This window comes from Halococcus morrhuae DSM 1307, assembly GCF_000336695.1.
In the GTDB taxonomy this organism is placed as follows: Archaea; Halobacteriota; Halobacteria; order Halobacteriales; family Halococcaceae; genus Halococcus; species Halococcus morrhuae.
On record NZ_AOMC01000085.1, the window covers coordinates 1 to 42,818 of the forward strand.

General features: G+C 58.5%; 40 protein-coding genes and 4 pseudogenes. 21 read left to right on the forward strand and 23 right to left on the reverse strand.

The window, feature by feature from the left end; genetic code table 11:
• Positions 1-299: 299 nt before the first annotated feature.
• Genes C448_RS05585 through C448_RS05595 form a run of 3 tightly spaced genes read left to right on the forward strand, consistent with a single transcriptional unit; the run spans position 300 to position 5,211 of the window.
• The gene (locus tag C448_RS05585) at positions 300-2,141 is read left to right on the forward strand and encodes an ABC transporter substrate-binding protein (protein ID WP_152415525.1); all 1,842 of its coding nucleotides are present in this window, start codon (positions 300-302) and stop codon (positions 2,139-2,141) included.
• 37 nt (positions 2,142-2,178) lie between these two features.
• On the forward strand, positions 2,179-4,290 hold the full coding sequence (locus C448_RS16120) for an ABC transporter permease subunit (protein ID WP_004052574.1): 2,112 nt from the start codon (positions 2,179-2,181) through the stop codon (positions 4,288-4,290).
• A gap of 60 nt (positions 4,291-4,350) precedes the next feature.
• Complete coding sequence (locus tag C448_RS05595; protein ID WP_004052576.1) at positions 4,351-5,211, forward strand: amidohydrolase family protein; 861 nt, start codon at positions 4,351-4,353, stop codon at positions 5,209-5,211.
• A 15-nt stretch (positions 5,212-5,226) separates the two neighbouring features.
• Here C448_RS05595 and C448_RS05600 read toward each other — a convergent pair whose 3' ends face one another.
• Positions 5,227-6,030, reverse strand: a complete 804-nt coding sequence (locus C448_RS05600) for an SDR family NAD(P)-dependent oxidoreductase (protein ID WP_004052578.1) — start codon at positions 6,028-6,030, stop codon at positions 5,227-5,229.
• Positions 6,031-6,257: 227 nt separating this feature from the next.
• Between C448_RS05600 and C448_RS05605 the strand changes: the two genes are divergently transcribed.
• Positions 6,258-8,444 (forward strand): dipeptide ABC transporter ATP-binding protein, encoded by a 2,187-nt coding sequence (locus C448_RS05605; protein ID WP_004052580.1) that lies wholly within the window; start codon positions 6,258-6,260, stop codon positions 8,442-8,444.
• A gap of 416 nt (positions 8,445-8,860) precedes the next feature.
• On the opposite strand, the gene C448_RS15415 is transcribed toward C448_RS05605, so the two are convergent.
• Complete coding sequence (locus tag C448_RS15415) at positions 8,861-9,658, reverse strand: endonuclease/exonuclease/phosphatase family protein (protein WP_080503162.1); 798 nt, start codon at positions 9,656-9,658, stop codon at positions 8,861-8,863.
• Positions 9,659-9,783: 125 nt separating this feature from the next.
• On the opposite strand from C448_RS15415, the pseudogene C448_RS15420 reads away from it, so the two are divergent.
• A pseudogene (locus tag C448_RS15420) lies at positions 9,784-10,803 on the forward strand (IS630 family transposase).
• Between the two features lie 182 nt (positions 10,804-10,985).
• Here C448_RS15420 and C448_RS17040 read toward each other — a convergent pair.
• From C448_RS17040 to C448_RS16695, 3 genes and pseudogenes are all read right to left on the reverse strand, one after another.
• Entirely contained in the window at positions 10,986-12,014 is a 1,029-nt protein-coding gene (locus C448_RS17040; protein ID WP_049916091.1) for an SGNH/GDSL hydrolase family protein, read from the reverse strand.
• Positions 12,015-12,251: 237 nt separating this feature from the next.
• The gene (locus tag C448_RS05625; protein ID WP_239640528.1) at positions 12,252-13,592 is read right to left on the reverse strand and encodes an IS4 family transposase; all 1,341 of its coding nucleotides are present in this window, start codon (positions 13,590-13,592) and stop codon (positions 12,252-12,254) included.
• A 269-nt stretch (positions 13,593-13,861) separates the two neighbouring features.
• Positions 13,862-14,064: pseudogene (locus tag C448_RS16695) on the reverse strand (integrase); the annotation flags it as partial.
• 560 nt (positions 14,065-14,624) lie between these two features.
• Between C448_RS16695 and C448_RS05630 the strand changes: the two are divergent.
• The 3 genes and pseudogenes from C448_RS05630 to C448_RS15865 all read left to right on the forward strand — a co-directional run bounded on the left by C448_RS05630 (position 14,625) and on the right by C448_RS15865 (position 16,593).
• Positions 14,625-15,332, forward strand: a complete 708-nt coding sequence (locus C448_RS05630; RefSeq protein ID WP_004052591.1) for a recombinase family protein — start codon at positions 14,625-14,627, stop codon at positions 15,330-15,332.
• A gap of 111 nt (positions 15,333-15,443) precedes the next feature.
• A pseudogene (locus C448_RS17045) lies at positions 15,444-15,554 on the forward strand (acetyltransferase); the annotation flags it as partial.
• A gap of 781 nt (positions 15,555-16,335) precedes the next feature.
• Positions 16,336-16,593 carry a hypothetical protein gene (locus C448_RS15865; RefSeq protein ID WP_152415526.1) on the forward strand — a complete coding sequence of 86 codons (258 nt, stop codon included), beginning with the start codon at positions 16,336-16,338 and terminating at the stop codon, positions 16,591-16,593.
• A gap of 411 nt (positions 16,594-17,004) precedes the next feature.
• Here the strand turns inward: C448_RS15865 and C448_RS05640 are convergent, their stop codons facing one another.
• Positions 17,005-18,210, reverse strand: coding sequence for an IS4 family transposase (locus C448_RS05640; protein ID WP_004052596.1), 1,206 nt, complete (start codon positions 18,208-18,210; stop codon positions 17,005-17,007).
• Between the two features lie 157 nt (positions 18,211-18,367).
• On the opposite strand from C448_RS05640, the gene C448_RS05645 reads away from it, so the two are divergent.
• Positions 18,368-19,333: a PLP-dependent cysteine synthase family protein gene (locus tag C448_RS05645; RefSeq protein WP_004052598.1), complete on the forward strand. Its 966-nt coding sequence runs from the start codon at positions 18,368-18,370 to the stop codon at positions 19,331-19,333.
• Between the two features lie 371 nt (positions 19,334-19,704).
• On the opposite strand, the gene C448_RS05650 is transcribed toward C448_RS05645, so the two are convergent.
• The 7 genes from C448_RS05650 to C448_RS05680 form a co-directional block, all read right to left on the reverse strand.
• The gene (locus C448_RS05650; protein ID WP_004052600.1) at positions 19,705-20,265 is read right to left on the reverse strand and encodes a GNAT family N-acetyltransferase; all 561 of its coding nucleotides are present in this window, start codon (positions 20,263-20,265) and stop codon (positions 19,705-19,707) included.
• A gap of 114 nt (positions 20,266-20,379) precedes the next feature.
• Positions 20,380-21,294, reverse strand: a complete 915-nt coding sequence (locus C448_RS05655; RefSeq protein ID WP_239640529.1) for a quinone oxidoreductase family protein — start codon at positions 21,292-21,294, stop codon at positions 20,380-20,382.
• Between the two features lie 393 nt (positions 21,295-21,687).
• The gene (locus C448_RS05660) at positions 21,688-22,092 is read right to left on the reverse strand and encodes a helix-turn-helix domain-containing protein (protein WP_004052605.1); all 405 of its coding nucleotides are present in this window, start codon (positions 22,090-22,092) and stop codon (positions 21,688-21,690) included.
• Positions 22,093-22,190: 98 nt separating this feature from the next.
• Positions 22,191-22,904 carry a DUF2270 domain-containing protein gene (locus tag C448_RS05665; RefSeq protein ID WP_004052606.1) on the reverse strand — a complete coding sequence of 238 codons (714 nt, stop codon included), beginning with the start codon at positions 22,902-22,904 and terminating at the stop codon, positions 22,191-22,193.
• A 119-nt stretch (positions 22,905-23,023) separates the two neighbouring features.
• A complete protein-coding gene (locus tag C448_RS05670; RefSeq protein ID WP_004052608.1) occupies positions 23,024-23,488 on the reverse strand; it encodes a DUF6691 family protein in 465 nt (154 codons plus the stop codon).
• Positions 23,485-23,985 (reverse strand): YeeE/YedE family protein, encoded by a 501-nt coding sequence (locus tag C448_RS05675; protein WP_152415527.1) that lies wholly within the window; start codon positions 23,983-23,985, stop codon positions 23,485-23,487. Before C448_RS05675 ends, C448_RS05670 begins: the two co-directional genes overlap by 4 nt.
• Before the next feature lie 12 nt (positions 23,986-23,997).
• Positions 23,998-25,185: an MBL fold metallo-hydrolase gene (locus C448_RS05680; protein WP_004052613.1), complete on the reverse strand. Its 1,188-nt coding sequence runs from the start codon at positions 25,183-25,185 to the stop codon at positions 23,998-24,000.
• A gap of 203 nt (positions 25,186-25,388) precedes the next feature.
• Between C448_RS05680 and C448_RS05685 the strand changes: the two genes are divergently transcribed.
• From C448_RS05685 to C448_RS05720, 8 genes and pseudogenes are all read left to right on the forward strand, one after another.
• Positions 25,389-25,646, forward strand: a complete 258-nt coding sequence (locus C448_RS05685; protein WP_004052615.1) for a sulfurtransferase TusA family protein — start codon at positions 25,389-25,391, stop codon at positions 25,644-25,646.
• Between the two features lie 52 nt (positions 25,647-25,698).
• Positions 25,699-26,271 (forward strand): DsrE/DsrF/DrsH-like family protein, encoded by a 573-nt coding sequence (locus C448_RS05690; protein WP_004052617.1) that lies wholly within the window; start codon positions 25,699-25,701, stop codon positions 26,269-26,271.
• A gap of 50 nt (positions 26,272-26,321) precedes the next feature.
• Positions 26,322-26,651, forward strand: a complete 330-nt coding sequence (locus C448_RS05695) for a YdhR family protein (RefSeq protein ID WP_004052619.1) — start codon at positions 26,322-26,324, stop codon at positions 26,649-26,651.
• 52 nt (positions 26,652-26,703) lie between these two features.
• Entirely contained in the window at positions 26,704-27,144 is a 441-nt protein-coding gene (locus tag C448_RS05700; protein ID WP_004052622.1) for a DUF302 domain-containing protein, read from the forward strand.
• A 2-nt stretch (positions 27,145-27,146) separates the two neighbouring features.
• Positions 27,147-27,707: a class I SAM-dependent methyltransferase gene (locus C448_RS05705; protein ID WP_004052625.1), complete on the forward strand. Its 561-nt coding sequence runs from the start codon at positions 27,147-27,149 to the stop codon at positions 27,705-27,707.
• Positions 27,708-27,719: 12 nt separating this feature from the next.
• Positions 27,720-28,958 (forward strand): M20 family metallopeptidase, encoded by a 1,239-nt coding sequence (locus C448_RS05710; RefSeq protein WP_004052627.1) that lies wholly within the window; start codon positions 27,720-27,722, stop codon positions 28,956-28,958.
• A 112-nt stretch (positions 28,959-29,070) separates the two neighbouring features.
• A complete protein-coding gene (gene trxA, locus C448_RS05715) occupies positions 29,071-29,430 on the forward strand; it encodes a thioredoxin (RefSeq protein ID WP_004052629.1) in 360 nt (119 codons plus the stop codon).
• Positions 29,431-30,467: pseudogene (locus C448_RS05720) on the forward strand (NAD(P)/FAD-dependent oxidoreductase). It abuts the gene before it with no gap.
• A 101-nt stretch (positions 30,468-30,568) separates the two neighbouring features.
• Here the strand turns inward: C448_RS05720 and C448_RS05725 are convergent.
• From C448_RS05725 to C448_RS05735, 3 genes are read right to left on the reverse strand one after another with little or no spacing between them, the layout of a single operon-like run.
• Positions 30,569-31,780, reverse strand: coding sequence for a carboxypeptidase-like regulatory domain-containing protein (locus tag C448_RS05725; protein ID WP_004052633.1), 1,212 nt, complete (start codon positions 31,778-31,780; stop codon positions 30,569-30,571).
• Position 31,781: 1 nt separating this feature from the next.
• Positions 31,782-34,175: a cytochrome c biogenesis protein CcsA gene (gene ccsA, locus C448_RS05730; protein WP_004052635.1), complete on the reverse strand. Its 2,394-nt coding sequence runs from the start codon at positions 34,173-34,175 to the stop codon at positions 31,782-31,784.
• The gene (locus tag C448_RS05735; RefSeq protein ID WP_004052637.1) at positions 34,172-34,642 is read right to left on the reverse strand and encodes a thioredoxin family protein; all 471 of its coding nucleotides are present in this window, start codon (positions 34,640-34,642) and stop codon (positions 34,172-34,174) included. Before C448_RS05735 ends, ccsA begins: the two co-directional genes overlap by 4 nt.
• Before the next feature lie 214 nt (positions 34,643-34,856).
• Between C448_RS05735 and C448_RS05740 the strand changes: the two genes are divergently transcribed.
• From C448_RS05740 to C448_RS15435, 4 genes are all read left to right on the forward strand, one after another.
• Complete coding sequence (locus C448_RS05740; RefSeq protein ID WP_239640530.1) at positions 34,857-36,269, forward strand: c-type cytochrome; 1,413 nt, start codon at positions 34,857-34,859, stop codon at positions 36,267-36,269.
• The gene (locus tag C448_RS05745) at positions 36,269-36,955 is read left to right on the forward strand and encodes a cytochrome c biogenesis CcdA family protein (RefSeq protein WP_004052642.1); all 687 of its coding nucleotides are present in this window, start codon (positions 36,269-36,271) and stop codon (positions 36,953-36,955) included. The genes C448_RS05740 and C448_RS05745 overlap by 1 nt, the downstream gene beginning before the upstream one ends.
• Positions 36,956-37,065: 110 nt before the next feature.
• Positions 37,066-37,734, forward strand: coding sequence for a cytochrome c biogenesis protein (locus tag C448_RS05750; protein ID WP_049916093.1), 669 nt, complete (start codon positions 37,066-37,068; stop codon positions 37,732-37,734).
• Positions 37,735-37,740: 6 nt separating this feature from the next.
• Positions 37,741-37,857 (forward strand): CcmD family protein, encoded by a 117-nt coding sequence (locus C448_RS15435; RefSeq protein ID WP_079977575.1) that lies wholly within the window; start codon positions 37,741-37,743, stop codon positions 37,855-37,857.
• Here C448_RS15435 and C448_RS05755 read toward each other — a convergent pair whose 3' ends face one another.
• From C448_RS05755 to C448_RS17190, 7 genes are all read right to left on the reverse strand, one after another.
• Entirely contained in the window at positions 37,858-38,538 is a 681-nt protein-coding gene (locus C448_RS05755; RefSeq protein ID WP_338034749.1) for a heme exporter protein CcmB, read from the reverse strand.
• A gap of 6 nt (positions 38,539-38,544) precedes the next feature.
• Positions 38,545-39,270: an ABC transporter ATP-binding protein gene (locus tag C448_RS05760; protein ID WP_004052647.1), complete on the reverse strand. Its 726-nt coding sequence runs from the start codon at positions 39,268-39,270 to the stop codon at positions 38,545-38,547.
• Positions 39,267-39,665 (reverse strand): cytochrome c maturation protein CcmE domain-containing protein, encoded by a 399-nt coding sequence (locus C448_RS05765; RefSeq protein ID WP_004052649.1) that lies wholly within the window; start codon positions 39,663-39,665, stop codon positions 39,267-39,269. Before C448_RS05765 ends, C448_RS05760 begins: the two co-directional genes overlap by 4 nt.
• 417 nt (positions 39,666-40,082) lie before the next feature.
• Positions 40,083-41,027, reverse strand: coding sequence for a cytochrome c biogenesis CcdA family protein (locus C448_RS05770; protein ID WP_004052651.1), 945 nt, complete (start codon positions 41,025-41,027; stop codon positions 40,083-40,085).
• 1 nt (position 41,028) lies between these two features.
• The gene (locus C448_RS05775; protein ID WP_004052653.1) at positions 41,029-41,601 is read right to left on the reverse strand and encodes a hypothetical protein; all 573 of its coding nucleotides are present in this window, start codon (positions 41,599-41,601) and stop codon (positions 41,029-41,031) included.
• Positions 41,594-42,343: a DsbA family protein gene (locus C448_RS05780; protein WP_239640533.1), complete on the reverse strand. Its 750-nt coding sequence runs from the start codon at positions 42,341-42,343 to the stop codon at positions 41,594-41,596. Before C448_RS05780 ends, C448_RS05775 begins: the two co-directional genes overlap by 8 nt.
• Complete coding sequence (locus tag C448_RS17190; RefSeq protein ID WP_004052657.1) at positions 42,340-42,603, reverse strand: DUF7521 family protein; 264 nt, start codon at positions 42,601-42,603, stop codon at positions 42,340-42,342. The genes C448_RS05780 and C448_RS17190 overlap by 4 nt, the downstream gene beginning before the upstream one ends.
• Positions 42,604-42,818: the final 215 nt, after the last annotated feature.

Below are 42,818 nucleotides of genomic sequence, written 5' to 3' on the forward strand. Positions count from 1 at the left end.
ATCTTGAGGCAGACTAATCGATAGGAAGAGGTACGCGAGCCGCTCCATGCGGAGCGGCTGCGCTATCGTGACGCGAATTCATCTTCGCGAAAGTAATAGGAATAAATACAAAACTCTTTGCTCATCTATAAGATCAAACAAAAGTACCATTCCCGGCCGCGATACGTATCAGCTAACTAGCTGTAACGGTCTTGTCTTCCCTCTCAACAACACCAGACTTGNAAGTACCATTCCCGGCCGCGATACGTATCAGCTAACTAGCTGTAACGGTCTTGTCTTCCCTCTCAACAACACCAGACTTGGTAGGGTCGATATACGACCGATCTATGGAGCCAGACCGTTTCGAGGTAGATAGGCGACAGCTTCTGAAAGCCACCGGTGTTGGAGCTTCAGGGCTGTTGCTCGCCGGATGTAGCGCTCAGCAAGGCCAATCCAATGGCAGCAACAACGGTTCCGGCGGAAGCGGATCCGGGGGGAGCGGTTCCGCGGTGATGAAATTGCCGACCGACAACAACTACAACGACCTGAATCTCAATCCCTACAACGGCAACCCCGAGAACGGCATCGGTTCGGGAAGTCTCTTCTACGAACCGTTGATAACGTATCACGAAGGTCTCCAAAAGCGCGTCGGGATGTTCGTAAAGGACTGGAACCTCGACGGCAAAACCTTCACCATCAAATTCCGCAACGGCTACACATGGGCCGACGGCACTCCCCTAACTTCGAAGGACATTCGGATTCAGGCGGAACTCGAATCGTTCGTCTTCGAACGCGACACGTTCAATTCGTACAAGACGCCGGACAAACACACCCTCGAACTCGAAGTCGATTCGACAAATCCGAAGATCGTACTCTCCAAACTCCCCGGCGTCGCGAACGTGAAGGCCGACATCTTCGAGAAGTACCTAAAGAAGTTTAAGAATGCGAAGAACGATTCGGCGAGGAGCAAACTCCGGACGAAACTGCTACAGGACGTGAAGATCACCGAGCCGTATTCGAGCGGACCGTGGAAAATTACGAAGATATCGAGCCAGCGCGTCGTCGGCAAACTCCGCAAGGATCACCCCCGAGCGAAGAACATCAATATCGACCAGATCCAATCACAGTCGTTCTCGGATCAAGCCAGCGTGGCACAGGCCGCCATCTCCGGAAATATCGACGAGACCGGCGGACAGTTACCCCAGACTACGATCAAACAGTTGACCGACGGCCCGTGGAACTGGATCAAGATTCCGGTCCCCGTCGGCGGGATGAACGCGTTCAGCCCGGAAAGTACCTTCTTCGGTGTCAAGGACGACAAGAACGAGTACAAAGTCGGACATCGAAAGGAGCGACAGGCCATCGCACATCTCCTCGACCTCGATAAGATATCCAAACTGGGTGGCAAGCCGGTCGGCGAGCCGACGTGGCAGACCGCAATGTCGCCCAAGGCGACTAGCCAGTACCTCACCGACGAAATACGAAAGAACATGATCGACTACGGCCGGAAGGCCAACGAGAAAAAGGCCACTCAACTCATGAAGGAGGCGGGATACGAGAAAAACAACGGGACGTGGGCCAAGGGCGGACAGTCCGTCGACCTCCAGTACAAATACCCCTCGGGGTGGCAAGAGAGCAAGATCTGGAACGCCACGACCCAAATGCTCAACGACTTCGGCATCCAGACTACGAAAAGCGGTATCGAAACCACCACGTTCTTCAGTCGGACGGTTCCGAATCAGGACTTCGACACCGGCTTCGTCGGTATCTGGCTCGCGACGCCCGATGGCTACCCCTACTACGGCTTTTACAACAACCTCGGTTCGCTGACGCCGGCGAGAACCGACTACAACAACCAGACCCCGAAGATCAAAGCTCCCCCGCTCAACAAGCCGAACGCCAGCCCGAAGCCGTTCGACTTCGACGAGAAAACCAATAAACTCGGGCGGACGAGCGACAAAGCCGAGGCCAAACGGCTCATTCAGGAGATCGCGTGGGCGTCCAACTGGTGGATGCCGTTCGTCCAAATATTCCAGAAACAGAACTACGTCTTCGTCAACACGAGCGATTTCGACTTAACGGTTCCCAAAGACAGCAAGAAGCTCCAAGTCGGGGACTTCCTCGGCTACGTCACGCGCGAGGGCTACCTAAAGGCTAAATAATCGAACGAACACCAATACTGGTTCAGTCATACTCATCATGAAATGGTATCTCAAGCGGACGTTACAGGCGCTACTAACCGTCGTCATCGTGATCAACGCCGCGTTCTTCTTGATACAGCTCCTGCCGGGCGGACCGAAGGATTACATCATCGCACAGCTGTATCAGGGCGGGGCGTCGGACCTATCGAGGGGCGAGATCGCCCAGCTCGCACAGACGTACGTCAACGTCAACGTCAACCAACCGATCTACTTGCAGTGGGTGGATTACATGAGTTCGGTGTTCCTCCACGGCGACTTCGGCCGGTCGGTGATCTACAACCAGCCGGTCTCACAGCTCCTCGTTGATGCCCTACCGTGGACGATCTTCTACGCCTCGATCGGGATCGTCCTGACGTTCGTGATCGGCATTACGCTCGGGTCGTTCATGGCCTACCGGGAGGGAAGCTGGCTCGACACGGGGAGCACCATCTACGCGATACTCAGCGGCTCGATCCCGTACTACGTCGCCGCGTTGTTGTTCTTGTTCTTCCTCGGCTATCAGTTGCAGTGGTTCCCGACCCGGGGTCGATACGCCGACACGACGGTCCCCGGACTCAACCTTCCGTTCCTCGTCTCGGCACTTCGCCACGCGGCGCTCCCGATCATCTCGACGACCGTCACGGGATTCGGCGGGTGGGCGCTCGGAATGCGGGGAAACAGCATTCAGGAACTCGGGAAGGACTACCTTCGGGTCGCGCGCCTGCGGGGGCTGTACCCGCGTCGGATCGCGACGCTGTACGTCGGACGAAACGCCATTTTGCCCCTGTATACCGGATTTCTGATCGGCATCAGCGGTATCTTCGGCGGGTCGGTGATCCTAGAACAGATCTTCACCTACCGTGGCGTCGGGTTGATCCTGTTCAAGGGGATTCAAGCGCGCGATTACCCGCTCATGATGGGCGGGATCATCATGCTCACCACGATCACGATCATCATGATCTACATCGCCGACCTCAGCTACGGTCGGCTTGACCCCCGCGTGAGCGATGAAGGTACGCGCGAGAGCTACGGTTCCAGAAACTTCCTCCGGAACAACCCGATCAAGCGGTTGGTCAGTTCCGCCGAGTCGAACCGGCGATCCGAGGCGGACCACCAGAGCGTCGAGGAATACATGGATCAGTTCGGGGCGTACATCGATCACGAGTACTCCGGCGAGTCGGCCTCGCTTACTGACCGGGCCCGAAACACCACCGAGGAGTACGTCGCGACGCCGATCCGGATCCTGTTGAGCGACTGGCGTGCTCGCCTCGGTTCCAGCATCATGGTCGCCTTTTTGTTCCTCGGATTGGTGGGCCCATCCCTCGTTCCCGCACCGAAAGGGTCGGTCGATGACATCTACGTGGCTCCGTTTACGAACCCGCAATACCCGCTCGGAACGACGGGCAGCGGCGAGGGTATCTTCGCGCTCGTCACCCACGCGACGCCGGAGATCCTGAAGATGGTGGTCGCGGGGGCGTTCTTCGCGATGATCGTGGGCTCGATCGTCGGTATTCTCTCGGGGTATGTCGGTGGTTTGACTGATAGGGTGCTGATGATCGTCACCGATACGATGATGACGATTCCGGGGCTTCCATTGGTCATCCTGTTGTCCTTCTTTATCGACCTGAGCAACTCGTATCTCATCGGGATCGTCCTCGCGATCAACAACTGGACCGGGCTCGCGCGGGCGCTCCGTTCGCAGGTGTTGTCGCTGCGCGAGGAATCCTACGTCGAGTCCTCCCGGATCATCGGGGTGTCGTCGGTTGGCATTGGCGTGACCGACATCGTTCCGAACGTGATCCCCTACATCGCGATCAACTTCGCGTCGGCGGCGCGCGGCATCATCTTCGAGTCGGTCGCCCTGTTCTATCTTGGAATTATCGCCACGGGCCAGCCAAACTGGGGCGTCACGATCAATCAGGCGGTTAGTGAAGGCTCACTGTATAGTCTCACGTCGCTCCCGTGGCTCCTTTTCCCGATGGGTGCGTTGATCCTGTTTTCCCTTTCGACGATCCTCCTCGCACAAGGGGGCGATAGGGTGTTCAACCCGCGCGTTCGCACCCGTCACAGCGAGCATCATACCGAAAGTGACGAAGCCGAGGCCCCCTCACAGCCAAGCATGGCGGATTGAGGGCCACACCGGCGACACGAACCGATTTCGACCCATCCGATGACACATGGAAGTCACGTTATGACGACGATCGACGCACACACGCATGCATGGGGCGAGAACAGCGAGACCCGTCCATGGGTCGGCGACGACCTCCCGCCGGATTGGTCGGGTGCGTACACCCACGAGGGACTCATTGATTCGATGGACGCGGCGGATGTCGACGAGGCGGTAGTCGTGACGCCGCCGCTGTACGGGCGCGGTCCCGCCGCGAACGAATACACGTTCGCGAGCATCGCGGCTCATCCGGATCGGTTGTGGGGCGTCGGAACGATGGATTTCTTCGCGGCGGATGCCGTCGATCGATTACGACGACTGGTCGGTCGTGACCGAATCCTCGGCGTACGGATGCATGCGGCGTTGCGCTACGATCCGGTTCCGTCCGCAATGGATCGAACAACGGGGTGGATCCTCGATGACCGTCTGAGGCCGATATGGGAGACGGCGAGCGAACTCGGGACCACCGTGTTCGTCTTCCCGAAAGCCCAGCAACTGTGTATGATCGAGACGATCCTGAAGGGACATCCGGGGATCACCGTAGTTATCGATCATATGGCATGGCCCGATGGAACCACTGCCCCGGACGAACCGCCGTGGACCCGTCTGCGTGCCCTCGCGGCCCACCCGAACGTGTACATGAAGCTGAGTTCGCTCCCTCGCTCGTCGGCGGAAGGATGGCCGTACTCGGACCTTCATCCCTACGTCCGGCGTCTCGTCGAGTGGTTCGGTTCCGATCGCCTCATGATAGGTTCGGACTATCCGTGGATGGATCGATGGGCGGGCTATGGGGAGTGTGTTTCGTGGCTCGACGAGTGCGATGGTCTCTCGACGGGCGATCGCGCGTGGATCCGGCATCAGACGTTTCGAGGGCTGTTCGGCTAGTCCGGAACTCGTGCGCTATTCGAGATTGCCGCCACCGCTGATGCGGAGGACGGTTCCGGTGACGTATTCGGCTTTGTCACTCGCGAGAAACAGTACGCCGTCGGCGATATCTTCGGGGTGGCCCAACCGACCCAGCGGCCGAGCGCCGCCCCATTCATCGAGTACCTCAGCAGTTGTCGCCCGTCGTTCGCGCGCCTCGATTTCGGCCTCGTAACGGAGCTGTCGGCTCTCCGTGACGTCCGTCGAGACGGCGTTGACGCGGATGCCGTGCGGCGCGAGGTCGTTCGCCAACCGCCACGTCAGCCCGTTGACCGTGGTTTTCGAGACACCGTAGAGGCCACGGTCGCCGGCGCGTCGATCGCCGGTCTGGCTCGAATGGTTCACGATACAGCCCTCTATCCCTTCGTCGATCATGTGGCGGGCGACGAGTTTCGTGGCGTGGAACTGTGCACGGGCATTGACTGCCATCGTGCGATCCCAGTCGTCGAGGCTCGCCTCGACCATCGAGTTCTCCTCCGGCCATCTCGCGGCGTTGTTCACCAACAGCGTGAGCGAGCCGAAGGCATCGATCGCGGTTTCGATGGCCGACCGTAACTCGTCGGGGTCGCCGACGTCGGCCGCGACCCCGATCACCGTTCCCTCTCCACGGGCGTCGAGTGCTTCCGCGGTTGTCTCGACGTCCCCGGACGAACGGGCGTTGACGGCAACATCCGCCCCCGCCACAGCGAGCGCCGTCGCGATGCCGCGACCGATCCCGTCCGTCGATCCCGTGACGAACGCCGTCTCCCCGCCGAAATCGTAACTCGTTTTTCCCGTCATCCACCCACCTTCGTTGGTATGTGGCCTTAACCCTCCGGATACAATGGTCGCTCCCGGGGAGTCCGTCGAGCGATTATACTGTCGACCGGAAACCCAGTGACCACGGTGCCCGTGGATCGATCATCGGTACCGGGCCCTCCTTCGGAGAACTTTACGTACTACTGACCGACAATATCGTTGATGCGAATGCTTAATTACGAACGATACGAAGGGACGGAGAGCGACCAATGAGTCAGCAAGATCGGAGCAGCATACGGAGCGATGAACATGCCGCCAGAGACACCGTGATCGAGAGCAACGGAGTGTCGGTGAAGTTCGGTATGGGTCGGGGAACTTCGACGGTACTCGACAATGCGTCGCTTGACATCTACTCCGGCGAAATTCTCGGCGTCGTCGGCGAGTCCGGAAGCGGGAAATCAATGTTTGCATCCGCACTCTTGGATGCGGTGGTCGAACCCGGTGTCGTCTCGGGGGATATCACGTACCACAACGAAAATGGCGACGACATCGATATTCTCGGGTTGAGCGACGAAGAACTCCGACGGCTCCGCTGGGAGGATATTTCGATGGTATTTCAGGGAGCGATGTCCTCGTTCAACCCGACGATGCGGATCCGTGGCCACTTCAAAGAAACGTTGAAGGCACACGATTACGACGTAGCGGAAGGGATGGAACGCGCCGAGCAGTTGCTCAGGGATCTTTATCTCGATCCGGAGCGCGTCCTTGCATCGTATCCGCACGAACTAAGTGGCGGAATGAGCCAGCGCGCCCTGATCGCGCTCTCGTTGATCCTCGAACCGAACCTGTTGGTGATGGACGAGCCGACGGCAGCCCTCGATCTCCTTATGCAGCGGACGATCCTCCAGCTGTTGGAGGACATCCAGGAACGCTACGACCTCACTATCGTGTTCATCACGCACGACCTGCCGCTCGTGGCAAGTCTCGCCGACCGACTTGCCGTGATGTATGCGTTTCATTTCGTCGAGAAGGGGCCAACCGAGCGAATCATTGAATCGCCGAAACATCCTTACACGCGGGCATTACTCCGGTCTGTTCCAAACCTCGATATGTCACTGTCACAGATGCAACCCGTCGAGGGTTCTTCACCCGATCCGGTGAACCCGCCAGCGGGGTGTTCATATCATCCCCGGTGTCCGCTGGCCGATAAGACATGTCAGACACAGGACCCAGCCTTCCAATCGGTCGGCGAAAATCACACTGCAGCGTGCCATCATTGGGAGGACAGCGCCGAAACGATCCCATTGTCGTTCGAAGACGAGGGCGACACCCAATCCTCGTCAACGACTGGTGTCGGTCGTGGGTCGGCGGACGCGGTGGTATCCCTGACCGACGTGGACGTCGAGTTCGAACAGCAAGGCGGGTTGTTGAGCATGTTCGACGATCCGGAGGTCGTCCGTGCTGTCGACGACGTCAGTTTGGATATTTACGAGAACGACGTGGTATCGTTGGTCGGCGAATCAGGATGTGGGAAGACCACCCTCGGAAAGACCTCGATCGGGGTTAGACGTCCCACAGATGGAAGTGTGGCGTATCGGGGACAGGATATCTGGAATGCTCGTGATTTCTCGGAGGAGATATCGATCCCCTACGAGACGATCAGACAGCAACTCCAGATCATCCATCAGGATCCGGGGTCGTCGCTGAATCCGAACCGAACAGTCAAATCGAGTCTGGTGAAACCACTCGATCAGTACCAGCCGGACCTCACCGACGAGGACCGTGAGGCGTTAATCTTTGGAATGCTTAAACACGTCGGGATGACGCCGCCTGACGACTATGCCGATCGATATCCTCACCAGCTCTCGGGCGGCGAGAAACAACGGGTGTCGCTCGTCCGCGCGCTGTTGATGAATCCGGACCTCGTGCTCGCTGACGAGGCGGTCTCGGCGCTTGATGTTTCCTTGCGAGTGGAGATGATGGACCTGATGTTAGAACTTCAACAGCAGGTCGGAACCTCCTATCTGTTCATCAGTCACAACATTGCGAACGCGAGATATCTCTCCGAGTACGCGGACGGCCGAATCGGGGTGATGTATATGGGCGAGGTCGTGGAGATAGCCCCCGCGAAGGAACTCCTCGATGACCCACAACACCCATATACCAAAGCCTTGATGTGGGCAACCCCGGACATCAACGCGGAGGACGAGGAAAGCGAGGCCCCGATCCGAGACGTCGACATCCCCGACCCAATAGACCCACCGTCCGGCTGTAAGTTCCACACTCGGTGTCCGAAAGCGAGGGAAACCTGCGTTCACAACGCACCGAGTATCGAGGACGATGGTCCCGGCGACCACGGAACCGCCTGCTTCAGAGCCTACGACCACGACCACCCCTACTGGGAGAGCGACCCGATTGAGGAAGACGGACCCACTCACGGAGAAACAAACAATTAAATTTCTGTTATTTATTGCACTATCTATAAATTGCGTGATTTGTATAAATCGCCACAACTGATATAATCAACGGTTTAAAAGAATGTTGAATACACTCAAGAAATTCGAGCGAGGACTCATCGGTCTGTTTGGAATTGCGGTTGCTTTTCTTGTACTATCCATAGGATTATTTTTTGCTGTGAGATCTGGAACTGCCACATACGCCATCAATCAGCTCAACATGATAATTCTGAGTATATTCGTTATCGTCGATGGAACGCTGATACTGGCATGTCGACATTCCGAAGAAGATTGATCGAAGGAGCTCCGCGATTGAGTTACACTGGGTGCAAAACGGACGAACGATCCTGACCACGAGAACGAGTGATTCCGGATGGGGCGATCTCACATTATATCACGGGATGTGGCCAACCCGTTTAGATCGGGCTCGCGTCGACGATTACCGGGAGGTGATCCGAGGGAAATCGACCACGTGCGTCGAGGTCGCTACCCGTTGCGTGTTGTATGACTTCCCAATCGGACGTTACGAACATATGGTCGATCGTTCGGTCGGGGACGAGCGTCTGGAAGTCAGTTCGGGTCGTCTCCGGCCCGTGATGGGCGTGTATAGAGAGCGTGCGGGTGTCGAAGAAATGCGGTAGCGTGTCTGCATCTGTCAGGAGTCGATACGGAGTGCTCGCCGTGGTACTGTTGAAATCGCCAGTGAGCAAGAGCCGTCGGTCGCTGGCGATGGAATGGAGTCGTTCGCCGAGAAGTCGTGTTGCCTTCTCTCGTGCTTTCGTTCCCTCGTTATCGAGATGTGTGTTCGCGTGGAGGATCATTGTACCGCTCTCGGTGTCCCTCAATGTGGCCAAAGTCGCGATCCGCGGATATGCTCCATCCCATCCGACACTGCCTTGACGATCCGGGTTTTCGGAGAGCCAGAACGTTTGAACGTTGTCCAGATCGAACCGTTCCCGGCGAAATCCGATGGGACAGAACTCACCCCGCTTCTGTCCGTCCACTCGACCGGAGCCAACCCACTCGTATTCCGGCAATTCGTCTCGAAGATACCTGAGTTGGTCGTAGCACACCTCCTGACAACCGAGAAGGTCCGGACGGTGGAATCGAATCGTACTCGCGACCGCGACACGGCGATTCCGCCATCCGTATTCACTCCTGTCGTCGCTTCGTGTCTTGATGTTGTATGTCATCAGCCGCATGGAATGGATCATTTGGTGCCGTGTAGTTAAGAGCGAGCGGATCGAACGATCGCTCCCTCACGCCATTCTACAACTTGCTCGGTGGTAGGATATACTGACGGCCAAAAATTCACGTAGCTTCAGTTATTAGTGGCGATATGGCGGCCCTCGAAACCGTTTCTGCTGAAGACCTCCGCCAAGTCCTGGCGGAGGTCGATGAGGCTGATGCCGCACAGCGTCTGATGGCGGCGATCACGTTCAAGGAACTCGACGATCTAACCCAAGGAGAAGCCGCCGCACTCTATGGGTTTCCAGTACTTGGGCCTCAAAATGGTTCAACCGTCTCGAACGGCTCAACGACGAACCGTTTGAGGACGTCATCTATGATGAGCCACGATCTGGTCGACCGTCAAAACTCAGCAAGTCAGAACATCAGCGGTTCGTGGATGACCTCCATGAACCGCCTGAAGAAGCCGGTCTCGACGCACGTGCGTGGACGATTCTGCTCGCCCAGCACTATCTCGATCAAGAATTCGACGTGGAATACTCCGATCGTCATATCCGATGACTGATGACCGAGGCCGGGCTGTCACGATAGACAGCCCGGCCGCAATACGTCAACGCCGACGAGCGCGCCCAGAAAGCGTTCCGTGAAGGCTTCAAAAAAGCTCGCTGATCTGGACGACGAATACACGGTCGTAGCGATCGACCATACTCGGCAGGAATTAGCGAATCTCGTCTATGCGTGATTTGCTGAAGGAGAGCGCCCGAAATTGCCGACATCGGGCATGTGGACGAATCTGAAATTGCTGGGCGGGATCACCGATGAGGGCGAGACGTTCTACCCTCCGTGCGAGGATAATTTTACGAGTTGTCTCACGGTTCGGTTGCTGGATGCATTCCAGACTGAGTTCGGCGAGAAACTCTGCGTCGTGCTGGGCAACGCGCCTTATTTTGCGGCGAACAGAGTCCACGAATTCGTCGATGACGCGCCTCTCGAACTGTGTTACCTCTTGCGGGGTTCGCCGGAGCTGAACCCCGCCGAAGAGTGCTAGCATCAACCCAGCCAACATCTCGGCAATCAGCTCTTTGAGGAACTCGACGAACTTCACGACGCTGCTCTCGCCTCACTTGCTTCGATTGAACCGCCAAATCTCTCCTCGTATTTGTCTCCGTGAGTATATGGACAATTGCGATATTGTCGGACGGAACGTTCGACGATGTCCGACCGGATATCAATCTGCTGTCCAGCGATCACCGCCATTTGGGATTCGCGTATTCCTGTCCGGCAGTATTGCGACCGTTTGGACCGAATATGCTATCCTCCGGCCCGTTATCGATTCAAAACACATTTTTTGATTCAGTTTTTCAGGAGCGCATCGAGTCGCGGTGCGAGACGTTCGCCCATCGCAATCATTGCGTTGTCCGCCGGATGGATCAGATCCGCCGAGAGGCCATCGATGGTTGCCAATACATCCGGGCCCCTAATTAGATGGACGTTGTCGTATGCACACTCCGTTACGACCTCGCGAAGCGCTTGCCGGAACGATTCATTCCGTTCGTCTGTTCCGGTGCTCTCACGGACATCACGAGCATTAGTGTAGATCGTGATACAGGCGACCGGTTTGTCTGGATTCGCAGAGGCGATGGTGCCAATCATGTTCGCGACGCGCTCGCGAAATTCATAAACTGAGAACGTCTCGATCATATTGGAGGAGAGCGCAAGCGTCACCACATCCCAATCGTCGCGTTCGGCGATGTGGTCGGCCATCGCCACGTCGCAGTATGCGGTCCCACATGAGCCGAGATTAATGCAATCCGCGTCAAGCCGGGTTGCGGTCTGGTTCACATACGTGAGGTGTTCTACAGATGCACACTCGCCTTCGGTGATCGAAGTCCCATAGGCGAGGTAGCGTCGGTCCGGGAGGTCGTCGGGTATCGGGGCGTCGAAGTCGCCCTCGATATTATGGAAGTACATATGCCCACCGCGGTGTTCGCCCGGAAGGCAGACGCGACATAGCCGAGGTGCGAATCGATGTTCTCCGCTTACCTCAGATCGGAGATCGGCTATCTGTTCTGGCATCGTGAGTTTGATCGCCGTCGGTTCCGTACCGATTTCGTGAGTCTCGCGTGACTGAATCGACCCCCAAAAGATCCGCGCTGTGCTCGAATCCACGCCGTGACACGGCTCCACCGAGAGTGTAAGTTCGACGGGTTCGTTCGGAACGAAACGTACTTCGACGCCAGCAGGGTGACACATCCGCTCTGCACATCCTTCGTTCAATCTCGTTCGGATTGTCTCGGGGACACGCTGAAGGCGGTAGCCGTCGCGTTTGTCAGTTGTCCTCGCTTCTTCAACGTTATGAAACTGTATACGGTCGTCGATCACGGTGGTTTTACTTGCGTACAGCACCAACAAATATGTTCTGAGCCCATCCGTTCTAGGCTAATCCTGTTGTGACCGAGACGAATTGGTCAGGAATCTGCTTTTCCAATCGGGGAATGCAATCGGTCGCTGGGTCAGAGCCCGTTGAGGAGCGCTCACCGGCGTGAGCGCTCCGAAATTCTCGACAAACGCGAATGCTGTAGCTAAGGAGTCCCGCGAATCCACCCCGATCACGCCGGATTACGCGAGGTCAGCGTCGAACGGTTCGTACTGCACCTCGTCAAGCAACGGGATGCGGTGAATGTTCGGGTCTAGCGCATCGTTCATCAGTGATTCGACCAACTTCGGCGGTTCGTAGCCGAGTCGCTCGGCGACTCGGCGGAGAATCCGGTCACTGTGCCGTCCGAACGCTCGTGCCCATCGTTCTCGAGGCAGGAGCGACGACGCCTCCACGTCGTCGCTCTCCTCGTCCTGCTGTGCTTCGATGATCTCGATGAAAAGTTCTCGGAGCGTGCGGCTCACTACGAGCGAAAGCAGCCCGATCAGGATCAACGCCTCCACAACCTCTGGCTTTCCCGAGTTGATCTCGTCGAGTCCGTACGTGGTCTTGAGCTCCCGAAAGAGAAGCTCCACCTCCCAGCGCGCCTGATAGAGCTTCGCGATATCAGGCGCGCGATAGTCCTCAGCGGGCAGATTCGTGATGTAGAGGTGGTATCGATCTTCCTCGTCGTTCCAGACGCCGACGACACGGAACGTTTCGACGGCACGGCTGCGCGTACCGTTGTAGATGCGTCGCTTGAACTCGACTTCACCGTCGACGTCGATGACGTCGCGGTGAAGATCGTCAAGGATGTCCTGTACCTGCTTGCCTTCGAGAGAAATGGCGTCGCCACGCCATTTCCTGAGTTCAGCCGTGATCTCCGGATTTGCGTTGGGTTTGAGTCGTGTGAGGAACCAGCCGCCGTTGGCGTCGATCAGATCCATCGTCCGGTAATCGAAGTAGGCCTGGTCGAACAGCAGCAACGCGTTCTCCACCCAAGGACCAGTAGAGAGTTGCGTGAATTCATGCGTGCGCGCGTCAGTGATGCTGAATTCAGCCGGGAGACCGCTACTGATGGCTTCGACCACGTGGAGCTTCGCTCCAGCGTGGTCGTCGCCATAGCCGGGAAACGTCTCGAACAGCGACTGGTACAGCGTGATGACGGTCGCATCCGCGATGAAGACCTCGCGGAACTGCTTGAAGCGGCCCTGAAGACGGTCATTCTCGTGTTCGAGGTCCTCAAGAGCACGCTTGAGGACCTCTCGAAGGAATTCACAGAGAGCAGGCATGAACCACTCGTGGAAGGACGAATAGCTGAGTGATCCGCCAAAGGTTTCGATGTACTCCTGACGGAACTCTTCGAGGGTTCTGTAGTTGCCGGAGAGAAATCCGATAGCAAGTGACCAGAACAGGGCGTCAGCCTTCAGTTTCCCGCCGTCACGTTGGATTAGCCCGGTTGCGCGAGCAAGCTCGCGCAGCCGGTTGTTCGGAAACGTCTTCACCAACCGTTCCTCTATCACCGAATCCGGTGGTAGTTGCATTCCCTTTCCACCGGCTTCTCAGAGCGCTAACGGCTGGCGTTCTTCGGCTATCTCGGAGTTAGCCTAGAACGGATGGTTCTGAGCCCACTTTCGATGATACATGTTCGTCATCGTTGCAACCGGACGTCAGAAACCACGGGAAGCGTCCCGTGGAATTTCTCACACGGCCACGTTTCGAATCGTCTCCTCAGTTGGCGAGCTACGGCGATGGCGACGAACCCCGTTCTCCGTTCGACCTTGACACAGAACGGTCGCGTCGTCGCTCGGGATCGGCGTGTGTGACGGGCGTATTCGCGAAGATGACCCGAGTCCAACTCGCTGAACGTCGTGGACTCTCCTCGTGACTGGAAAGGAAGCCGACGAATCGATCGAGCTCTCGGCCCGCGTCCTGGCGGTAGTTGCCGCTCGCGCCACCCTGACCTTTGCCTTTGTCCGTCAGGAAGTCCTCGGTGACTGTATCAATCGACACCACGCTACGTGCCTCCGCTGCGTTCGCTAGCTCGATTACTGTTCTCGGGGCGGGTAACCGTGGTTCTGGGCCGTGACATTGTGTTCGCTGTGGGGGAGGGCGGGGNTGCCTCCGCTGCGTTCGCTAGCTCGATTACTGTTCTCGGGGCGGGTAACCGTGGTTCTGGGCCGTGACATTGTGTTCGCTGTGGGGGAGGGCGGGGTGGTGGATAAATCTACGTGTCCTTAATGGACTAAGCACGAGTAAACGGTAAAATCGCTAATTCCGCCGATTACAGCCATCTCAGAGCTATAGAAGTGTATATTCGGTGCTGTAAACTGCATGGCGATATAGATTTTTCGCGGCGGATGAGAATCCCAGAGATTCGGAGGATGGATTGCTACAAACCACCTATTTGCTAACAAGTTCACTCTTCAGGGTATGGTGAGTCGGGCAGCGAAACAGATATTCGTCGGCTCACGGCCGTTTGAACGGAATTTGGAGGGAAGTACCATCGAGCTACGGGTGGCCGAAAAAGGGGTGTTTTTTATATATTCGGGGAGGGTGGCCGAGAAGGAACGATTATGACCGGCACAACCGCACTCTACTGTCGCGTCTCGACTACCGATCAGAGTCTTACCCGACAGCGCCAGCTCACCGGCGAATACGCCACTGACCGCCTCGGCGTTGAGCCCGCTGATATCGAGGTATTCGTCGACAAACAATCAGGGACCAGCACCGACCGCGACGGCTACCGCAAACTCATGAAAGCAGTCGAGAGCGATAACGTCGAGCGCGTCATCGCCTCCGAGGTGTCGCGAATCTCGCGTTCGGTCCGGGATTTCTCCGCCACTGTCGAGCGGATCGTCGATGAGTGTGGCGTTGGCCTCCACGTCCTCGACATGGGCATTGACCTTGATCCTGAGAAGAGCGATCCCTACACCCGTGCGTTTCTCACTGTGGCGGCGACGTTCGCCGAGCTTGAAGCCGAGATCAAACGCCAGAACACCCGTGAGGGCATCGCGGCCCAGCGAAGCATGGGTAAGTGGCATGGTCGCCCACCGTTCGGTTTCGACATCGGTTCCGAGGGCTATCTCAGCCCGAACGACGACTTCGAGACGGCGATTATCCTCCTCGACGAACTCGATAAGGGAGCGAGTCAGCGTGCGCTCGCCCGCTCGACTGGCGTCTCACGCTCAACAATTCAGGAAATCGCCGCGAACCGCGAGCGATACGCTGGTGAGCGAACTGACGAAAGCTACTTTGATAGCGAGTTTAATCATGGCGACTAACGGTGAAGATATGCGCTTTTTCGGATACGAGCTGATGTCGGCTAGGTAGCTGCTCAATGCACGGATCGAGCATTCTTTTCAGCTCTGTATAGACTGTTGTGAACGGGCACCGATAAGTTTCGGGTGGATATCGGACATCACTGCCAAATCGCACCGGGCATCCACATCTATACAGCGACACATCCATTTGATGCGGCCGAACGAATCAAGCAACCAGAGTACCTGAAATCAGGCAGGTAGATTTCTCATGCACAGCTGGGATCGAAACCAACACCGAAGTCTAAATTACGCCGGGAGCTGTGCATGACGAATCAACCTAGCACTACTTCTGCGGTTTAATTGCCAAGCTGATTTTCTCGGCTTATCTATCAGAAAAATAAAATATATTGCCCACAACCAACTCGAAGCTCTGCGGTTTCTCACAGACTACCAGCCGTCGTTCACCACCAGATCAGACGGGTCTTCCTGGCCGAACTGGCAGCAAACGTGGCGTCATGCAACGCAGTATTTTCGCGGGCTCATTCGCCCAGGAACCAACAAATCTGTAGCAGGCATCGCAAGCATGGTCGATATCAAACAGGAGAAACTGGAGTGGTTTGTTCGCGAGAGCGCGTGGGAGTACGAGAACGTCGAAGAAGATCTTCGCTCGAACGCGCCAGAGGCGGCTCAGGGAGCCGGCTCGGCGCTCATCCTCGACTTGAGCGGCAGCACTCCGTCGAATCCCGCTCATAGAGCCGCATATCTCCGATTCTATCCATTTGAGAGCACTCGCTGCGTCCACTGCTGTGATTCAGGCCGAACCGTTTCTGGAGACAGAACATTCCGAGGCGAGTTTCAAGGTGTTCCCCGCTACACAACCTCATTTCATCCGAGATCGTACCTCTCGTGCTAAACCCCAGAAGTAGTGCTAGAACATGTGATCTGTATCGGGCCGGGTCTGGGGCGGCTGCTACGCGATCCTCGTTGGGTAGTTTCTCGTCGACCGCTGCTTTCCTGATCCGACGTGATCTACGGTGCTATCCTCACTGTCGAGACGAACGAACTGATTCCCGATCCGGCCGCCGGCGGCGCGAGCTTCCGGGCGCTCGGCGAGCGCGGTCTCTTCGAACGGTTCGATGGCGTTCTCGTCAGACGCACCACCGCACCCTGCGTTCGTCGCCAAGGTTTGTTTGACCAGCCGTTTACACGTCCTGATGAAGCCGAAGAGATCCACTTCAGCCATATCGGTCTTGCTCGGCTTCGTTCTTATGTGACGATCTAACCCGCCGCTGTCTCTCGGATTCAACAGAGCATCTGAATTAGCATTCGATAGACCGGTTGTAGATTTCGTCGCTGGTTTTAAATAGCCAAACGGGACAGTATCAGACCTGTTGCGTTCTAAGTTGATAAAGCCACGGCGAGCGAGGCCGCTGTGAGGGGCACTGGAACAGGTATGTAGACTGCACAAGCTCAGCCGNCTGTTGCGTTCTAAGTTGATAAAGCCACGGCGAGCGAGGCCGCTGTGAGGGGCACTGGAACAGGTATGTAGACTGCACAAGCTCAGCCGAATATGAGCAGATAGATGGAAAACAGAGAGATACGTCGTTTCAGGCCCAAAGAGCGGGGAAAACTACGGCTCTAGCGACAGCCGTCGCTGGCCGCCGACGGCTGTCGCTGGTACCGTGTGATGAGATCAGCCGAACGAAGTCAGCGTCTCATTCCAGTGCGTCCGGACTTTCTGGATCGCACGCGCCACGCCACCCTTGATCGGGTGGCGTTGGCGCAGCCACTCCACGAGCACGTATCCAATCAATGCACAGAACAACTCAAACAACACTCCGTTAAGCGATTTCGAGTGGAAATTCTCAACGTTCAGATATTGTTTAAATTCACGAAACAGAATCTCGATCATTGTCCGGAGGGTGTAGATACTGATCACGTCAATGGGATCGTACGCTGACGACGCCAGCGTCGTCAGGTACTGAATCTCTTCTCCATCCGGCGTTTCCAAAACGATACGACGAAACTGTTCCCCGGTCTCAGCCAGTTCGATTCGTTCATCACGAATCTGTCTCGTTCCGTCCTCGTTAGTGACCTCGACGTTCTGGACGCGCTCCAGAACGTCGAGACGGGCGTTTGACTGGAGTAATGTGACAAAGTCATCGTCGCTGTGCTTGATTTCACAAAACCGGCGATAGCGCGTGTATCCGCGGTCAAAGACCCAGATGACCGAGTCGAGGTCTGCGAAGACCTCGACGTCGTCTTTGAGGTGGTCGAACTGGGGACTTTCGTGGGTTTCACCTTCTGTGACGGTTGTCCCAAGCGGATGCTTGTGTTCACCGTCTACACGCGCGGCGCAATGCAGTTCGAGTCCACCGTCGTCTACGTCGATTTCATAGACGTGCTCGTCGTCTCCGACAAATTCGTCGGAGACGACAACTGAGCGGGTGAGTTCGAGATTCGTCGCGTCGACAGCAATTACCCCTCGTGTAAGCCACTCCAGGCGTTTTCGCTGGACAGCACGCTGATGATACAGCTGTGGCGTGTGGAGCAACGCGAACAGCATGCGAACGACCGCGCGGTAGTCGCGGTCGTTCGTGAGTTCGGAGAACCGTGACTCGGGCATTTTGTCAAGAGAGTCATCAACAGCGGTCTTATCGGCGAGTTCGGCGAGTGAACTAGATGGATCAAGTCCTTCACGAATGGCTACTTTGAGATGGTTGTCGAAGTCGTGTGTCTCGTTGTGGATGCCGATATCGAACTCCTGGGCAATGGACTCGCTGTCGCCTGCGGCGAGCAGCGAGTACAACTCATCGGCGACAGTTTCGGCAGAGTTGATGTTGTTGGCGTCCGTTGCATCCGGTGACGGCCTATCTGCCGACTTAGAGGTCACAGACATCAGGTCGTCACTACCGGCTCACGCCGGTTTTAAATAGTCGAAACGCCACAGNGGTGACGGCCTATCTGCCGACTTAGAGGTCACAGACATCAGGTCGTCACTACCGGCTCACGCCGGTTTTAAATAGTCGAAACGCCACAGTATCAGACATCGATTCATGACTACGAATTCAAATTACGGCAACACGCTTGCAGCCATCGGCGATACGCCGATGGTCGAACTCCCATCGGTGCGTCCCGACGGCGGCGCATCCATCCACGTGAAGTGGGAGGGAGCAAACCCTACTGGAAGTCTCAAAGACCGGATGGCGCTGGCGATGATCGAGGAAGCGCGGGAACGCGGGGACCTTCAGCCGGGAGAACCAGTCGTGGAATTCACCGGCGGAAGCACGGGATCAAGCCTCGCATTTGTCTGTGCGGTGCTCGATCATCCGCTCCACATCGTTACCGCCGACTGCGTTGCCGAGGAGAAAATCGCCTCGATGCAAGCTCTCGGCGCACAACTCGATATCCTCGAAACGCCTAACGGAACGTCGTACGATGGATTGTTCGAGGACCTCAGAGCCGAAGCGGAAACCGTCCAATCGAAAACGGGCGCGTACTTCACCGACCAGTTCAATAATCCCGATCAACTCAACGGATACGAGTCATTTGGACAGGAAATCCTTGACCAACGGTCAACTGTTGATGAGTTCGTGATGATCGTCGGCTCGGGCGGTTGTGCGATGGGTACCTCCAGAGCGCTTCGGAATCGCGGCGCGGAAGTCACGGTGACGGCCGTCGAACCTGAAGAATCTCCCGTCATCACGGAGGGAACCACCGGAGCACACAGCGTACAGGGGACGGCTATCGTCGGTTCCCCACCACTCGTTGAGCAGGAACTGTACGACCGCGTTTGCACGCTTCCCACCGAGGAAGGCATTGAGTGTGTACAACAACTCGCCGAAGACGATGGATTCCTCGTGGGGACAAGTACTGGAATGAACGTCGCGGCCGCGAGGCAGGTCGCCGCAAACAGAGACTCCGACGAAACTGTTGTTACTGTCGCCTGTGACACCGGCCTGAAATACCTCTCCGATGGACTCTACGAGGGGCTGGTGGGAACGGAATTCTGTCTGAGCTGACCATTCGTATCGAGAATCAGCAGTCGGCTAGATAGATTCGTCATACATATCCATCTATGAAATTTAGGCTGCGTTGTAGATTTCGAATCAAGCCATGCATGAGCAAACTACCTGCCTGACTTCAGATCGGTGGAAACGCGAACGTAGGCGGCGATGTGCATGGTATGCTCGGACACCCTAATCATATCGTGATTTAGTATATAAAGAACGGGGGTTTTCGTATCGATACAAAAAGGTTGTTTTTAGCGCCGAAGTGGATAGCAGTCGGCGATCAGATCGGACCTGCTACGTAGCCGACCTCGGCAATAGTGGACCGGAAATCATCGACCACTACCGCTCCGGAAGCGACTCGGACCGCAACTGGGCACCCATCACGATTCGCGTTCGGAAACGAGGAACGCCACGACCGTGTACTGGTCGTCATCGAACTCGAATTCGGTTACTGGTATCATACCGAGTCCGTCAGTGTGAGCAGCGTATGAGGCCTCATTTTCGTTTGCGACCCACCCAAGTCCGATCTCGAACTCCCCGGCGACGATCTCGACGAGGGCCTCGAACATCTCCGAGAGGACTCCGTTGCCGCGATGGCCTTGGGCGACGATGGCGGGTCCGTAGAGGAAAGTTTGATACGTAGACAGGGACTCGCCGCGAAAGTCTGCCTCGGCGCAGGCATCCGCCATCGTCTCGACTACTCCCTTCTCGTGCTGGTCGAACGTCGACGCGCCGATGCAACCGATCACGTCGCCCCCATCAGCGGCGACGGGGAATCCGGGCTCGGCGGCCATCGTTGCGAGTGCGTCCTCCGGCGGTCCACCACCCGTGATGTATCCCTCCTCGCGTTCCTCGGGCGTCAGGTTCTCCTTGGTGTTGGTCTCTAAGAGTTGCGAGAGTGGGTGAGCGTCCTCGGGTTTCGCACGACGAACAGTGACCATGATCACGGATTGGTGGACACAAAAGAAAAACCATCGGCGACGGTGTATTCCGGTATCTGCTGGTGCATTCCCACGGCTCCTCTCTTTTGTGTAGAGACTGGCGATCCATCGTACTCAGATCGTGATAACGAGTTTCCCGACAAAGTGATCCTCTTCCATCGTACGATGGGCATCTTGAATTTCTTCGAGGGGGTAGGTGTGAGCGACGTGGGCCGTGAGATCGGGTTTCGAGAGGAGTCCGGCAAGCTGACGAAGCACGGCGGACACGTCCGGGAGTTCCGGTCGCTCCACGAGGTTGGCGGCGGTCATGAAGTGGACAGTGAGTTCGTTCGCTCGGGCGCGGAACCCATCCGAGATGTGGCCATCCGCCCCGCCGATAGTGACGATGTGCCCGCCAAATCTGGCGGCTTCGATATCGAGGCCGAGATATTCATCGGACATGTGATCCAACACGACATTTACTCCGTCGGGAACCGCAGCAGTGACCTCCGCGAGAAGGTTATCCGAATGATAGTCGAAGACACGATCTGCCCCGAACTCCTGTTCTAACAGTTGGGCATCGTCCGAGCGAGCAGTCGTAAGCGTGGTCGCATTGATGGAATCTGCAAGCTGGAGCGCGACATGTCCAACGCCGCCGCTGCCACCATGGATGAGACACGCCGCTCCCGGCTTGAGGGTCCCGTAGTCGAACAACGCCCGCCACGCAGTCACGCCGGCCAGACCAATCGCTGCTCCTTCCCTGAACTCGATGGCGGCCGGAAGGTGGGCAACGAACGATGGCGGGATGGCGATATATTCGGCATATGCACCTTGTTGGGTGCGTCCAGTGTGTAGCCCCGTCCCGAAAACACGATCCCCAGGATTGAATCGGGTAACGTGGTCGCCAACCTCGCGGACGATACCCGCAAAATCGGAGCCAAGAGTGAAGGGAAGCGTGGGTTGGTTGAGAGGAGTATCGTCACCGACCTTCCCTTCCCGGTAGTAGGTGTCAGTTGGATTAACACCGGCCGCACGCACTTCGATCAGCATCTCCTGTGGTCCCGGAGTTGGCTTTTGGACGCTCTCAAGCGTTAGCGCATCTCTCCCGCCGAACGACTGCTGTCGAACGGCTCGCATACGGACGACAACGAGGGGAGATTGTATGAGGGTTCCCCTCGAAATCCACTCCCGAAACTCCCCTGTTTACCAGAGGTTAACTCAGTCGATTTATACACTAGAAACCAATAATATTATTTTATTATGAATAGTGAAGTTGGGATAAATGGCAGTCTAAATTCCGTATAGAACCATGCATGATGAATCGATCTAGCTGACCTCAGATACGAGTGGAACCCTAAACTTCATGGATTCATGAATTCTACCAGTATCCGAAACAATGCCTCCAGGGAACAGGTGTTTCTGTGTTCAAATCGGGCCGATCAGTTAGCTTTCGGCAGCTGCGGCTGGCTGGTCGGATGTATCGTATTTCGTTCGAAATTCCCCGATGAGTTGACCCATTTTCGCATACCAGTCATTCAACATTTGCTGCATATCGTCTGCGACGACATCGGGATCAGTCGGCGAGAAGACGTGGTAGTAGCCACCCTGGTCGTAGTTGATCTGTTCTTTCTGGACGAATCCTGCCTGGCGAAGTCGCTGAATCGATCGATACACCGTCGAGCGCTCGCGGTCGACCTCGTCGGCGATTTCATCGATAGTCAGCGGCGCTTCGTCCGTGACGATAACTTCGAAACAGTCGCGATCGAGATCGGTGAGACCATGGAAACATTCGAGGAGGCCCTCGCATTCCATGTCTGTGCGGAGGTAATCCGCCATTGAGTCGGGCATTGCTTGATTATCCCTAGTGGATGAGAGGCTAAAGATGTTGTGCACATCCTGCACGACTGTGCACAACTGTCCTAAGAACGATCTTCAACGTCTCTGGGCTACTGTTCGGCGTTGCCCCAGACGTCGACATCTGTAAGGCGGAGTTCGCCGTTTGCCCTCCACGTCCGTGGACGACAGGCGATCATCGTCACCACGACGAAGAATGCGACGACGACGCCGGACACGATGATCCCAGGGATGGCACCGATAGCGGCGCTCGCGGGCCACTCGGCTGCCTGCGTGAACGCGGTGATCCGGACCAACCACGCGACGAGCAGTACGGTCATGAGCGGAAGGTACACACGGCGCAGGCGATGGGCAAGTGCCTCCTCAAAGCTGATCTTGATCTTCGGCTGGCGGTAGTCCTCGCTCAGTTCACGTCGCCAGTGGGGATCGCTGACGTCTTTGGAAGCATCGAGCGCGTTCGCGAAGACGTTCTCCTGCATCAGCCGCACGCGCGACCGCCAGAGGTCGTAGCCCCGGTACCGGCGCGCCTCGATCACGAGGAAGACAGTGAGCATCGCCAACCCGATCAGCACGATGTAGTGGGGGTTGTTTCCTGTGAATGCCCACGTCAGGATCGCCGCCATGATCGTGATGGCCCAGTTGGTCGTGCGGTCGAGGCGTTCGCGCCAGAACTTCATTCGGTGGACTTCGCCGCGATAGAGGTGGGCCATCGACGATCCGGGACCCATCCCCTCCTCGAACATCCCGCGGCCGATGTGGCGCTCAGTTTCCCCGGTCGGATCGAACGAGGCGGTGTCGTCGCTCACAAGTACTCCTCCGTTGGTGAAAGCTGGTCGTCGTCGCCGTACCGGTCGCAGTCGTGTTGTTCGAGGTCAGCGTGTTGCTCGTGATCAGTTGTAGTCATCTGTGAGTTGGATCGAGTGTCTCAATCGCTTGGCGTGGCCGTTCCACTGGTGCTCTCTCGATAGGATCGCCAGTAGCCCTGCGCATATGCGCCGAGGAACATTCCAGCGAGTCCGATTAGGATGGGGAAATTCCCGACTCCGAGGCTGGCGTACGCGGAACCGGGACAGAGCCCTGAAATCCCCCACCCGACACCGAAGACCACCCCACCGATGAGTACGCTTCGATCGAAGGTCTTCTCGCGCTTGCCATACCGCTCATTGGTGAGCGGCGCACGGTCGAGGTACCGCGTCGCAAGTGCGATGACGGTTCCGGTAACGGCCGCTGCACCGCCCATCACGAACACGAGTCCCAAGTCTTGTAACTGGAGGAAATCCAGAACGATCTCGGGTCTCGCCATCCCGCTGTGGGCGAGTCCAAACCCGAACAGCGCGCCACCGAGAACGATCGTCGGCATGAACAGCGGGCTGCGCGAGTCGCTGCTCATGGCGACACCCCCAGCGCTTGCATCGAGAGTGCGGCTCCGATTGCCGTCAGCATGAACGTCGCGACGTTCGCGAACGAGGTTCCCGACAGCGAAGCGATCCCATTGATCCCGTGGCCGGAAGTACAGCCCTTGCCAAGACGAGTGCCGACGCCGACGAGCACGCCACCCACGAGCAGTCGCCATGCCTGCACATCAGTTGTCCAGCCGCCACCACCCAGCGTGAGTGCATAGACGGCCGCACCAGCGACCATACTTAGCGTGAAGACGATCCGCCAGTCACGCGAGACGAGATATTTCGCCCGGTTGAATCGTGGGATCCTTGAGACGTACGATAGCGTCGACTCGAAGAACGTGCTCGCGCCCGGCGTGATCGCTGTTCCGAGGTAGATGGTCGAGACCCCGAGCCCGATCAGGATGCCGCCGATGGCGTACTGACTGATGCCACGCGGGAACAGTCCCGCAAACGCCGTCCCTCCGAGCACCGTCAGTAGCTCCATCTCTCCGAACATTCAATCGCCCGTGAGCGCGTCTTGACTGGCCGCACAGTTGTTTGGTCCCTGTTCGAGTTCGAAGGCCTTCTCGTCGCTCGTCTCGCGCTGGCCGAGATTGGTCTCGATGATCTCCTCGTAGTTGCTGGGTCGGGGCGGCATGTCCGACTGGATGAAATCGACGAACTCCTCACGAGTCATCCAGAGTGCACTCATTCGAGCTTCCAAGTCGCCGAGGCGTGCAGTATAGGTGCCGTTTTCGGCCTCTGCGCTGTCGCTGAAGTGGCCAGGGACGACAATAGTGTCGTCAGGCAACTCGAGGATCGTGTTCTGTAAGGTATCGTAGAGTTCGCCCGCGGCGTCGGCGGCCCCCTCCGCACCCTCTTCGAGATCGGGACGAGCAACGCTTTCGGTGAACAAGCCGTCGCCGGCGAACAGCACATTGCCTACCCGGTAGGACGTCATTCCGGACGTGTGGCCGGGTGTGTGGAGCACTTCGATCGCGGTCTCACCAACAGCGATGGCGTTACCGTTCTCAGCTGTCTCGTAGTCGATATCGTACTCGATACCGCGTTCGGCGGCAGGTTGCGGGACGATAGGCGTCGCCCCGAACTCCTCGGCGACGGTACGGACACCGCTGATGTGGTCAGCGTGGACGTGCGTGTCGAGCGCGTCGGTCAGTTCCGCGCCGAGTGCGCGCGCGTCCTGTTGGTAGGTGTCGGTAAATGCCCGCAGTGGGTCGATGACCGCGGCTTCGTCGTCGCTGACGACGAGGTAGGCGAGACAGCCCGACGAGGGGCGCTGATACTGAGCAATCGTCGCGTCGGCGTCGGTGTCGAGCTCGTGGTATTCGTAGAGTTCTGCCCAGCCGTTCATACCGCGAGCGAGATGACTCACCTCGTAGCCGCGCTCTTTCAATAGTCCAGCCACATACTCACTCGAATCACCCTTCGCACAGAGAACCGTTACTTCCCTGTTGTCGGGAATCCCCTCAAAGACTTCCTCATCAACGTCGCCGAGCAAGAATTCGAAGTACGGCACATTGTGGACGGTGACGCTCGGTCCGTCGATGTGCCATTTCTCGAACTCCTCGGTCGCACGCGTATCGAGCAAAAACACCTCCTCGCCACGGTCAATTCGGTCCTTCAATTGGTCGGGTTCGATTGACTCGACCTCGACTTCTGGCTCCGGGAACTCCTGTTCGCTCATCACTCTCCCATATCGGACTGAATCCAATAAAGCTTTTCATAGTATAGTGGCTACTGCACAACACCAAATCAGTCTAATCCCGCCGAACGCTCTCCAATCGACGATTGAGGCACCTGTACTCGGAAATTGAATCTTGGCATTGAACAATATCCACAACACTTTTAGAGCCGTGTACTGTATTGTGCATCAGAGGCAAGACGAGTATGAGTACGAAACACGACGCTGCGGAGACGCTCGACGTACAGGGCGAGAACTGTCCGATGCCGGTCGTCAAGACCAAGGGTGCGACCGACGATCTCCAGCCAGATGAGGTCCTCGAAGTGCTGGCGACCGATCCCGGCAGTATGAGCGACATCAAAGGCTGGGCCGACACGACGGCGGGGGTCGAGCTGGTCGACCAGATCGAAAGCGACCAGGACGGCGAAGACATCTACAAACACTACGTGCGCAAAACCGAATAATGAGGACGATTGCCACCGAAATTTCAAACACTCACTACATGGAGGGCCAGCGATGAGCACGGGAACACAGTCGACCGCTGGTGAGACGATCGAGGACGCCGCGGCGCTCGAAGCCCGCATCGAGGAACTCGAAACCGAGCTCGCTGAGGTCAAGGCCGACGAGGATAACCAGCAGATGGTCATCATCGCCACAAAGGGTACCCTCGATATGGCCTATCCGCCGCTCATCCTCGCCTCGACGGCGGCGGCGTTCGGCTGGGACGTGACGATCTTCCACACGTTCTGGGGTCTCGAAATCCTCCACGAAGAACACTCCCAGGAGCTGGGCCTGAGTTCGGTCGGCAATCCGAACATGCCCATTCCAAATGTTATCGCCGCACTGCCGGGTATGGACCGCGCAACCGCGAAGATGATGGAAAAGCGCATCGCTGACAACGATGTCGCAAGCGTCGAGGATCTTATCGAGACCTCCCTCGACAGCGGTGTCGAACTCCAGGCATGCCAGATGACCATCGATCTGCTCGACTACAATGAAGCCGACTTCTACGACGGCGTCGAGGTGGGCGTCGGCGCGGCGACGGCCTTCCAGCGTATGGCCGACGCCGAGATTCAGCTCCTCGTCTGAACCGGCCACGTATTGGTGGCATTTTTCGCGCAAGCATCCGTATTACCAGTATGGCAGCACAGCTGCTTTGGGTCAATTTTGAACTCGCTGGCGAGGTTTCGGACGAAGAGATGACGGAGTTCGCCGAAGGGATTGCCGAGTTTCCGGGGCTCCGATGGAAAATCTGGCCGTTCAACGAGGAGCGAAACGAGGAGGGTGGGATCTACCTGTTCGAGGACGAACACTCGGTTGAGAGATACCGGAACTCCGAGTATGTGGAGACGTTCCGCAACGACGACCGGTATCGAAACGTCGAGATCAAACAGTTCGACATTCGAGCGGGACTCAGCGAAATCACACACGCAAATGACGTCATCTCTGGCGAAGCAGTCCCCGAGTGACCGAAACGAATCTCGAAAGGGTTTTTCGCGATGAGTACAATATTCTACACGAATGGCGCTTCCCATTGATCCGACTCAACTGGACGAAGACGATATCGGCACGAAGCAAACTACACTAGAGATGAGTCACGAGGACGCCATCGAACACGTTCGTGCGGTGTTCACCGACGCGGGCTTTGGCATCCCTACCGAGTTCTCACCGTCGGACCTCCTCAACGAGAAGGTTGACGCCGACCGCGACCCCTACTACGTGCTGGGTGCGTGCAACCCCTCGGTGGCGAACCGCGCGCTTGACGCCTCGGAGAATCAATTAGGTGGCCTGTTCCCGTGTAACGTCGTCATCTGGGAGGAAGAACCCGGTGTTCAGACCGTGTATCACGTGAGTATCATGCGGATCGCACGGCTCGTCGGAATGGCTCCGGACGACGAGGCGATGGCTGACATCATCGCTGACACCGGCGAACTCGCCGACGAAGCGTTCGAGAGGCTGTAACGATGGGTCATCACACCTTCGACGCCGACGGAGCCGACAAGTTAGAGCGACCAGAGCGACGCTATCGATTCCTCTCGACCGAGGAACTGCTGTGGGCACTCGCGCTCTCCTCGGAGGATATCGTCGCCGACCTCGGCAGCGGAACCGGATTTTTCACCGACGATATCGCACCCCATGCAAGCGAGGTGTACGCGGTCGATATCCAGGAGGCGATGCACGAGTATTACGAAGAGAAAGGCGTCCCGGGGAACGTCGAGCTCGTGACGACGGGGGTCGAGGACCTCCCGTTCGAGACCGATACTATCAACGCCGCGTTCTCGACGATGACTTTCCACGAGTTCGCAAGCGACGACGCGCTCGCGGAGATCCGCCGTGTGCTCGCACCCACAGGGCGGATCGTCATCGGTGATTGGAGTGCCACCGGCACTGGCGAAAACGGCCCGCCCCTCGATGAACGATACTCCGCCGATACGGCGGCGGACGCCCTCCGTGACCACGGATTCGCTATCGAACACCAGTTTAGCCGCCCGGAGACGTTCCTGTTGGTCGCTACGATCGAGTAGACCCCGAACACCATGACGACCCGTCATCCAACCGAATACGTCTCAGCGCATCGTAAGGAGTTAATCGATCTCGTTCTGGACCTGTTGGACGTCGACACGTCGAACCCACCAGGAGAAACACGAGCGCTCGTTGATGCCCTCGAAGAGAGACTTGCACCGCTTTCAGTCGATGTCGATCGGATTGCGATTGATCCAGTGAAGCCTAACCTGCTCGTCACCGTTCCCGGTGAAAGCGATCGGACACTCTTATACGACGGACATCTCGATACGGTTCCGTTCGACGAAGACGAGTGGTCGTACGATCCGCTCGGAGAGCAGGTAGACGAGCGAATCTACGGTCGAGGGGCGACCGATATGAAAAGTGCCATTGCCGCGATGCTGTTCACGATTCAAGCTTACGCGAAAACCGATACCACCCCACCGGTTGACCTCGTATTCGCGTTTGTGAGTGATGAAGAGGTCGGTGGCGACGCCGGCCTGCCTACCCTCCTGAGTGACGACCGGCTTGATGCGGACGCCTGTGTGATCGGTGAACCGACCTGTAAGGAGAACCGTTACTCCGTAACGGTTGCTGATCGCGGCAGTATCTGGCTGACGCTCGATGCGGCAGGTGAAGCCGCACACGGATCACGGCCAGTGCTCGGTGAAAATGCGATCGATCGGCTCTACGCGGCTGTTCAAACGTTGCGGGACAGATTTGGGGCGCGAGAGTTGGATATCGACACCGCAATCAGGCCGATCGTCGAAGAGTCAATCGACTACTACGCACCACTATTGGGTGAAGAATCCGCTCGTACCCTTTTCCGGTATCCGTCGATCAACCTCGGGACCATTCAGGGGGGTGAAACGATCAATAGCGTTCCACAGTCTGCTCAGGCGGAGATCGACATCCGCTTGACAGCGGGCGTCCAGACACCTGACGTTCTCGGTGATATTCGGGACTGCGTCGCTGACTGTGATGGAATCACGATAGCTGATGTCTCGTGGAGCATCGGTACTGCGGAAACCCCCGACAGTCCGCTCGTCGAGGCCGTCACATCAGCTGCCGAATCAGTGACGAACACCCGTGTGTATCGTCGGAGTGGAACTGGCGGTGGCGACGCGAAGAAGCTCCGGAACACCGGTATTCCAACGGTCGAGTTTGCACTCGGAACAGATACCGTCCACGCCATCGATGAGTATACCACGGTCGAGTCACTCCTCGGAAACGCGTTGGTTTACACACGGCTTCCCTCCGCATGGCCTGAATAATAGCCGCTCCTCTTCGCTTATTTTTTCGACTGATCGAACTGGTGCCTTTCTGTATATAGTATTGTATGCATGCCCCAAAACTATAAACTACTGTGGCCCGTACTAGCGAGTGATGGCAGCAGAAACTGCCTCCAAGACTGGTATTGAAGCTGCCAACAAACCGATCCATGTCGACGGAAAAGCTGAGCTAGACAACATCGTCGCTAATAACGACGTCGTCCTCACGGACTTCTACGCCGACTGGTGTGGCCCGTGCCAGATGCTTGAACCAATCGTCGAAACGCTCGCCGCTGAACCCGACGCCACCGTCACAAAAGTCGATGTTGATGCGAACCAGCAACTCGCCCAGACCTACGGCGTCCGTGGTGTCCCGACGCTCGCTCTGTTCGCCGAGGGCGAGCAGGTTGAGAAGGTCGTTGGCGTCCAGCCCGAGGAACAGCTTCGCTCGCAGATCGAGCAGTACACCGAGTGAATGAGTAGGAAGACTCAGGATCTCGTCATCGCCGGCTCCGGTATTGCCGGACTCTCGGCGGCGGTCTACGCCGCTCGTGCCGACCTCGAGCCGCTGGTGCTCGAAGGCGACGAGCCCGGCGGTCAGCTGACGCTCACGACCGACGTCGAGAACTACCTCGGCTTTCCCGATGGTCTTGGCGGGATGGAACTCGTTCAGCGTGGACGGGAACAGGCCGAGCGGTTCGGTGCCACGTTCGAGCACGCCCGCATCGAGCACGCCGATCTCGATGGACAGCCGCTCCAGCTTTCGCTGTCGACCGGTGAAACCCTTCGAGCGCGTGCTCTCACCGTCGCGACCGGGGCGAGTGCTCGTTGGGTCGGTGCCGACAACGAGGACGAACTGATGGGGTACGGCCTCTCGACGTGTGCAACCTGCGATGGGGCCTTCCACCGTGGCGATGACGTCCTGGTCATCGGTGGCGGTGACAGCGCCATGGAGGAAGCACTCTTCCTCGCGAAGTTCGCCGATTCAGTGACGGTCGTTCACCGACGCGACGAACTCCGTGCCTCGGAGATCATGGCCGAGCGTGCCCGCGACCACGACGCAATCGAGTTCCGGTGGAATACAGAACTCGACGTACTCCACGGCTCACAGAATGAGGGCGTCACCGGCGCGACGCTAATCTCCCATCCCGATGGCCACCCCACGAAGCGAGCCGCGAACGACGGGGACGTCGAGACGGAAACGGTCGCCGTTGGTGGCGTGTTCTACGCTATTGGCCACACGCCGAATACCGGGTTCCTGGAGGATACCGATGTGGACCGCGATGAGGCGGGATACGTCGTGACCCAACCCGCGAGACGGGACGGATAACGACCCGGACGACAGTTGAGGGTGTCTTTGCCGCCGGTGACGTTGCCGATCCGCGCTATCGACAGGCGGTTACGGCAGCCGGAACCGGTAGCATGGCTGCACTCGATGCCGAAGCGTACGTCGAAACAGTCGAGAGCGCCGACCGGGCAACGGTCGACGCTTCGGTGTCAGCTCAAGCTTAGCACCTCTCGCTGACTGACTGCTTTTCGAGACGTGGGATGGGAACGTGGTACCGAGCAACGGCCGAGGATGGTTTAATACAGCCCAACTGAATCCGTGACTATCAGAAAACCCGGTAGGCGACCAGTCCGCTCACGACGACGGCTGCCAGCCCGCCGAAGATCGGCACTGTGGGGAACGGCGTGAGCGAACTGCTCTCGGAGGGTGCCGACGCGTTCGCGCTCGCCGTGCTGGGCGTTCCGAGGTCCATATGCGGACCTTCGGCCCGCGCGCCGGAGACGTTCACACTGATTGTGTCATTGGCTCGGAGTGGCTCGTCGTTGGTGAGGAGCGAAATCGAGGCGTTGCCAACTCGGAGGTTTTCCGAATGTGCAACTGCCGAGACATTGTAGTCCTGCATGACGACCGCCAGCCGCGTCGCGTTCCGCCGAAGCGTCTTCACGAAGCTTTCGTTTTGGAGGTCGTAAGCCACGCCGGCCTGCGTGGTGCCGTTTGCGGGCACCGTGAGGTTGAGCCGGACGCCACCCTCGGTTCGGCGGTACTGGGCACGCTCGCCCGCAACCATCCCGGAGTACGGCTGGGCGTCGGCTGGTACGTCGATGGTGACGTTGCCAACGAACGGCCGTTCGCCCGTATTGTGTAGCGAGATCGTCTCGACGACGCTTGGCACGCCCGATTCGTTTTGCGGTGCGAGTACCTGTAGGACGTGGCCGGCCGGACTGCGGTTCGCAACCGAGAGGGCGGATGGATCGTCGGTCGGCGCAGGTGTCGCCACGGTCACGTTCTGTTCGCCAACGGTCGTATTCACGGTCTCTTGATACGGAATCCCGTCGGCCGAGACGCGAAGTCGATAGCTCTCGTTCGATTCGACCGGGTCGAACGCGAACGTGCCGTTGTCGCCCGTCAGCGTGCTGTCGACCGCGAAGCCACTCGCATCCACCAGCTCGACGGTCGTGTTCGCTCGGCCCTCGCTGCCGTCATCCAAGACACGGCCCGTGATGGCCGCATTGAGTGCGATAGTCGTCGAGTTTGTCTCCCGGAGTACTGCATGGTGGGTTCCCCCGCCCGTCGCTACGCGGACGATGTGGACCGGCGCGTCAGGCACCTCCGCAGCAAAGGACGACTCAGAGACAGTCGTCGTCACGGGGTCGCCGACGGCGGTGAAGTTCTCCGAGACCGCGGCGATGGTTACGTTTGCGCCGTCTGCAGTCCCATTGTCGGTCGTGACGGTGCCCGAAATATCGGCTGCTGCGGCAGTCGTTGGGATGACGACGAGGCAGCAAAGCAGTATGGCGAGTGTAAGTCGAGTGTTCATCTTAGTCTGTGGTCTCCATATCGGTACTAGATTGTGAGCGTGCGGCGGTCGTCCACTTGACGAGTCCGTGTCTTGGGTCGAAGACGAGGACAAGTCCCATCCCCAATAGGAGGAGAACGAGACTGACTCGCAGGAGCGTCATCATCGGAATTCGTTTGATCGTGATGGAGGCCGTGCCGTCGCTGACGCCGGCTATCACGTAGGTGTCGCTGACGAGACCGCGGTCGATGAGCACGTCGCGGACCTGCAATCCCCCTTGCCGGACGTACTCGCGCTGGCCGACGACGCCACTAGTGAGCAGGTCGCCGTCCTCGTAGACCGCGACCGCCGTACCGCGAGCGATGACGCGGGTCGGCTCGACACTCTCGGGTGGGTCAGCCGCCGGGCCGATGGTCTGGGGACCAGTGAGCAACACGGCGTCAGTCTGGGGGACGAATCCCCAGAGCAACTGCCCGCGCGCCGCGATGGACTGGCCAGGCTGGATCGAGACGTTCGTCCCGTTTCGGTCGACGAGTCCAACCCAGATGGGTGAGCCGTCAAGCTGGGCGACCGTCGCCTGTGGACCGTTCCGGACGGCCGTCACGTTGCCGTACAGCGTCTGTACCGAGCCGTTGAGCGTGTCGCCGCGAGCGGTGACTTGCTCGGCGGTGAGCGCGTAGTCCGAGAGATCGGGGTCCTGGGGGAACTCGTTGGTCGTGTTATTGAGCACACGAATCGAATACTCCGAGCCGGGGACCTGCTGGGTTGAGGAATCGATGTTCCCCTGTCCGGTGGCCGCCATCACCGATGCCTGTCCACCGAACAGATACATGAAGGGAAGCGAGAGCACGAGTAGCGCTGCCGCGACGTGAATCAGCATGATGCCCGATTCCTTCAACTTCGCGTTCCGGGTGACGGCCGCCGGGATGCGGACGAGACCCCGCTTGAGCATGGCGAGAATCACGTAGGCGACCGGCGGCAGCACTGAGAGTACACTTGCGCTCCCGATGATTCGATAGACGAACGCATCGGTCGGGCGTGGATTCGATAGTTGCCACGTTGCGGAGGGAGCGATGAAAGCGGCGAGCAATGTCGCAGCCGCAAAGACGCCAAGTCCAACGAGGCTCCGGCGGCGGCCCTCCACGTCGAAGTCCATGTAGAAGCCCAACAGGAGAAGGACGGAGAGCACGAGCGGGTAGCTCCAGAGGTTGTAGTAGCGTGGCTCAACGGCGACTTCGAGACCGGTGATGGCGTTTCTGAGGACGGGGAAGGAGAGTCCCCACAGCGAGACGAACGTGAGCAGGCCGAACAGCAAGACGGCGAGGTGGAGCAGATTCGAGCGCGTGAGGAGCTTTCCATCGGTGAGTCCGGCGTCATCGTTCTTCCAGGCCCAGTAGCCAAGTGGGAGACCCACACCTAAAATAGCTGTCACAGCCATCAACAAGAGGAAGGCGATGCCGATGCCGCCGTCGGCAAAGGAGTGGACGCTGCGGAAGACGCCACTACGGACGATGGTGGTGGTGTAGATGGCCAGCGCGAACACCGTCGCGGTCATCGCGGGCGCGAGGATGGTATAGCGCTTGCCAGGGCGGTAATTGGTGACGGCGTGAAGCGTTCCTGTGAGAAACAGCCACGGAATTAGGATGGCTGTCTCGACGGGGTCCCACGCCCAAATACCGCCCCAGCCGAGCACCGTGTACGACCAGAAACCGCCGAGGGCGACCGCCCCGGTGAGAAAGAGCCAGCCGAGTCGGAGCCAACGGGTGAGCGTGCCCTGCCACGCCGCGAACAGTCCTCCATCGCCGCGGAGTATGGAGACGAAGTGGGCCGCCCCGATAGCAAATGGCATCGTGAGCAGCGCGTAGGCGGTGAACATCACTGGCGGGGGGATGGCCATGTACGGGTCGACCAGCAGCGCGTTGAGGCCCTGCCCGCTCGCGGGAACGAATCCGGGTGGTGCGTTCGGGAACTCGCCGCGGGTGGGTGCAAAGGGGCTGTCGAACAGGAGCATCGCGGTGAAGTAGGCTACGACGCCGGTCGTGAGAGCATACACCAATCGGGTGTGACGGTCGGGGACGCCCCGAGCGGCGATGGCGACGAGTGCGACGATGGCGACGATGGTCGCCCATAGCAGCACCGACCCTTTGTTGGCGGCGTAGACGCCGGTGATGCGATAGAGAATGGGGAGATAATCGGCGGTGTTCTGCCAGACGTAGGCGTTCGAGTAGTCGGTGACGACGAACTGGTAGGTGAGTTGGACGAGCGCGCTCACCAATAGCGTGGCACCGATACCGACCAGCGGTGTGGTGTAGCCGAGGTAGTGTTCGTCGTCGGCGAGATATGCCCGCGAGAGGATGAGGGTACTACTGGTGAGCGCGAGAAAAGCAAGGGCGAGCAGAGCCGTGCCGAGATTCATGCGCTCTCAGTCCCGTTGGCACGCTTATTTGCCGTTTCGAGGTAGCTGAGGAAGTCCTCACGATCGGCATAGCCTGTGATACGTACGAGCTCCTCTCCATCCGGGGTGATGATGACGTGCTGGGGCGGGAAGTTGACGTTGTATCGTTGCTGAAGCGACGAATCGCCGTCGAGATTTACTGCTACTTTCACGAAGTCATCGAGTCGATTTTGCACCGTTTCGTTTGGATATACGTTCTCGTTGTAATCTTCGCAGTAGGTACACCACGTCGTCCAGAAATAGAGGACGATGGGGGTGTGTTGTTCGTTTGCGATTTCCTTCGCCTCCGAAAAGTCAGTCCGCCATGCGGTATCGCCGTGGTAGGAGAAGTTCTCGTCACTCAGCACGGGTGCAGCGTTCATCGACAGATAGCCAATGCTCAGAAGAAGCGCGATAAAGACGAACGTCAGTAGCTTCCGTGGACGCATCGATTATTGGTCGGGTTTGGCACCGACCAACAAAACGTGTGCGCTTTGTGTTGTTGAGAAATGAGGAAAGTGCACACATTTATTAAAAAGGGCTTCGAACGGGGGATATCAGCCCCTGATAGTAGGAAACAAGTCATGGAACACGATCGAACACTACTGAGGCAAAGAAATGAGTAACGGTGATTCGACCCTTTTGCTCAAGCCCACGCTATTGGTGATCGGAGCAATCATCGGCGCGCTAGTCATCGCTCTTGCGGCCAACGGTCTGCTGGCATTCCTCGGCGGCGGTGGCATCGGAAGCGCCGAGAGCGGTGGTGGAGACATCACGAAACTCCCGGGCAACTGGAGTGGTGAGAAGTGGTATAGTGAAGATCTGCGCGACCAGGGGATGCGGTACAAAAACGAGACGGCAGGCGACGAGATCCAGTTCGTCCCGAAACAGATGAATAACTCGACGCTTCCTGAAGACGAAAACCGGCGAGAACTCGTCAAACGAGGGCGCGAGCTGTTCGCCAACACCTCCGCAGAGGCACCCGAACACGTCGGCAACGACCTCTCGTGTGCGAACTGTCACGGCGGTGGTGACCTACCGACGGTCAACGGAATGGTCGGCCAAGACATCGACCTAATTCCGCTAGTTGGGACCGCTGCGGGCTACCCCGAATGGACGGGCCGAACCGAGCGGATGCGCGACATGCGCCAGCGCATTCAGGGTTGTTTCCTCCGGAGCATGAACGCGCCAAACTCCACCGAGGGCGTCCCAGCCTACGATAGTCGTGAGATCCAGGCAATGGAGTCGTATCTCGTCTGGCTCAACAAGGGAACGCCAAGCGGTCGTGTTCCGTACTGGCGACACATCGAAAAGCCCGAGGGCAAAAACGAGACAAACGTCTCGAAGGTCAACCCCGTCCGTGGGGCGGACCTATATCTCCAGAACTGTGCATCATGCCACGGTGCCGATGGACAAGGTACGGAAGGCCAGTACCCGCCACTGTGGGGTCCCGAATCCTACAACGATGGGGCGGGGATGGGTCGTCTGTACACCTCCGCCGGCTTCATCCGCGAGGCGATGCCGTACGGCTCAGCGCACACGTTCACCGACTGGCAGGACGTTCAGGACGTCGCTGGGTTCGTGAATGCTCATAAGCGCCCCCATCTGCCGCGCCAGCCAAAAGACTGGAAGGCGAGTGGGTCGCCGGACGAGGGCATCTACTACAACCGGACCCAGCAACGACTCGGCTACGACATGAACCCGATGACGAAGAAGCTCATGCTCGCAGGGGTTCCTATCGGCTCCGAGTCGCTCAACCAGAGCGACATCCCGAACAACGTCAAGCGCTACGATAAGCCGCTCCGGAACGAATCGGCCAACGGCTCGTGGCAGACGACGTGGATTCTGCCCACCGGGAACGCAACAGCGAACATGACCGCCAATGCCACGAATGGATCGGCCACCTCAAACGCATCGACAACTGGTACAGCCAACACGACGACGGACGGCAACGCTTCGTCAAACGCCACGGCAGCAATTCGAGACACGATGGCGTCCGCGATGAACGGCGACGGTGCCGAGCGCGAATCTCGCGGACGGGTAGCGAGCGAGACACGGCGAGCGACGGCCACGTGATGGACGATCCGACGGTCGCTGCGGTGTTTCTCGCGGGCGTGGTGACGATTCTGACGCCGTGCTGTCTGCCGATGATTCCAGTTCTTGTTGTCGGCGCGAACGGCCATCCGCTGCGTCCGGTCGCCATCGTAACGGGAAGTACGGTAACATTCACAATCCTCGGCGTGCTCACCGGTCTGCTCGGGTCAGTGACCCCCGATACCATCCGCGCGCCGTTTGCAATCGGCATGCTCGCCTTCGGCGTCGTGATGGCCGATGACGACGTAAACGAACTCTACTCGAAATACAGCTCCCGGCTCACCGGACGGGCGACGGCTATCAGCGGCCGTATCGACGAGCAGCGTCACCCGGTCGGCAACGGTCTGCTCGTGGGCGTTTTCCTCGGAGCCATCTGGCTGCCGTGTGTGGGTCCCATCCTCGGCGGCGTGCTCGCCTACGTGGGTGCGATGGCGACCGTCGGTCAGGGGACAGTGTTGCTGTTCGTCTACGGCGTCGGGTTCTCGATTCCGCTGTTGGTCGTCGCGTACGTTGGACAGGGGAGCATACGGTGGTTGCTTGACGTGACTGCAGGAGCCTCCAGCGAGCGCTTCCGGACGATAACGGGCTATGCGTTTGTGCTGTTGGGGGTGGCGATTCTCTTCGATATCGACAGACTCGCGCTCGCATCGGTTGTCGAATGGGTGTGATCATGGATACGAACCAATCAGATTCGAAAGGCGGGGGAGAGCGGGGACGAACGAGCAACCGGCGGTTCAGCTATGTCGTGGCGCGCGTCGTGAGCGTACTCCACCGTGTGATGGACAGCCGCCTCGTCAAGTGGGGTACGCTCGGCTTCGGCATCGCATCGATGCTGTTGGTGTTCGGTGTCGCCTCGGAGACGATGTATGGCGTCGAGAACAGCGGAAACCTACTCGCGTACTGGCACATCGCGCTGGCGTGGATCGCCTCGGTCGCGCTCGCCACGACGTTCGTTGGGAGTGCGCTCTTTTTGCGCTATCGGGGTCGCTTCTGGAGTCGCCTCGCCCACAGCGCCGGCGAACTCGGCTTCCTCCTCGCAACGCTCACGCTGATCTTCGGCAGCACGTGGGGGAAGGTCATCTGGAACTCGTGGTGGGAGTGGACCGACGTGCGTCTTGTCACCTTTCTGGTGGTCTGGTTCATTTACGCCGGCTATCTCGTCGTGTATTCGGTGGTCGACCGCGAGGGCGACGAGCGGTACGCGGCAGTCTATGGGGTTGTCGGCTTCGTGACGGTGCCCATTTCCTACGCCTCGACCAGACTCTGGACGCCCACCTTCCACGAGACGACGCTCGGCAATCCGACTGTCAGCGCGAACATCGATCCTCTGACGCTAGTCGTCTCACTCGTTGCGGCCACCCTCCTCTACATCTATCTGCTCGGCCTGCGAATTCACCTCCACGAGCTCGAAGACAAGGTACTTGTCCGCAACGCGACGAGGCGGTAACAACGGATGGAACCACTGCTGCTTGCGGGATATACCGCACTGTTCGTTGCCTTTTTCGGCTACGTGCTCTACTTGCAGCGGCGCATTACCCGACTCGAACGCCGGCTCGAAGATACCCGATAATCATTCTTCGACGACGAACTCAAAGGTCGCAAGCCCCGCGAGAAAGAGGATGCCGGCGTAGGCAGCCAGCACTCGGAGCCACCCCCCTGTCGGTGCGCCGCTTGCGAGCGCGGCGGTGAGTTCAACGCCCGAGAGCAGCACTGGAACAACCAGCGGAACGAGCAGGATGGGAATAGCAAGTTGGCCGAGACCAGAGCGCACGGTCAGCGTCGCGACCACGACACCGACGGCCGAAAAACCGAACGCCGCGACCGCGAGCACTCCGACGAGCGGGAGCACCATCGTCGCGGCGATCGGATAGCCGAGCAGGACGACTGCCGCACCGAGGGTGACGAGATCGACGGCGAGAACGAACATGGTGGTGCTCAGCACCTTCCCGATGTAGACCGCCGAGCGGTCGACGGGCGCAAGCAGAAGTCCGGTGAGCGCGTCGTTTTCGTCCTCGACGGCCATTGTCTCGCTTACGCCGACGGTGCCAGCGAAGACAAAGGCGATCCAAAGCGCACCGCGCCCAACAATACGTGGGTCTGCAAATGTCTTGACGAAGCTAAAGGCGAACGTGAGCACAACCAACAGGCCGAACACCGTTGCAGTCGTCGTCAACTGTCTCGTCCGGAGTTCGGCAACGATGTCCTTTCGAATGACATGATAAGTAGCCGCGAGAAATCCTTTCATAGCCATCTACAATCAGGACCTCGCCTCGGTGAGACCGATGGCCTGTTCGTAAGTGCGTTCGAACGCCGTACTCGACAGCGAGTCGGTGGCAAGGTCGGCTTCGAGTCGTCCGTCGGCAATGATGAGCGCGCGGGTACAGCGCTCGAATCCCCTGTCGAGGTCGTGGGTTGCAAGCACTACGGTTCTGTCGGCGAACCCGTTGAGGATGTCCGAGAGAGTCTCGATCGAGCGCCGGTCGAGACCCGCGTATGGCTCATCGAGCAGCAGGATGTCGGGGTCATGAATTAATGCGCGAGCGAGCGATAGCCGCTTGCGAAGCCCGTGTGAGAACTCATCAGGCCGATGGCTCGCGCGGTGGGAAAGCCCAACGGTGTCAAGAACTGTTTCACAGCGTTCAGCCACGGTCTCGACGCCGTGGAGCTGAGCGTGAAAGCGGAGGTTCTCGCGGGCGGTAAGTGCATCATAGAGCATTGAATCGTGGGTAAGGACGCCGACGCTACCGTGTGAGTCGGTCGTGCGCTCGACACCATTGAGGAGCACCCGTCCGCGCGTCGGTTCGACAATGCCCGCGAGCATCCGGAGAAGAGTGGTCTTTCCTGCACCGTTAGGACCGAACAGTCCGACGGTACTGGCTCGATCGATAGTGAAGGAGACATCGTCGACCGCTCTGAAATAGCCATAAGACTTTTCGAGCCGGTCGGCCCGGAGTGGCGGCGTCGTGGAGCCGTTGTCGTTCATTCGGTGCTTGCCGGCCGTTCGGAGCCTTCGTGGGCACGTACTGACAGTTGGCTCGCCTCAAGTCGTCCATCTTCGTACAGTCCTTTCGCCACGACGATGCGGCCCTCCTGCATCGTGTCGGGAAGCGTCCCCTCGTGGGTGACAGGCACAGATTGGTTGTCTTCGGTTACGTTGAACGTGGTTCGTTGCCCAGTCGTTTCGAGGTCAGCCACTCTGCCTTCGAGGTTGACCCACTCGCCGCTGTGCTCGGCCGAAACGTTCGTCGGTGTGACAAATTCTGTCGAGGCAGAGATGGTAGTCGCTCCGAGAACCCCCAGCAGAACGAGAATACCCACGACCGTCACGAGGAGTTTTGCCTTCCGACGCACTGAGAGCGATTGGTAGACGATACCCATTACTGTGTCGGTCAGGTCTTGAAACGGTCGCTGCAACCGCTTACTGTGCCGAGGTCAGTGATTAGTGGACGTCAAGACCAATATTTCCTCAATTAGCACAACCAAAGATACATTCCGCAACCGCGCAAACTGGTAGGAAATGGACCATTCGGACGTGGACGATATGTCAAGTGACGATGCTGGGCCACGGTGGTCGGTACTCGGACTGGCGGGTGTTGGTAGTCTCTGCTGTATCGTGGCTCCCACCGTAAGCGTCGCCAGTGGGGTGACGGCTGCCAGCGGGGCGACAGCGGCCGTCGGCGGCGGTCTTGTTCAGATACTGGTGACAGCACTAACAGTTGGAGTGATAGGTCTTGTAGTCCGGTACCGGATGGACCGCTCCTGTGAGCGGTGATGGTTTCGTCGGTTCGTGCTGAACTATCCAATGATTTCACCGGCTGATAGATGGCCGAGAGAGCGGAGCGTGTACCACGTCACGTACAGTCCGATGAGTACGAACGCAGCACTGCCGACCGACCGGACCGGGGCGGCGTAGCGCCCGAGCGAGAGCGATCCCTCGGTGAGACTCGCGACAACACTCAGACCGATCATCAGCGTGCCCATCCCGGCGGCGAAGGCAGCGAAGACCGCCAGTCCCGAGAGGAAACTCCCCGTGAAAAACGACGAGAGCACGACGCCGAGGAACACCGGGAGGTTGCAGGCGAGGCTTCCGACACCGTAGAGCAGGCCAAAGGTGAAGAACTCCGAGTCGGATACCTCGCCGCGCTCGGGGAGTTCGATGGCCTGCAACGGCGAGATACCGTAGTAGTAGGCGATGCCGAGGGCGACGAGCAACGGGCCGACGAGCAGCTGGAGCGACGTGAGATACGGGCGTACCCACTGGCCGACGACGAGCACGATCCCGCCGACGAGCAAGTATAGCAGGACGATGCCGAGGGTGGCGATCCCGCCGATGCGGAGCCCACGGATCGCGCCGCGGCGACCGGTCGCGGCGACCGACAGTCCCGTGCCGACGAACACCGCCGCCACCGGCGGGAGATAGCTGCCGGTGCCGAGTTTCGCCAGCGGGACGACGATCTCGTAGCCAGGCAACAGCAGACGGATCCCCGCCGTCGCCATGTAGAACAGCGGGATCGCCCCGGCGAGGAAGAGCAGGACGCCGTTCGCGAGCAGCAGCTGTCGCGCGAAGCTCGTCGAGTCACTGCTCGCGGTGCGGGTCGCGGAGGCGGGCGATCCGTTGTCGTGGGTGAAGTAGTAGGTCAGATACGCGGGCAGGAGGCCGACGCTGCACGGCGCGAAAAACATCAACACGCCCGCAGCATAGGCGGCGGTCAACAGCGACGGCTGGTCGATCGTGACCACGTCAGTTCACCCGACAGCTCCGTGGGTCGCCCGAACGTGCGAGGAAGAAGAGCAGCAGGACGATCCCGCCCAGTCGGAGGAGGTTGCCGTCGAACGGCATCGCGGCGAGTGCGCCGGCAAACCCCAACAGCCCGAGCACGCCCGCGCCACAGCTCGCACAGCCCGAAGCGAGCAGTCCCGGAACGACGCCGAGGAGGTCCCGAACGCCTGAGATGTCTTGCGTGCGGAGCTGTGTCGCCACGTTCGTCAGCGCAACGCCCGTGAGCACCGCATATGCAACGATCAGTCCCAGTCCGAACGGGCCGATCGAAGCGTACGTGTTCGCCGTCAGCGCGAGTACCGCGTTGTCGATGTAACCGAGGTCGGCCCCGAGCATCTGGGCCGAATACCCCGGGAAGGAACTCAAGATGAGCCCGACGTACGTCACCACCGAGAGCGCTGCCGCGCCGAGCGCACGACGATTTGTCGTCAGCGGGAACGAAAGCGCCGCCGCGAGATCGGCTCCAGCCCGGGTCGAGCGCTCGAAGCTCACGCTACCAGTCCCGTCGTCCGATTTCGAGGCTTCATCATGCATTTTTCGCCTGTTTGATTGCGGATTTAAATCGGTCATACGGCTGTGCGCCGACGATCTTTCCTGCCTTTTCCGACTGGCGATTGTAGAGAATAAATCCGGGGGTACCTCTCATACCGAGCTTGCGTGCCCGCTGGCTGTCGCTCTCGATCGATTTCTCGATCGATTTGCGATTTTCGTTCATGCACCCCTCGACGCCGTCAGCCGATACGCCGTCGACGTCCCGGATGATGTCGAGCAAATTTGATTTCGAGGCCCACCCGGAATTTTCCTTGCCCTGCGCTTCGAAGACCGCCGAGTGCCACCGCCAGTAGGCGTCCGGATTCGATTTTTTCACCTGCCGCCAGACACACTGGTTCATCACAGCGGCGGTCATCGAGTCCTTGCCGAGGTACGGAAATTCGATAAAGATCATCCGCACATCACCAGACTTGACGAAATTTTTGATGATCGTGGGGAGCGTTTGGGATTCGAATCGGGCACAGAACGGGCACTGATACTCGCTCCAGTAGTACATGCTGACCGGTGCATCGAGCGCGCCCATGACTGGATGGCCCGCGAGTTCGATATCGAATGCACCCGTGCCGGTCGCCGCGTGCATCTCAGCTGAGACAGTCGACGAAGTGTCAGACCCGAGCGTGGAGGCCCCATAGACGACACCGCCGCCAATCCCGACCGTCGCGATTCCACCGAGTACCGTCCGTCGTGTGAGTTTTGAATCGTCCATCTTGTAGTCTGTGGTCAACGATAGATCGAGAGCAAGACAAATATCATTCCAGTGGTTAATACACAGGTCTGAATCAATCCAGAGAGAGAAGATTTGAGGTTCAACTGGGCTAGAAGCGAGCAGTCGATCGCACTCCCGAGACTGAGAAACAGGAAGCCGACCGACGTGAACAACATCGGACGACTCTGATGTCGCCGATATGCCCGATAGCCTTGATAGGCAATAAGCAACCCGAGGACAACGACGAGAAGTTTCCCGCCGACCAAAATCACGTTCATTGATCCGACTCCCGAATTCCATCCCAGATCTGAGCGAACTGGTCGGCCGGATCGGACCGCCTCGAAACGGAGACGTTCACGGTTCCGGCGTCAAATTCGACGTTGATGTTTTCGACAGTCGCTTGATACGGCCGTGTTTAATCGCATGACGGAAGTGGAATTTCCTGTTTTGCGGCCTCCTTAATGTTGTACACCGCACACATCAACGCGATCTC

Coding starts and splice junctions, on each gene's coding strand:
- C448_RS05755 (WP_338034749.1), bottom strand. CDS start 38,538: ATGGCTATGAAAGGATTTCTCGCGGCTACTTATCATGTCATTCGAAAG.
- C448_RS05625 (WP_239640528.1), bottom strand. CDS start 13,592: ATGCAACTACCACCGGATTCGGTGATAGAGGAACGGTTGGTGAAGACG.
- C448_RS05640 (WP_004052596.1), bottom strand. CDS start 18,210: ATGTCTGTGACCTCTAAGTCGGCAGATAGGCCGTCACCGGATGCAACG.
- C448_RS05775 (WP_004052653.1), bottom strand. CDS start 41,601: ATGCATGATGAAGCCTCGAAATCGGACGACGGGACTGGTAGCGTGAGC.
- C448_RS05645 (WP_004052598.1), top strand. CDS start 18,368: ATGACTACGAATTCAAATTACGGCAACACGCTTGCAGCCATCGGCGAT.
- C448_RS05605 (WP_004052580.1), top strand. CDS start 6,258: ATGAGTCAGCAAGATCGGAGCAGCATACGGAGCGATGAACATGCCGCC.
- C448_RS05750 (WP_049916093.1), top strand. CDS start 37,066: ATGGACAGCCGCCTCGTCAAGTGGGGTACGCTCGGCTTCGGCATCGCA.
- C448_RS05725 (WP_004052633.1), bottom strand. CDS start 31,780: ATGAACACTCGACTTACACTCGCCATACTGCTTTGCTGCCTCGTCGTC.
- C448_RS05660 (WP_004052605.1), bottom strand. CDS start 22,092: ATGCCCGACTCAATGGCGGATTACCTCCGCACAGACATGGAATGCGAG.
- C448_RS15435 (WP_079977575.1), top strand. CDS start 37,741: ATGGAACCACTGCTGCTTGCGGGATATACCGCACTGTTCGTTGCCTTT.
- C448_RS05735 (WP_004052637.1), bottom strand. CDS start 34,642: ATGCGTCCACGGAAGCTACTGACGTTCGTCTTTATCGCGCTTCTTCTG.
- C448_RS05695 (WP_004052619.1), top strand. CDS start 26,322: ATGGCAGCACAGCTGCTTTGGGTCAATTTTGAACTCGCTGGCGAGGTT.
- C448_RS05745 (WP_004052642.1), top strand. CDS start 36,269: ATGGACGATCCGACGGTCGCTGCGGTGTTTCTCGCGGGCGTGGTGACG.
- C448_RS05675 (WP_152415527.1), bottom strand. CDS start 23,985: ATGGAGCTACTGACGGTGCTCGGAGGGACGGCGTTTGCGGGACTGTTC.
- C448_RS05685 (WP_004052615.1), top strand. CDS start 25,389: ATGAGTACGAAACACGACGCTGCGGAGACGCTCGACGTACAGGGCGAG.
- C448_RS05690 (WP_004052617.1), top strand. CDS start 25,699: ATGAGCACGGGAACACAGTCGACCGCTGGTGAGACGATCGAGGACGCC.
- C448_RS05650 (WP_004052600.1), bottom strand. CDS start 20,265: ATGGTCACTGTTCGTCGTGCGAAACCCGAGGACGCTCACCCACTCTCG.
- C448_RS15415 (WP_080503162.1), bottom strand. CDS start 9,658: ATGATCCATTCCATGCGGCTGATGACATACAACATCAAGACACGAAGC.
- C448_RS17190 (WP_004052657.1), bottom strand. CDS start 42,603: ATGAACGTGATTTTGGTCGGCGGGAAACTTCTCGTCGTTGTCCTCGGG.
- trxA (WP_004052629.1), top strand. CDS start 29,071: ATGGCAGCAGAAACTGCCTCCAAGACTGGTATTGAAGCTGCCAACAAA.
- C448_RS05595 (WP_004052576.1), top strand. CDS start 4,351: ATGACGACGATCGACGCACACACGCATGCATGGGGCGAGAACAGCGAG.
- C448_RS05670 (WP_004052608.1), bottom strand. CDS start 23,488: ATGAGCAGCGACTCGCGCAGCCCGCTGTTCATGCCGACGATCGTTCTC.
- C448_RS05680 (WP_004052613.1), bottom strand. CDS start 25,185: ATGAGCGAACAGGAGTTCCCGGAGCCAGAAGTCGAGGTCGAGTCAATC.
- C448_RS05600 (WP_004052578.1), bottom strand. CDS start 6,030: ATGACGGGAAAAACGAGTTACGATTTCGGCGGGGAGACGGCGTTCGTC.
- C448_RS05630 (WP_004052591.1), top strand. CDS start 14,625: ATGACCGGCACAACCGCACTCTACTGTCGCGTCTCGACTACCGATCAG.
- C448_RS05705 (WP_004052625.1), top strand. CDS start 27,147: ATGGGTCATCACACCTTCGACGCCGACGGAGCCGACAAGTTAGAGCGA.
- C448_RS05700 (WP_004052622.1), top strand. CDS start 26,704: ATGGCGCTTCCCATTGATCCGACTCAACTGGACGAAGACGATATCGGC.
- C448_RS16120 (WP_004052574.1), top strand. CDS start 2,179: ATGAAATGGTATCTCAAGCGGACGTTACAGGCGCTACTAACCGTCGTC.
- C448_RS05765 (WP_004052649.1), bottom strand. CDS start 39,665: ATGGGTATCGTCTACCAATCGCTCTCAGTGCGTCGGAAGGCAAAACTC.
- C448_RS05760 (WP_004052647.1), bottom strand. CDS start 39,270: ATGAACGACAACGGCTCCACGACGCCGCCACTCCGGGCCGACCGGCTC.
- ccsA (WP_004052635.1), bottom strand. CDS start 34,175: ATGAATCTCGGCACGGCTCTGCTCGCCCTTGCTTTTCTCGCGCTCACC.
- C448_RS05710 (WP_004052627.1), top strand. CDS start 27,720: ATGACGACCCGTCATCCAACCGAATACGTCTCAGCGCATCGTAAGGAG.
- C448_RS05655 (WP_239640529.1), bottom strand. CDS start 21,294: ATGCTGATCGAAGTGCGTGCGGCCGGTGTTAATCCAACTGACACCTAC.